At 40.5% G+C, this 57,671-nt stretch carries 45 protein-coding genes and 1 pseudogene (1 of these 46 running past the window's edge); 30 read left to right on the top strand and 16 right to left on the bottom strand.

From position 1 onward, the window contains the following. The 4 genes from hrpB to LNTAR_RS12260 all read right to left on the bottom strand — a co-directional run. On the bottom strand, positions 1-1,096 hold the start of the coding sequence (hrpB, locus tag LNTAR_RS12275) for an ATP-dependent helicase HrpB (protein WP_083800025.1). Its footprint begins 1,388 nt before the window's first position; the window shows 1,096 of its 2,484 coding nt (coding positions 1-1,096); the start codon lies at positions 1,094-1,096; the stop codon falls past the left edge of the window. 55 nt (positions 1,097-1,151) lie between these two features. Next, positions 1,152-1,466 (bottom strand): pyrimidine/purine nucleoside phosphorylase, encoded by a 315-nt coding sequence (gene ppnP, locus LNTAR_RS12270; RefSeq protein WP_007279035.1) that lies wholly within the window; start codon positions 1,464-1,466, stop codon positions 1,152-1,154. Positions 1,467-1,539: 73 nt separating this feature from the next. Next, the gene (locus LNTAR_RS12265; protein WP_007279034.1) at positions 1,540-3,000 is read right to left on the bottom strand and encodes an excinuclease ABC subunit UvrC; all 1,461 of its coding nucleotides are present in this window, start codon (positions 2,998-3,000) and stop codon (positions 1,540-1,542) included. A gap of 137 nt (positions 3,001-3,137) precedes the next feature. After that, complete coding sequence (locus LNTAR_RS12260) at positions 3,138-3,341, bottom strand: hypothetical protein (RefSeq protein WP_007279033.1); 204 nt, start codon at positions 3,339-3,341, stop codon at positions 3,138-3,140. Between the two features lie 203 nt (positions 3,342-3,544). Here LNTAR_RS12260 and argS point away from each other — a divergent pair, with 203 nt between their 5' ends. The 3 genes from argS to LNTAR_RS25690 all read left to right on the top strand — a co-directional run bounded on the left by argS (position 3,545) and on the right by LNTAR_RS25690 (position 6,169). After that, the gene (gene argS, locus LNTAR_RS12255) at positions 3,545-5,308 is read left to right on the top strand and encodes an arginine--tRNA ligase (RefSeq protein WP_007279032.1); all 1,764 of its coding nucleotides are present in this window, start codon (positions 3,545-3,547) and stop codon (positions 5,306-5,308) included. A gap of 60 nt (positions 5,309-5,368) precedes the next feature. Further along, positions 5,369-5,890: an AlbA family DNA-binding domain-containing protein gene (locus tag LNTAR_RS25695; protein WP_007279031.1), complete on the top strand. Its 522-nt coding sequence runs from the start codon at positions 5,369-5,371 to the stop codon at positions 5,888-5,890. A 99-nt stretch (positions 5,891-5,989) separates the two neighbouring features. Next, positions 5,990-6,169 (top strand): hypothetical protein, encoded by a 180-nt coding sequence (locus LNTAR_RS25690; protein ID WP_007279030.1) that lies wholly within the window; start codon positions 5,990-5,992, stop codon positions 6,167-6,169. Between the two features lie 123 nt (positions 6,170-6,292). On the opposite strand, the gene LNTAR_RS12245 is transcribed toward LNTAR_RS25690, so the two are convergent. The 3 genes from LNTAR_RS12245 to LNTAR_RS12235 form a co-directional block, all read right to left on the bottom strand. After that, positions 6,293-6,490, bottom strand: coding sequence for a hypothetical protein (locus LNTAR_RS12245; RefSeq protein ID WP_007279029.1), 198 nt, complete (start codon positions 6,488-6,490; stop codon positions 6,293-6,295). Between the two features lie 236 nt (positions 6,491-6,726). Next, entirely contained in the window at positions 6,727-7,212 is a 486-nt protein-coding gene (locus LNTAR_RS12240; protein ID WP_007279028.1) for an SRPBCC domain-containing protein, read from the bottom strand. A 77-nt stretch (positions 7,213-7,289) separates the two neighbouring features. Further along, positions 7,290-8,681 carry an SLC13 family permease gene (locus tag LNTAR_RS12235; RefSeq protein WP_007279027.1) on the bottom strand — a complete coding sequence of 464 codons (1,392 nt, stop codon included), beginning with the start codon at positions 8,679-8,681 and terminating at the stop codon, positions 7,290-7,292. A gap of 569 nt (positions 8,682-9,250) precedes the next feature. Here LNTAR_RS12235 and LNTAR_RS28445 point away from each other — a divergent pair. Both LNTAR_RS28445 and LNTAR_RS12225 read left to right on the top strand, forming a co-directional pair. Then, positions 9,251-10,243: pseudogene (locus LNTAR_RS28445) on the top strand (IS30 family transposase). Between the two features lie 67 nt (positions 10,244-10,310). Next, entirely contained in the window at positions 10,311-10,799 is a 489-nt protein-coding gene (locus tag LNTAR_RS12225) for a hypothetical protein (protein ID WP_007279024.1), read from the top strand. A 129-nt stretch (positions 10,800-10,928) separates the two neighbouring features. On the opposite strand, the gene LNTAR_RS12220 is transcribed toward LNTAR_RS12225, so the two are convergent. Together LNTAR_RS12220 and LNTAR_RS12215 are read right to left on the bottom strand one after the other, a co-directional pair. Continuing rightward, a complete protein-coding gene (locus tag LNTAR_RS12220; protein WP_007278865.1) occupies positions 10,929-11,714 on the bottom strand; it encodes a DUF1670 domain-containing protein in 786 nt (261 codons plus the stop codon). 2 nt (positions 11,715-11,716) lie between these two features. Continuing rightward, a complete protein-coding gene (locus LNTAR_RS12215; protein WP_007279023.1) occupies positions 11,717-12,562 on the bottom strand; it encodes a DUF1670 domain-containing protein in 846 nt (281 codons plus the stop codon). Positions 12,563-12,677: 115 nt separating this feature from the next. On the opposite strand from LNTAR_RS12215, the gene LNTAR_RS12210 reads away from it, so the two are divergent. Then, entirely contained in the window at positions 12,678-13,484 is an 807-nt protein-coding gene (locus tag LNTAR_RS12210; protein WP_007279022.1) for a type II secretion system protein, read from the top strand. A gap of 242 nt (positions 13,485-13,726) precedes the next feature. On the opposite strand, the gene LNTAR_RS12205 is transcribed toward LNTAR_RS12210, so the two are convergent. Beyond that, entirely contained in the window at positions 13,727-14,677 is a 951-nt protein-coding gene (locus LNTAR_RS12205; RefSeq protein ID WP_007279021.1) for an IS1595-like element ISLar1 family transposase, read from the bottom strand. Positions 14,678-14,839: 162 nt separating this feature from the next. Here LNTAR_RS12205 and LNTAR_RS12200 point away from each other — a divergent pair, with 162 nt between their 5' ends. The 12 genes from LNTAR_RS12200 to LNTAR_RS12145 all read left to right on the top strand — a co-directional run bounded on the left by LNTAR_RS12200 (position 14,840) and on the right by LNTAR_RS12145 (position 36,683). Beyond that, positions 14,840-15,667: a type II secretion system protein gene (locus LNTAR_RS12200; RefSeq protein ID WP_007279020.1), complete on the top strand. Its 828-nt coding sequence runs from the start codon at positions 14,840-14,842 to the stop codon at positions 15,665-15,667. 110 nt (positions 15,668-15,777) lie between these two features. Further along, on the top strand, positions 15,778-17,205 hold the full coding sequence (locus tag LNTAR_RS27740; protein WP_007279019.1) for a glycoside hydrolase family 16 protein: 1,428 nt from the start codon (positions 15,778-15,780) through the stop codon (positions 17,203-17,205). Positions 17,206-17,855: 650 nt separating this feature from the next. Further along, on the top strand, positions 17,856-18,869 hold the full coding sequence (locus LNTAR_RS12190; RefSeq protein ID WP_007279017.1) for an AAA family ATPase: 1,014 nt from the start codon (positions 17,856-17,858) through the stop codon (positions 18,867-18,869). Between the two features lie 3 nt (positions 18,870-18,872). Then, positions 18,873-19,772 (top strand): DUF58 domain-containing protein, encoded by a 900-nt coding sequence (locus LNTAR_RS12185; RefSeq protein ID WP_007279016.1) that lies wholly within the window; start codon positions 18,873-18,875, stop codon positions 19,770-19,772. Between the two features lie 3 nt (positions 19,773-19,775). Continuing rightward, entirely contained in the window at positions 19,776-21,893 is a 2,118-nt protein-coding gene (locus LNTAR_RS12180) for a BatA domain-containing protein (protein ID WP_007279015.1), read from the top strand. Beyond that, positions 21,890-24,214, top strand: a complete 2,325-nt coding sequence (locus tag LNTAR_RS12175; protein WP_007279014.1) for a vWA domain-containing protein — start codon at positions 21,890-21,892, stop codon at positions 24,212-24,214. The genes LNTAR_RS12180 and LNTAR_RS12175 overlap by 4 nt, the downstream gene beginning before the upstream one ends. After that, positions 24,211-25,833, top strand: a complete 1,623-nt coding sequence (locus tag LNTAR_RS12170) for a DUF4175 family protein (protein WP_007279013.1) — start codon at positions 24,211-24,213, stop codon at positions 25,831-25,833. Before LNTAR_RS12175 ends, LNTAR_RS12170 begins: the two co-directional genes overlap by 4 nt. Continuing rightward, entirely contained in the window at positions 25,833-27,584 is a 1,752-nt protein-coding gene (locus tag LNTAR_RS12165; protein ID WP_007279012.1) for a coiled-coil domain-containing protein, read from the top strand. Before LNTAR_RS12170 ends, LNTAR_RS12165 begins: the two co-directional genes overlap by 1 nt. Before the next feature lie 122 nt (positions 27,585-27,706). Further along, positions 27,707-28,705, top strand: coding sequence for a prenyltransferase/squalene oxidase repeat-containing protein (locus tag LNTAR_RS12160; protein ID WP_157473535.1), 999 nt, complete (start codon positions 27,707-27,709; stop codon positions 28,703-28,705). Next, positions 28,705-29,787, top strand: coding sequence for a hypothetical protein (locus tag LNTAR_RS12155; protein WP_007279010.1), 1,083 nt, complete (start codon positions 28,705-28,707; stop codon positions 29,785-29,787). The genes LNTAR_RS12160 and LNTAR_RS12155 overlap by 1 nt, the downstream gene beginning before the upstream one ends. Further along, positions 29,787-35,861: a hypothetical protein gene (locus tag LNTAR_RS12150; protein ID WP_007279009.1), complete on the top strand. Its 6,075-nt coding sequence runs from the start codon at positions 29,787-29,789 to the stop codon at positions 35,859-35,861. Before LNTAR_RS12155 ends, LNTAR_RS12150 begins: the two co-directional genes overlap by 1 nt. Before the next feature lie 198 nt (positions 35,862-36,059). After that, positions 36,060-36,683: a discoidin domain-containing protein gene (locus tag LNTAR_RS12145; protein ID WP_007279008.1), complete on the top strand. Its 624-nt coding sequence runs from the start codon at positions 36,060-36,062 to the stop codon at positions 36,681-36,683. Between the two features lie 70 nt (positions 36,684-36,753). Here the strand turns inward: LNTAR_RS12145 and LNTAR_RS12140 are convergent, their stop codons facing one another. From LNTAR_RS12140 to LNTAR_RS12120, 5 genes are all read right to left on the bottom strand, one after another. After that, a complete protein-coding gene (locus tag LNTAR_RS12140; RefSeq protein ID WP_007279007.1) occupies positions 36,754-37,803 on the bottom strand; it encodes an aldose epimerase family protein in 1,050 nt (349 codons plus the stop codon). Positions 37,804-37,881: 78 nt separating this feature from the next. Further along, a complete protein-coding gene (locus LNTAR_RS25675) occupies positions 37,882-41,700 on the bottom strand; it encodes an FtsK/SpoIIIE domain-containing protein (protein WP_007279006.1) in 3,819 nt (1,272 codons plus the stop codon). After that, positions 41,697-41,912 (bottom strand): hypothetical protein, encoded by a 216-nt coding sequence (locus LNTAR_RS12130; RefSeq protein WP_007279005.1) that lies wholly within the window; start codon positions 41,910-41,912, stop codon positions 41,697-41,699. Before LNTAR_RS12130 ends, LNTAR_RS25675 begins: the two co-directional genes overlap by 4 nt. Further along, positions 41,909-42,376, bottom strand: coding sequence for a hypothetical protein (locus LNTAR_RS12125; protein WP_007279004.1), 468 nt, complete (start codon positions 42,374-42,376; stop codon positions 41,909-41,911). The genes LNTAR_RS12130 and LNTAR_RS12125 overlap by 4 nt, the downstream gene beginning before the upstream one ends. 1 nt (position 42,377) lies before the next feature. Next, positions 42,378-42,650 carry a WXG100 family type VII secretion target gene (locus LNTAR_RS12120; protein ID WP_007279003.1) on the bottom strand — a complete coding sequence of 91 codons (273 nt, stop codon included), beginning with the start codon at positions 42,648-42,650 and terminating at the stop codon, positions 42,378-42,380. A gap of 161 nt (positions 42,651-42,811) precedes the next feature. Here LNTAR_RS12120 and LNTAR_RS12115 point away from each other — a divergent pair, with 161 nt between their 5' ends. From LNTAR_RS12115 to LNTAR_RS12080, 8 genes are all read left to right on the top strand, one after another. Beyond that, on the top strand, positions 42,812-43,264 hold the full coding sequence (locus LNTAR_RS12115; protein WP_007279002.1) for an SEL1-like repeat protein: 453 nt from the start codon (positions 42,812-42,814) through the stop codon (positions 43,262-43,264). 154 nt (positions 43,265-43,418) lie between these two features. Further along, positions 43,419-43,739: a preprotein translocase subunit YajC gene (yajC, locus tag LNTAR_RS12110; RefSeq protein WP_007279001.1), complete on the top strand. Its 321-nt coding sequence runs from the start codon at positions 43,419-43,421 to the stop codon at positions 43,737-43,739. A gap of 13 nt (positions 43,740-43,752) precedes the next feature. Beyond that, the gene (locus LNTAR_RS25670; protein WP_007279000.1) at positions 43,753-46,464 is read left to right on the top strand and encodes a protein translocase subunit SecDF; all 2,712 of its coding nucleotides are present in this window, start codon (positions 43,753-43,755) and stop codon (positions 46,462-46,464) included. 3 nt (positions 46,465-46,467) lie between these two features. After that, positions 46,468-47,241, top strand: coding sequence for a thiazole synthase (locus LNTAR_RS12100; RefSeq protein WP_007278999.1), 774 nt, complete (start codon positions 46,468-46,470; stop codon positions 47,239-47,241). Next, positions 47,238-48,359 (top strand): 2-iminoacetate synthase ThiH, encoded by a 1,122-nt coding sequence (gene thiH / locus LNTAR_RS12095; protein ID WP_007278998.1) that lies wholly within the window; start codon positions 47,238-47,240, stop codon positions 48,357-48,359. Before LNTAR_RS12100 ends, thiH begins: the two co-directional genes overlap by 4 nt. A gap of 118 nt (positions 48,360-48,477) precedes the next feature. Beyond that, positions 48,478-49,077 (top strand): paraquat-inducible protein A, encoded by a 600-nt coding sequence (locus LNTAR_RS25665; RefSeq protein ID WP_007278997.1) that lies wholly within the window; start codon positions 48,478-48,480, stop codon positions 49,075-49,077. Next, entirely contained in the window at positions 49,061-49,657 is a 597-nt protein-coding gene (locus LNTAR_RS12085) for a paraquat-inducible protein A (protein ID WP_007278996.1), read from the top strand. The genes LNTAR_RS25665 and LNTAR_RS12085 overlap by 17 nt, the downstream gene beginning before the upstream one ends. A 15-nt stretch (positions 49,658-49,672) precedes the next feature. Beyond that, positions 49,673-52,312, top strand: coding sequence for an MlaD family protein (locus LNTAR_RS12080; RefSeq protein WP_007278995.1), 2,640 nt, complete (start codon positions 49,673-49,675; stop codon positions 52,310-52,312). Between the two features lie 16 nt (positions 52,313-52,328). On the opposite strand, the gene rpe is transcribed toward LNTAR_RS12080, so the two are convergent. Beyond that, on the bottom strand, positions 52,329-52,991 hold the full coding sequence (gene rpe, locus LNTAR_RS12075) for a ribulose-phosphate 3-epimerase (RefSeq protein ID WP_007278994.1): 663 nt from the start codon (positions 52,989-52,991) through the stop codon (positions 52,329-52,331). Positions 52,992-53,092: 101 nt separating this feature from the next. On the opposite strand from rpe, the gene LNTAR_RS25660 reads away from it, so the two are divergent. The 4 genes from LNTAR_RS25660 to LNTAR_RS12055 form a co-directional block, all read left to right on the top strand. After that, complete coding sequence (locus LNTAR_RS25660) at positions 53,093-54,694, top strand: site-2 protease family protein (RefSeq protein ID WP_007278993.1); 1,602 nt, start codon at positions 53,093-53,095, stop codon at positions 54,692-54,694. Between the two features lies 1 nt (position 54,695). After that, a complete protein-coding gene (locus tag LNTAR_RS12065) occupies positions 54,696-55,442 on the top strand; it encodes an ABC transporter ATP-binding protein (protein WP_007278992.1) in 747 nt (248 codons plus the stop codon). Between the two features lie 163 nt (positions 55,443-55,605). Then, a complete protein-coding gene (locus LNTAR_RS12060; RefSeq protein WP_007278991.1) occupies positions 55,606-56,562 on the top strand; it encodes a hypothetical protein in 957 nt (318 codons plus the stop codon). Positions 56,563-56,704: 142 nt separating this feature from the next. Continuing rightward, a partial coding sequence (locus LNTAR_RS12055; protein WP_007278990.1) for a phosphomethylpyrimidine synthase ThiC occupies positions 56,705-57,671 on the top strand: 967 nt, incomplete at its 3' end.

Below are 57,671 nucleotides of genomic sequence, written 5' to 3'. Positions count from 1 at the left end.
GGTCGTTGAAGCCCTGAGCTAAACATTGTAATAGTAATTCAGAGGGATCACAACGGAGGATTTCGGGTTCAAAATGTTCGGGTTTGCGACTTTGTTCAGATTTTGACCACAAACGCAAGCAGCGTCCCGCGGAAGTTCGACCGGCACGCCCACTTCGCTGCTCGGCACTGGACTGTGAAACGCTTTTGGTGTAAAGGGTGTTGATTTGACGTTGGGGATCATAGGCACTTTGACGAACGAGTCCGGAGTCAATGACCGCAGTGATATTGGGGATGGTTAAAGAAGTTTCGGCAATATTCGTCGAGACGATAATTTTTTGCTGACCAGTATTTTCGATAATGCGATCCTGCTCTTGGGGATTTAGCTGGCCATGAAGTGCAAAAATGGGCGTCTTTAAGACTTTCTTAAGCTCATTCACTGTTTTGGTAATTTCGTATTTACCTGGCATGAAAATCAATAAGCTCCCATCCGTTTGTGCAATGAGGTTTTTTGCGGATTTCGCAGCGACTTCCCAAATCTTTTTTTGACGATCGGGAATGAGGTAATTAATGTCAACGGGAAAATGTCGCACGTCGGTAGTGATCAGCGGACAATTGAGTTTCTTTTGCAGCTTATCAACGTCAAGCGTCGCACTCATGAGCATGAGGTGAAGTTTATCTTGTCGAGACTGAATTTTTTGACACATGGCAAAAGCCAAATCCATTTGCCAGCGACGTTCGTGAAACTCATCAAAGAGTACGGCGGCAATCCCATTGAGCTGAGGGTTATTTTTGAGTTGTTGCAAAAAGAGGCCATCAGTCATGAAGATAATTTGCGTGTGCGCCCCCACTTTTGAGTCGTGGCGTATGTTATAGCCAATTTCATCGCCGAGTTTTTCTGAACGGAGGCGTGCGGTGTGGTGAGCTAGAAACTTTGCGGCGGCTCGGCGCGGTTGCAAAACAATGATTTTGCCGGGCATTTTACCAGAGTCTAATAATATACCCGGAACACAAGTAGATTTCCCCGAACCCGTAGGGGCGGAGAGTAGCATCAACTTGTCTTTGATCAGGGTGCTAATTAAATCGTCAGCAACTTCGTGTATGGGTAGTTTATTCATGGCTTTTAGGCAAAAAGAAGCCCGACTAAAAGTCGGGCTTAAAAGTGATCTAACTTTAGTCTAAGTAAGAGCAGCAGTAATCGAAACCTTCTTCGATTTTGAGCTTGAAGCTTGAGTTAGCAGGAACATTGAAAGAACTACCGGCTTCAAAAGTTTGCCAGTCATCAGAACCAGGAAGTAAAACAACGGCTTTACCACCAAGAGCTTCCATGATTTCAGCTTTTTCAGTACCGAATTCATAATCACCCGCATTCATGTAACCAAGAGTTTTCTTTGTACCATCAGCGAAGATAACCGCGCGGCTCGTAACTTTTCCGTCAAAGTAGACGTTTGCAGCTTTCACTACAGTAACATTATTAAATTCAGACATTGAATCCATCCTTTTAGTTTTTAAGAGCCCTCAAAATACTTGTTGAGGTGGATTTTTAAAGGATGGAAGTAAACTAATTTTTCTTGAGGTATTCGAGGATCATGTGAGCACTCTTTTCACCAAGGCCTGGGACCGCTTCGGCAATATCTTGTGGCGAGGCTTTGCGAATTTCGCGAACGGAGCCGAAATGATTGAGCAGAGTCATTTTTCGCTTCTTGCCAATGCCGGGGATATCATCCAAAAGCGAGTTGGCAACTTGTTTGCGTCTGAGCTGACGGTGAAAGTTAATGGCAAAGCGGTGCGATTCATCGCGCAAATGCTGCAACATCTTGAGTCCAGCAGAAGTACGCGGCAAAATTTTTCCTTCGGAGTCATTGCGAGTGAACAGCAATTCGTGCTTTTTAGCTAAGCCATAAGTCGGAATATGATCAATGCCCAACTCATCAATAGATTGCAAGGCAGAGCTTAGCTGACCCTTTCCGCCGTCAATGAGAATGAGGTCGGGTAGGGGGCGCTTCTCTCTAAGTAAACGACTGTAGCGACGATAAACAATTTCTTTCATGGAAGCAAAGTCATCGGGCCCTTCCACAGTCTTGATTTTGAAGTGGCGGTAACTCTTGTTATCGGGTTTGCCATCGACGAAGCGTACCATGGAAGCCACCGCATGAGTGCCTTGAAAGTTGGAGTTATCAAAACATTCAATTACAGAAGGGGTGATGTCGAGCTCGAGACGTTTTTTTAAATCGGCAACGGGATCTTCTTTATGCTTAGGATTGATCGAGGCGTTAACAAACTTACGTCTCTGTTTGAGAGCCGATTTCAAATTGGTGATGATATCGCGATAAGTTGCGGCTTTCTCGAATTGCAGCTTTTCTACATAATTCTGCATCGCCTCATTGAGTTCATCTACGATGTCAGCAATTTGCCCTTCGAGAACTTTGATCATGTCACCCACGCTCTCGCGGTATTGCTCTTGGGTGACGCTTTGGTCACAAGGAGCTGAGCAATTGCGCAGGATCTGTTCTTTGCAGTGTTTGCGATCACTGAGGTCGGGAATGCGGCTCGTGCACGTGCGTAGCTTAAAGTAACGCGTTAGGAACTCTACTGTGGAACGAATCGCACTCGAGCAGGGGAAGGGGCCGAAATAAGCCGCTCCATCATCTTTGCGGACTCGAGTAAGTAAAATACGAGGATAGGGTTCATTAATGGTGACTTTCACTAAATAGAAGTTCTTGTCATCGCGCATAAGAATGTTGTAATGAGGGGAGTACTCCTTAATAAAGCGCGACTCAAGTAAGAGGGCTTCGGATTCGCTTTTGACTTCATAGGTTTCGTAGAAAGCGATACTATTAATTAGTGAGCGCAACTTGGGATCGGCAGTGGCCAGGCGCGAGGCTTGGAAATAAGTCGCTAGGCGTTTGCGCAACGACTTAGCTTTGCCCACGTAGATCACTTTTGCAAAGCGGTCGCGAAAAACATAAACTCCGGGGTCGGAGCTTATTTTTCTGGGGCTAAAGTCATCGCGTTCATTCATTATGGGGTTTCCTTGTGATTCAAAATTATGCCGAGCCAGAAAAAAGACAAGCTTGATGAGCACGAGTAGAACTTTGAATTCGGGCACAAAAAAAGAGGCTCAAAAATGAGCCTCTTCAAAAATCTTAAGTCAAAAACTTATGCAGCGTATTGAGCAGCAGTTTTTTGTGGTGACTTGAGGTGATCGCGAAGTTGCTTAGTATTCATTTGTGCAACTTTTGCTTCTGGAACGCCAAGAGCCATTACGCGGTTCTTGTGTTCGAGGATACGACGTTTCTTTCTAGCGCCAGATTTTCTAGGGCGACTAGTATTTTTATTCTTTTTACCAAAAACTCTTTTCATGTCAAAGTCCTAATAATATTGTGCCTAGATAGAGGCGATTTATTCAAAAATGTGGGCCGAAGCCAAATATGGTTGCGTAAAATTCACTAAAAAGTTAATATTTCAAGCCGTCTAGTGAAAAAAGTAAGTTGATAGAGTTGTAAGTGTTGCCGTCCCCATTATTATCCCTCAAAATAATTTAATTTAACAAGGAAATATTGAGCATGAAATCACTTCTGGCCCAATTGAGAGATAAGGTAAGCTTAGCCGTTTCAGCAGTGGCAGGCGATATTGAAATTAAGGGAGCGATTTTAGTCCCCTCACAGAATCCAAAATTTGGTGATTATCAATGCAATGTTTCCATGGAACTCGCAGGTAAACTCGGCAAAGCTCGTGGTGAAAAAGTAAACCCAAGACAAGTGGCCACGGCAATTATGGAGAAACTCGAGGTTTCTGAATTGAGTGAAGAACCAGAAATTGCGGGCCCAGGTTTCATTAACTTTAAGCTCAAAAATGATGTCTTAGCGGATTACGCAATCACTATGCTGCGCGATGAGCGTTTAGGCATTGCGAAAGTCGCAAATCCCGAGCGCGTTTTAGTCGATTTCTCGGGTCCAAATTTGGCCAAGGAAATGCATGTGGGTCATTTGCGTTCGACAATTATTGGTGACTCAGTCGCACGCTTCATGGAATTTGAAGGCCATGAGGTTCTGAGAATGAATCACGTCGGTGACTGGGGAACACAATTTGGTATGTTGATTCAGTTCATCCGCACCACTCGTCCTGGCGCACTAGAAAACCCTGAGAATTTTGAAATTGCGGACTTAGAAGATTTCTATAGAGAAGCCAAGAAAATGTTCGATGAATCAGATGAGTTCAAAGATGCCGCTCGTCGAGCCGTGGTTGATTTGCAGTCGGGTGATGAAGCGACTTTAGCTGTATGGAAAGTCTTCTGTGAAGAAAGCCTTAAACATTGTCACGAAATTTATGGTCAGCTCGATATTAAAATTAGTGATCGTGGTGAGTCAGCTTACAATGACATGCTTAAAGATGTGGTCGAAGACCTCAAATCAGCTGGGAAAGCTGAACAAACTGAGGGGGCTTGGGGTGTTTTTCTCGATGGCTACAAGAATAAAGATGACGAGCCTTTACCGACTATTGTCCAAAAATCTGATGGTGGCTACATCTACGCAACCACTGACCTCGCAGCAATTCGTTACCGCTTTGCTGAGCAAAAAACAGATAAACTCATTTATGTAACTGACGCACGTCAGAAAACGCACTTCGATCAAGTTTTCGAAATTTCAGAATTGATGGATTGGGCACCTAAAGATTCCATGCGTCACATCGGCTTCGGCATGATGCTTGGGGCTGATGGTAAACCCTTCAAGACGAGAACGGGCGGTACAGTTAAGCTGAAAGATCTTTTAGCGGAAGCGGAAAGCCGCGCTGGGGAGCTCGCAAGAGAACTAACTCCTGGTTTAAGTGAAGAAGAATACAAAGAGATAGCTTTTGCAGCAGGTCTCGGAGGCGTCAAGTACTCAGATCTCAGTCATGGTGTGGCAACTGATTACAAATTTGATTGGAACAAGATGCTCGCGACTGATGGCAATACAGCCATTTATATTTTGATGACTTTTGCACGTACGCGCGGACTTTCTCGTAAGGCAGGTGTGGATGTGGATAGCCTCGTGGATGCCACTGATCTTGCTCGACTTACAGAAGAGCAAGAAATTAAGTTGATTAAGAAAATCGCTTCAACGCCAGATGTATGGCAGGGTGTGGTGCGTGATTTAGCTCCTCATCTTCTCCTCAATCACCTCTACGAGTTGGCACGTGACTTTGGTTCTTTCTGGAACTCATGCCCAATTATGAAACTCGAAGATGAAGAACTCAAACAATCACGCTTGGCCCTCGCAGGTGGTGTGGGTCGTGTCCTCAAATGGGGCCTTTCTATGGTGGGAATCCAAACCCTCGATAAGTTGTAGTCCGCAATTGCTTTATACTAAATAAGGATCACCTTTCCTTATGAAATTTAACGAGGCAAAATGAGAAATAGAGTTTTATCTAAAAAAGTTCTAGGGAGCTTTATTCCCATGGGCGCGATTATTGGTGTATTTGTGTTCAAACCATTAGTCGGCTTATTTATTTGGTTGGAGTTTGAACTACCCGCCAATCCGGATGTTCCTTTGCCAACTTACCTCACAAAAGTGATGTTGAGATCATTTAATCCTGACACCATTTTAGTGACTCTATCTTTTGCGATCGTGGGTATGATTATTGGTTTTATGTTTTGGTTTTACCTAAAGGAAATTGCCAAGCGTGAACAGCTCATTGATTTCCTCAGTAATCAGCCTGGACAAGACTTAGACGCCCTTATCAAAGGTGGTGAGAATGACGTCCTAGAATTCAAGTCTTCTATGCGTTGGGATTATAAGAACGAAAAGCTCAACAAAGCCCTCGAAATGGTGATTATCAAAACTCTTGCCGGCTTCATGAATACCCGTGGGGGAACACTGCTTATTGGTATTGATGATGATGGCGTCATTTTGGGACTCGATCAAGATTAATCAACCTTAAAAAAAAAGAATTCAGATGGCTATGAGCAGTACATCAATGGCCTCATTGCTTCCTATTTAGGGACAGACCTTTGCGCAAAAGTGAACATCATGTTTCACAAGCTTGAAGATAAAGAAATTTGTCGCATCCTCGTGCTCCCTGCCAAGTTCCCCGTCTACTGCCAAAACGGCAACAAGACTCAGTTCTTCATGCGTGCAGGCGGCGGTACTCGTGAGCTCAATATCAAAGAAGCTATGAAATACATTTCCAATCGTTGGGAACGCGAATAGCTTTAGTTTCTCTTATTTTGAATTCTGAACTATATTCTTTTGAATGTGGTTAATTTCGCATGAAAATCGAAATAAAAAAAGCCCTCTAAATTCTTAGAGAGCTTAAATCGAACTGGTTTGAAGTTATTTAACTTCAGGAGCCTTAACTTCAGGAGTTTCGACTTCTTTTGCTTCGCTTTCAGCTTTTTTTGCATCGCTTTCAAGATCACCAGCAGCAGCGTCAAGTGCAGCACCAGGTTTTTCAGTTGAAGCTTCTTCTTTACAAGATGCAAAAGTTAATACTGATGCAATAACCATAAGGCTTACAATAAATTTTTTCATACCAATTTCCTATTCTTATTATTTTAGAACTACGTCATTGTAGACGGTGCTAGTTTAGCCTGAAATGATCACTTTGAAATGTGACCTACAAGGAAGCAATAATAAAAACTCATGCTTTTGTCACTTTCGACGAACCATCTTGCTTTCTAAAGTCCTCTAGAGTGCTGTAAGAGAGAAATGCTTTAGTTGTTTCAGAGTTCTAAACTATTTGATTGATTAGTCATAGAGCATTGCGTCTACTTACGAAGTGTTTTTCCCGTTTCGAGTAGGGTTTTGAGATTGCTGAGGATATAGGGCCAACCACCAGTAATATCTTTGTAAGTTTGGTTCTTTGCTCTAAAACCCGAATGAGTAAGAATTAAAATTAATAAGCCTTGCTGTTCGACGATTTCATAAGTCACCATGGTGCCTTGATCACCTTTCGCCTTGGGCTTTCCCGCAAAGCGAAAGCTATGGGTGAGTTTTTCTTGCTTCTTGAACTCGAGAATTTCGCCTTCAATAAAAGTTTGCCCTTCAACTCCATAGCTGATGATCTCACCCTTTTTCGAACCCATTTTTAGAATGGGGCACATATAGTACTTATTGATAGTTTCAGGCTGTGTGAGCGCGTTCCAAAGCTTCGCTTTAGTTGTTTTGATATAAACCATCTGTTCGAATTTTACTTCATTAGCCATAAGTCCCGCTCCCATCAAAATAAGTAATGTAAAAAATAACGGCTTCATCTCATTTCCCTTCAGTTTAAGTTCATGCAACAAATTATCTAAAGTCTGAGTCGCTTCAAGTTAAATAGAGTGAAGAGTTACAGAATGATGAAGCAGTAAATCGACATGACGATGGCGATGATGAGGTTGAGATAAAAGCCTTCTTTTGCCATATCCGCAATGGTGAATTTACCTGAACCATAGACAACCGCATTGGGCACAGTTGCAACGGGGAGCATAAAAGCGCAGCTCGCACTAAAGACGGCGGGAAGCATGAAGGCTAAAGGATCCGTGCCACTAGCCAGGGCTCCACTAGCGAGAACCGGCATTAAAAGCACTGTACTGGCAGTATTGCTCGTGAGTTCAGTTAAAAAAGTCACCGCAAGGCAAATGCACAAGACGGAGAGGAAGAGTGGCACAGAACTCAATTGAGTGACTTGTTCACCGAGGGCGACACTGAGTCCGGTTTGTTTGAAGGCATTAGCAATACAAATCCCTCCACTGAAGAGGATGAGCATGCCCCAAGGGATATCGCGAGCGTGTTCCCAATCCAAGAGTTTTTCCTGTTTTTGCATACCATTGGGGATGATAAATAATGCGATTACCGCAAGAAGGGCAACACTCGAGTCGTGAGCTCCTGGTAAATTGAGCCATTCCGACCAACCGCCAAAAGGTTCCTTGCGAGTCATCCAAGCTAGGGCAGTCAGAGAAAAAACAATGAGGGTTCTTATTTGCGCTATGGTCCATTTTTCTTTTGTGGAGAATTTAAAATCTAAACTACCTTTGAGTTTGCGAGTTAAGTAAAACCACATGATGGGGATCGCGATAATCACTGCAGGAACCCCAATTTTCATCCATGAGAAGAAGGAGATCTCCTTAGAAGTCGCCGATTGATATTCACTCATGAAAATAACATTTGGGGGAGTTCCAATCGGGGTGCCAATGCCGCCCACACTCGCAGCATAAGCAAGACCTAATAAGAGAGGGATATCGAGACTGCGGTCTTTTGTTTTGGCTAAAACCGCAATAGCAATGGGGAGTAGCATGAGTGTGGTCGCGGTATTTGAAATCCACATGCTTAAAGAGGCCGAGGCTAACATAAAAGCTAAAATCACCCGTCGCTTGCTCGAAGTACCCACGAGTTCAATAATCGCACTGGCAATCTTTTTGTGAGCGCCACTTTTTTCCATGGCACGGGATAAGATAAAACCCCCGAGCAAGAGCAGAATCAGTCGATGACCATAGGCAAGTGCCACATCTTTATGAGTCATGACACCTAGGCTCGGGAAACAGGCGAGAGGAATCAGTGAAGTGACGGGAATAGGAATGGGTTCAAAAACCCACCATGCCGCACAGAGACAGGCAATTGCCCCTGCCCAGCAAGCATCATTGGACCAGCTATACTGCTTGAGGAGTAACCAAGTTAGACCAGCCAGTAAAGGTCCTAAAATAAGTGAGTACTTCTTAATTAAGCTAAAAGTTTTCTGCATCAGTCAGTCATTATTTTTTTACCGATGATTATATCATCGTTAACTTACTTGAGTAGATCAAATTATTAGTTTACTGCTTAGAAGTACGCATATAGATTAAAATAAATCGGATCTAGGTATCTTGCTTTGCTAATCTTGATATGGTATAGTAATTCACTGTTCATTTGGGATGAGCAGGGAGGTTCAATTATTATTTATCTGTAAAATCTAGTATTATTCGGAGTCATTTCTTGAGACTGCATAATCTTTTTTATGGATAGAAAGAGAGCTTAGTTTACTCACTAATGTTCTCAATTCATTTGGGGAGAGCAGGGAGGTTCAATTATTATTTATCTGTAAAATCTAGTATTATTCGGAGTCATTTCTTGAGATTGCATAATCTTTTTTATGGATAGAAAGAGAGCTTAGTTTACTCACTAATGTTCTCAATATTGAATTTTTATAATTGCTGAATTCGGGTAGTAAGTGCAACACCTCTGTTAGTTGCTAGTACAGAAGCTATTGAGTGAAACAAGACTCAAATGTACTCTGTATTAGTGACCAAACCAAAAACAGAGGAGACAAGAAATATGTCCTATAAACATCTGAGTCTTGAAGAAAGACATTACCTTGAGTTGGAACAAAAGGCAGGTACATCCATCAATAAAATAGCAAAAAAGCTATGTCGTCACGTGAGTACTCTCTCACGGGAACTTAAACGTAACACAGGTAAACGTGGTTATCGTAACAGGCAGGCTAATGAATTAGCTCAAAAGCGACTAAAAGAAAAGCCAAAATCCATCAAATTAACAGTTGAGGTTAAAATTTATATCGATGAACATCTTACGAAGGATTGGAGTCCAGAACAAATCGTTGGGCGATTAAAAGATGATATGTCAATATCACTTCATCATGAAACAGTTTACCAATATATTCTCAAAGACAAAAAATAGGGTGGTGAACTATATAAGTTGCTTCGACATCAAGGTAAGCCTTACCGTAAACGTTATGGTAATCAACACAGTAGAAATGGCATTCCCAACAGGATTGATATAGATCAGCGACCTGAAGCTGCAAACAAAAGAGAACGAGTTGGTGACTGGGAGCTTGATACAATCATCCGAAAAGCTCATAAAGGGGCAATAGTAACAATGGATGATCGTAAGTCAAAAGTACGGTTAGCACTGCCTGTTTCTCAGAAAAAGGCTTCCTTAGTTAGTGAAGCCATCATTAATTTGTTGACACCCATTAAAGAACAAGTTCACACTCTCACCTTTGATAACGGGAAGGAGTTTGCTAAACATGAGAGTATTTCTGAAAAGTTGGAATGTAAAAGCTATTTTGCAAAACCATATCATTCATGGGAGCGAGGACAGAACGAAAATGCAAATGGCTTACTACGTCAATACTTTCCCAAGTACATGACTCTTGATAAAGTTAATGTTTCAGAAGTTGAAATTGCTGTCGACAAGCTTAATAATAGGCCTAGAAAATGCTTAAAATTTAAAACACCTTATGAAGTATTTCAGAAATTAACTGGAATTGATTTAACAAAAACAAAGGGTGTTGCACTTATGAGTTGAATTCAAGTATGATCAAAATATAGATTTATTGGAAGTTGATAGTCTGCTTAAACTCCTGATTTTTCTTATGTTAAATAATAAAAACTTAGCTGACCCTGTAAAGATTCTCAAATACGATGGAGCTGTGCGGCCTTCGCAAAAAGAACATTCCTTTGCGGTTAAATATATTTTAAAAAGAGTAAATCCTAATTGGGATGAAAGTATATTTGATTATGATGAAAAGGCAGAGGTATTAACAATTTCTGGAAAAGGCTTTAAGCGTTTTGAAGTGGAAGCAAATGAATTAGATCAGCGCGGAACTTTATTATCTAAACCTGTTTGTTTAATAGATTCGCTGAAAATCAAAAAATTATATCTTAGTGGTACGGAGGTATTCAACCTTTGGTCTATTGGCGGGAGTAACTTAGAACTCTTGGATATTAGTAATACAAAGGTTCAAGATTTATCTCCTATTGTGACAATGAAAGAGCTCGAAATACTTGTTTTAAGTAAGGGCAAGTACTCTGAAGCAGAGTTAAAAAAACTTCCAAGTGGTCTAGTTCTGCGCTTCCATTAATTGATTTTTTTGATTTAAAAAGTGTTAAGGCTTAAAATACACTGCGTATATCTGATGTGAATTAAAAGATCACAAATAAGGGTCTATGCCCGCAAGGGAACATACCCTGTAGTTGATTTTAGCTCTTAATCAGCCTTCTGTCTCCTCCTGTGGTTTATTTTCAATTAGATCTATATACTCCTGAGTCAAAGATTTCGATAATCCTGTAGCGGCAGCTATTTTTTCGACTTTCCAACCTTCCTTTAAGCAAGTCTGAACTCTTTTGAAATCATTGGTATATCGCGTAACAGCTCGAACTGAGTGTGTTGTTTCCCGAGCGGTTTGTTCAATAGACTTTCCTTCATAACAATGTTTTATACAAATAATACGCTTATGAGTCAGCGTGGGACCAAGATCATGAATTGTACCTCGCCGAGGGACCAATCTGTTATGTTCTTTTTCATATTCTCTTAGATATGAAGAGATTGTACTTGGAGAAAGCCCCATGATGGCGCCAGCATCAGCAAGGGTTAAGACGCCTCCCTGTTGATAAGTTTGATCAAAGATTCGAACAACCTTCGTTATATTGCGTTTACGTTTCTTCTCCTTGGCTAAATACGCTTCAATATCATCATCGTGAATCATATCTAAAACAACAGGAACGAGCTTACATCGTTCAAGGGCTTTGCCATAACCGGCTGTTTCTGCGGCATCAACTGCGTACCACAAAGCTTGTCCCATTTTCATTCTTTCTGTTGCTGGATAATAGGTTTCAATAGTTTTAATGAGCTCTAAAACAAGACGTTCTACTAAGAGCTCGCCACCGAGCTGCGGACAATGCTGAAGAAAGAAATTCATGAGTACAGCTTTAAAATCCTTTTTAGTCCAGGCTGGCTCAGGTTTCGACTCTTTTTTATTAACGAGTTTATCTTTCATGTCTATTGCCCAGCCTTTTTTTTAGAGTCTACACTTTCCCAAAAACGGGTGCCCATAGTCTGTATTTCTTCCAAGCGCTCACGGTACGCAGCTGTTTTCATATACTGATCTCGAAGGTCAAGGCATTTGTTGGTCAAAGCTAATGAACAACCTACGATCAAGGATGTTTTCAAAGTATCAGAAACTTCGCTTTGACAATGGACTATACGACAAAAAGATGTGATATAACGCTCTATAGCCCTGAGAGAATGTTGCATATTACGGGCTATATCCTCGGGACATTCACCTTGGATAAACTTCTCTATGGCTTTTGTTCTGTGGGTAATACCTGGGCCGATATCTTTTTTGTTTCCCCGGGTTGGAACAAGGCATTCATGTTTCTTTTGATAATCACGAATGTCATTGCGCACCGTTTTTACATCACAATCCAGTATGCAAGCTAAATCTTCCTGAGTCAGTAAACACTCCTGATCATAGCATTCCTCACACATCCGAACAATTTGATTGGCTCGCTTGGCTGAGCGGCCATACTTCAAATACACTTCTTGATCATCCTCAAGCTGGTGAACCGTAAGGGTGATGATTTTGAATTGACAAGCTGCTAGAGGTTTTCCCGCAGGTTCCAAAGCACTTATTGCCTTCCATTTCATTTGACCTGGCTGCAGTTCGGCGTCTGGACTATATGGGCCGATGCCAAATACCTCCACTGCTTTGTCGGCTATGACTTCTGATTCAAAGCGTGAGCAACTGGTTCCCTCAACAATGACATTAACCAGGGTTGAGGTATTACTTCTGAGCGCAAGTCGTTTGCTACTGTCTTCTTTACGATTTATTGTATCTGATATCATGGGATACTCCTTATTGTTTTTGCTTTTTCACAATTAATATAAGGGATGTCCCATGCTATTTTTAGAGCCCTAAATCTTTAGCGGGTATACGCCCGTATCGGAAAAGGATATAAAGATGAAAAAGCGTTATGTAAGTTTAATAGAAGTTCTCGTTGTAATCGCTGTTATTGCAATTTTGGCCTCTTTACTTTTACCCTCACTGAGGAATGCCAGAGAGCAAGCAAAAAGTGCTAATTGTCTTAGTAATTTAAGGAACCTGGGTATGTATACACACATGTCAATTGTGGATAATGATGGGGATATACCTGCGTCCAGGATGTTTTATGAGGAGAATTATACCGGGGATAGGAGTCGACAAGCTTGGCGTTGGCACACTTTTCTTGGGGAGTATATAAACTCCCCGAGTGATAATCTTTTTAAAGCGGAGGTATTTAGCTGCCCTTCTCATTCTATTCATACGCGCTCTGATAATGGTGACCCAATCGATGGGGCTCTGACATACTGGGTGAACTCTAGGCAGGTTGATGGAGATAGGGAGCTATGGATGGTTAAGAGTGAAATTGATGATTCAAACCCTGCAGACAATATGAGGATTACCGAGATCCTTAGTCCCGGAACTCTAGCTAGTATCTATGATGTAGCTCAAGATTGGGTTGGTAAGGTGGCGGAATCGGGTGCAGGTGGATTTATTAGTCATGGACCAGGTATTTGGGATGCGCCATGGCCTCGAGCCTCTATGGGGCATGACCCTAATTTGCGGATTGCTTACAAAGATATTCCAAAACAAGATGGCATTCATTATTGGCGTGGTGCGATTGATTTTCGTCATCCAAGAGAGAGTATGAATACAGTGAATTTCGATGGTTCTGGTAGCCGTTTGTTAAATGGTGGCGTGCGCAATAAAAATATGGTAAATCAATAGTTTCTTAGCTAATTTTTCGGTGTAGTCATTTTCCTGAATCCGTGAGCTACATTCTCTGAATTGTCTTGGTCTTTCACCTTCATTGACTTACAACTTTTTTCAAAAGACCTACGGGTATTCCTGCAAAAAGTTGTAAAGTTCTGAAAATAAAATTCCTACGAAATTCTACAAAAGCCAGCTCACGGATTCAGGATTTTCTATACCGGCCCTTAGCTCATATTTATTTATAAATTTCTTCACGATTAACCAGTTAACGATGCATTAAGGTAATCTACAGGTTTTTGCGATGTAGTCATAGCTTTGGAAATCAGTCCAAAAAACATTTTTCTGAGGTCAAATCTTCTGTTGAGCCTAAACTGTAAATCAGCAAGATACCTGAAACCGTATTTCTCGAATTTTAGTGAATGAAATGTTCCAGAAATAGAAGTTTTTACATTACTCAGAATGGTATTCACCCATTTAAAAGTACTTTCGATTTCTTCTTTCTTTGCTTTACTAGTAACTAAAACGTTATGATTACTTACTTCTTTTAAGGCGCTGAAGCCTCTAAGTCCGTCTGAAATTGTATCACAGTTCTCCTCAAGATTATCTATAGCCCATTGTTTAATCACTTCATAAGAAAAACTTGATACAGGATTCAGTTTAACAAAAACTGGATTTCGATTTTCGTTAGTTTCCACAGCCGCTATAAATGGAGATTTGTTTTCTGAACCTCTACCTCGTTTACCTCCTTCCAGTCGACCACCTAGGTAAGCATCGTCTATTTCAACCAAACCTTTAAGTTTATACTTACTGTCTTGCTCATACATCATCTGCATGATTTTCTGCTTTATTAACCAGGCAGTTTTATAATTCACATCAATATGGCGGTGTAATTCTAATGCTGAAACACTGTTCTTTGATTGGCTTATTTGATGCAGAGCTAAGAACCACTTCTGTAGAGGAACTTTCGTACGATGAAATAAAGTGCCCGCTGTTAAACGATGGTTTTTACGGCAGGATTTACATTGAAAGATGGTGCGGCTTCCAGATTCATAGCGGTAATACTTATCACTATCGCATGTCTCACATTTAAAACCATTAGGCCACTTACAGCTTTCCAAGTAAGCACTACATTGATCCTCGGTTCCAAAAGTTTTGATGAATTCTGGAAAACTAACTCCAACTTGAAACTGAATTTTATTCTTAGGCATAATACATCTCCTTATTAGATGTAATTAATATGCTACTAAAAGATAGCTATATCAAGTTTTACACTCTTAACTGGTTAATCGTGAATTTCTTTGTTAAGGTTTAATATTTCTTGCGTATATCTTTAGTGGTTGGTTCATTCAGTATATATAAGGATTTAAAGAATGAAGATGAAAAAGAAGCACGTAAGCTTAATAGAAATTTTAGTTGTTGTAGCCATTATCGGTATTTTGGCATCACTTTTATTGCCCAGTTTAAAGAGTGCTCGTGAATCCGCTAAGAGTGTGAACTGCCTCAATAATTTACGAAATTTGGGTATGTTCACTGAGATGCACCTTGGGGATAATGATGGTAATATTCCACCTCGACTTCTTTGGTATTCTGATGACTATACAGGAGAGGTGAATAATCAAAGTTACCGCTGGCACACATTTCTTGGTGAGTATATTTCTTCCCCTGGAACTAATTTATTTGACGCAAAAGTTTTTAGTTGTCCATCCAAATCAATATTTGTCAGGCAGGATAATGGTCTGGCAACTGATGGGGCCTTGACATATTGGGTGAATAATCATGAAGCCGCAGATGGGCGTTCACCTTGGAATAATAATTGGGGAGTTACCGACCCAGGTGTAGGCAATGACATCCAGGAAGAGTATGTTAATATCACTGAAATCTTAGAGCCAGCTACCCTTGCAAGTATTTACGATGTAGCTCAGGACTGGGTAGGTAGAGTGGCCGAGTCCGGTGCCGGAGGCTTTGTAAGTCACGCGCAAGATATTTGGGATCAAGCATCTCCCGGTCCTAGTAGTTCATCTGAACCTGAAACTCTTATTGGATATAAGCAAATTCCTAGTCAAAATGGTATTCACTACTGGCGTGGTGCAGTGGACTTTCGTCATCCTAGACAGACTATTAATACGGTTAATTTTGATGGCTCAGCCACTCGTCTTATAAATGGTGGCGTAAAAAATAAAAACATGGTCAATCAATAATTTTTTTCTTTCGGCCTGTTAAGGTGCTTTAAATCCTGCGTATATCTGAAGTATAAGAATTTTTCGCTGCACTGGCAGTTTAGTTTTCATCTCATAAATAAAGGTTTTCTATGAATAAGTTTTTTGGCATGGCGCTGGCGGCTTTTAGTTTATTTGCGGTTTCCGCAGAATCAAAAGTAACGGGGATTCACTACTTTAGTGAAAAGCCCACTAGTATTAATAAGCATTGTGGAAATAAATCAGATAGTGACTCAAACTGTTACGCTTGGATACCCAAAGGGAAGTGGGAACAGTCAGCTAAATTAGATATTACGAAAGAAGAAAAAATTGAAGGGAAGTATTCATATAAGTTCACTCTTAGTCATGGTTGGAGTCGCTGGATCCTAGAAATGAAAAAAGGTAAAAGTGTTGATTACTCAGCTTACGATCGCCTCGTTTTTTACCTGAAATCAGCTGATGCAAAGTACTGGGATAGTTTTAAGCTTATCATCGAAAGTCCCAATAAGTGGTATACGAAAGAATTGGCTGAACTTGGTTTTAAAGCTAATGGGCTTTGGCAACGTATCGAAATTCCTATTGCGGACCTCGCAAAAGCTGGAGTAGATACAAAAAATATCACAAAGCTCATGCAGTTTTCCTGGGGAGGTGGTGTAGCAGGCGGTAATGAATTTTATTTGGATAACCTCTGCTTAGAGAAGGGCGCTCGTCAAATGTACGATATTCCTGAGCCCAAAGTTTGGTCGCCAGATATGATCAAATCGAATCCCTTCGAAGATATGACAAGCTATGAACTTGTTTGGAGTGATGAATTTGAGTTTGATGGTTCTCCCAATCCAGATAAATGGCAGTTTGAGGAAGGCTTTTCGAGAAATAGAGAACTGCAGTGGTACCAAAAAGAAAATGCGGTATGTAAAGACGGCAAGCTTATTATTGAGGCTCGTCGCGAAGTTAAGCCCAACCCAACTTATAAAAAGGGTGGTGATTGGAGGCAAGAACGTAATAATATTGAATATACTTCAAGCTCAATTAAAACAAGTGATTTACATAGCTGGAAGTACGGACGTTTTGAAATCAGAGCAAAAGTTGATGCAATAAGTGGTACTTGGCCAGCAATCTGGACCGTGGGAGATCAAGGCCAATGGCCTAGTAGTGGCGAGATTGACCTTATGGAATACTATAAAGGAAAAATTCTTGCCAATACAGTATGGGGAACGAGAAAACGTTGGCATGGAGAATGGAATGCTGCCAAGAAAAGTTTGAGTAGCTTCGGGAAAGGCTGGGATGATCATTTCCATGTATGGCGCATGGATTGGGATGAGAACTATATAAAAATTTATGTCGATGATGTCTTGTTAAATAAAACAGATTTATCTAAAACAATAAATCCTATGAACTGGGGACCTAAGAACCCATTTCAAAGTGAACACCATATAATTCTCAATATGGCACTTGGCGGTGATAATGGTGGGAGGCCAATGGAAGAAGAGTACCCCGCAAAATTTATCGTTGACTACGTACGAATTTATCAAAAAAAATAAATGATTTGGAATAAGTTTTGATTTTTTCGAGCTCTCTAAAAAATAAGAAGAGCTCGTTATAAATCTGGCTTTACAAAACTCGACTAAAATCAAAAGACGTACTTAAAAAATAATTCTCACTTTAATTTGAGAGTGAGCGATTCAAAAAAAATGTTTTTTACTAGGTTTTGTTAAATCTTTACAGTGCAGTTCTGTTATAATTAATATGGGATCGGTAACTTAATGCATTAGCTAAGAGTTTATAAAAAAAAGAAATTTTTTTTGAAGTCTATTAAACAAAAAATATACTAGTACGTATATATTTTAAATTGTTAAGGAAATAAGTATGAGTGATTTCATGGAAGCTTCAAAGACTTATATGGAATTAGTTGATGAACGTAAAATAAGTGAATTATAAGGTCCAATAAATTTTAATGATTTGATATGATCGGCGTAATTGTGTCGATAGTGTATTGAGAATTCATTAGATTTTAAACAATTGGAATAATAATGTTTTGTGAAAAAGCATCTTACAGGGGCTAGATTAATCTCGTTTTATTTAATGATAGGCTTTAGAATTTAATTTCATAAAAAATTTGCACTTCGCACAATAAAAAGTAGACTAGTACGTAATTAGTATATATTTTAATTTAAAAGTCAAGGAAACAAGTATGAGCGATCTCATGGAAGCCCAGGGTAATGATACAGAGTTAGTCACAGAAATAGGCCAAGCCTATGCTCGAATGAAAAAGGAGATTCACAAAAAAATCGTTGGCCAGGATGAGGTGGTAAATAATTTGCTCATTTCCATTTTTGCGGGTGGTCACGTTTTACTTGTTGGTGTTCCCGGTCTCGCTAAAACTTTGCTTGTGACCTCACTTTGTGAGGCGCTTGACCTAGATTTTAAACGTATTCAATTTACACCTGATTTGATGCCTTCGGATATTGTGGGTACAGAAGTTATTCAGGATGATCCAGTGACCAAAGAACGTATGTTCAAATTTATGGCCGGTCCAATCTTCTCTAATATTATCCTTGCGGATGAGATCAACCGTACACCCCCAAAAACCCAGGCGGCACTTCTCGAAGCGATGCAGGAAAAGCAGGTTTCTGTTGGTGGTAAAGTTTATCCACTCTCTAAACCTTTCTTTGTAATTGCAACTCAAAACCCTATCGACCAAGAGGGTACTTACCCACTTCCTGAAGCTCAACAGGACCGTTTCCTTTTTAATCTCTTTGTCGATTACCCAGAAGATCAAGAAGAGATGGATATTGTACGCATGGTGACTTCCGGTGCTTTCGAAGATATTGAGTCGGCAGTCAGCGGTGAAGATATTTTGCGCTATCAGCAAGTTATCAAAAAAGCCCCAGTTTCAGATCACGTTTTGCGTTACGCGATCAACCTGGTTAGAGCAACACGTCACAAAAAGCCCGAAGCCACTTACTTTGTTCGCAAATGGATGGCCTTCGGTGCTGGTCCCCGTGCATCCCTTTCCCTCATTTCAGCGGCTAAATCCAGAGCGATTCTGAACGGCAACTACCACGTATCCACAGAGGACGTGGCAGCTGTTGCCATTCCGGTACTTCGCCACCGTATTGCGCCAAACTTTGCCGCTATGGCCGAGGGTGTGGATTCAGTTGCGATTATCAATCATCTTTTGGAAACTATCCCGCAAAACGCCTAATTGATGAAGGCCTTAGCTAAATATTTAAATCCAAGAGTTATCTCAAGGGTAGGGGCGTATAATATCGACCCTAAGAGCATTGTGGAAGGCAATATTGCCGGTGCCCACAAATCTCCCTTTCATGGTTTCTCTGTGGAATTTGCCGGTCACCGGGAGTATATGCCTGGTGATGACCCGAAGCATATTGATTGGAATGTCTACTACAAGCGCGACAAGTATTTTTGTAAGCAGTATGAAGCTGAAACAAATCTCATTTCTCAGATTTTTTTAGATGCTTCTGAATCTATGCGTTTTAAGTCAGGTGATCAGTCAAAATTAGATTACGCAGCTTACTTGGCTGTGTCTCTTTCTTATCTAATTACCAACGCCCGAGATAGTGTCGGCATTGGCGTCTTTAATGATAAGATCGTCGATTACATGCCGGCTAGTAACGCCATGCAGATGGTTTATAAAATAAGTGATTTGATAGAGAAACGTGCTCCTGCGAAAAAAACCGCTATGGGAGCGAGTCTTATGGACTTTGCTCAACGCATTGGCAGGAGACAAATAGTTGTGGTCATTTCGGATTGCCTGCTCGACTCCGAGGAACTTAATGATGGCCTCTCTCGTTTGCGTTTTGATCATCATGAATTGGTGCTTTTTCATGTGGTTGATCCCATGGAAGTGGATTTTAACCTTAAGGGTATGGTGAAATTCAAAGGCCTTGAAAGCGGTGGTGAAGTTAAGCTTGATGCCCAGCGTGTTCGCAAGCGCTACATGGAGAAATTCACAGAACACAGAAGAAAAATAATGGGCGTTTGTGAAAAAAATCGTTGTGAGTATGTGACGGCGAACACGGGTCAGCCCCTCGAAGAACTTCTCATGTCATACCTCAGTTCGCGAATGACGCATATCAATAGGTAATGTATGTCTTTTATTAATCCATTTTTACTGTGGGCCCTGCCGCTTATTTCTTTACCAGTAATTATTCACTTGCTGAGGAAGAATAAAGTCATTGAGATTGAGTGGGCAGCTATGGACTTCCTCATGGATGCGGTTCAAGAACAAAAGAAGCGTTTCAAAACTGAAGACCTGCTACTACTCATTTTAAGAACTCTGCTGATTTTATTTCTCATTCTCGCTTTGGCTCGTCCAGTTACTAATCTGGTGAGCGGGTCTAGCAGTGAACCCAAGCTCATATCATTGGACGACAGCTTTTCTATGGCCAGTAAAATCGGTAGTCAAAGTCGCTTTGATCGCGCCGTTGAAACAGCGAATCAAATCAACACCTCTGATGACGGCCCCAAAGCCTTACTCATTAACAGCTCAAGTCCAAGAAAACTAATAGCCAATTTTTCCGAAGATAAAAGCTTAGTTACCGAGACTCTGAAGCAAATTAAAGTTGGTGACTTTGGGGGTGATGCCCTGACTTCAGTCCGCGCTTGTTTAGATTTCCTCAAAGATCAAAGCTCAATTCCTCCCAGCATTTACTTTCTTTCAGATTTCCAGGGAAGTCAATGGGCACAGCCAGAGGCTCTTCTTAGCCAAAGCATCAAGGAACTTCAGGAGAAATCTAATTTGGTGTTTGTTCATGTGGGTGATGAAGCTAAAGAAAATTTATCCATTGCTAATTTCCGTGCTCTTCAAGATGCCGCTAAGCTCAATGAAGATGCCTGGTTCACTGTGGATGTAATAAACCATGGGACGGAAGATGCCAGCGACCTTGAAGTTAGGTTTTCTCTCAATGATGAATTATATGAAAGCGTCAGTACAAACATCCCTTCTGGCCAGCAAGTTACGGTCAATTTTAAATGCCGAGTTCAGGAAAGTGGTTTTCATAAAATCAGTGCAGAAATTGGTGCCGACATCAATCTGCAAGACAATACTTGCTATAGTCATTTCTACGCAACGGATAAACTCAAAGTTCTCGTGGTTCAAAATTTTATACCCGAGTCAGTATATGAGAAAAAAAGTTTGTTCTTTGATTTCGCCTTAAATCCTTTTCCAGGAGCCTCAAGCTCGGAAAAAGCGCTGTATGAATTTAATTGGCAGGATGCCCAGGTCTTGGAAACCGAAGATCTTAATAACTACGCTTTTATTATTCTCGACGACCTACAGGCGATGACGGCCTCGGAATTCGATTCGGTTCAGCAGTATATTGCTCAAGGTGGGGGCGTTCTCGTAAATCTTGGTGCCAGTACGGATCCGGAAAACTTCAATCAAAATTTTGTTGAAGGTGGAGTCGTTTCCTGGCCACTCTATGAGGAAAAGTTCGCGATGAAAAAGGGCGGGGACTTTTTGCCTACTCAGATTACTAATGAAGACAGCCAGCTTTGGAGTTTTGCGGACTCCGCAGATTCACTGGAAAGTTTTAAGATCAAGCAGGCTTTCGGTCTATCCAAAGTTGATGGCAATGGTCAATCCTATATGGAATTAAAGCGCGAAGACGAGCAAAACCTGAGTCTTATTTCCTCCTTTGAATACGGTAAAGGTAAAGTTATGGTATTTACCAGCGGTATGGATCTAGAGTGGAACAATTTTGCGACTCGCCCTTATTTCCTTCCACTGTGTCGTCAGTTAAGTTCCCAGCTTATAAAAGATGAGCATCGTATTATTGAGCGCAGTGTTGGCGAGTCATTGTACAAAGAACTCTCTGATGATAAGAGTCGCAGTACTTTTGACCTCAGTACACCCGATCAGCTCAAAGAGACTTACAATGTGCAAATAAAAGATCAGAAGTCCATTCTCAATATAGAGGAGTTTAAACTGGCGGGGATATATAAACTTAAAGAAAGCGGCTCTACTCAAGAAGAGTTGATTTCTGTGAACTTAGATTCTAAGGAGAGTGCCGTAGCATCAATGAGCCTGGAACAGCTGAAAAATACTTACCCAGAAGTCACTGTGATGTCCAGCTCAGATCAACTTTCCACAGCTAGTTCAAGTCATGGAACTGGGCTCTCTAAATTCTTTTTGATTCTCGCGATATTATGTTGGCTAGGAGAAAATATCCTCGGGCTGATCATTAGCAGGAGGGCAGCAAGTTGAATAGCTTACTAAAATTATTCTACGCTAATGACAATACTGAAAGCATTAGCTCTTACGAACTTACCCTAGCGGGTGGATTACCTTCATGGCTCTTTGTTTTACTTACATCGGCACTTCTCGCATATGCCTTTGTGACTTATCTCAAAGAAAGTCCACAGATGAGTAAAAAGCTCAGAGTTACACTTTCCTTAATTCGTTTCAGCGTTGGTTTTCTTCTACTGCTATTATTCTTACAGCCTACAGTGAAAATGGATACACAGGAAAGTAGTCGTACGGTTCTTCCAGTGCTTATCGATGTTTCCAGCAGTATGAGCATTACTGAAACTAAAAGCAGCGATGATTACTTACGCCAAATGGCCGAAGCTTGCGGACTCCGCAAAGATGAAGTTTCCAAACTTCAGAGGATCGATCTCGTTAAAGCCATACTCAATAATCAGGAACTAAATTTAATCAATAAACTTCAGGACAAGTACAGTGTTAAGCTTTACATCTTTGATCAGCAGACTCGTCAGCTCAAAATTGATGAAGAACTTATCGAACTGCCGCAAGCTAAAGGTGAAGCTACATCTCTAAGTTCTGCCGTGCGCTACGTCGAACAAAGCCTTCGTGGTCTTCCCCTCGCGGATATCATTCTTTTTACGGATGGTGTTCATAATAAAGGAAGTTCACCACAGGAAATGGCTGCTGAACTTAAGAGTAGAAACGTACGCCTTTTTCCGGTTGGTATTGGTATGCCGGAAAATATTGATGTGCGAGTCGAGAGCATCGTTATGGACGACCTACTTTTTGTCGATGATGAAGTGGAAGTTAAAGTCAATTTTGCCGCAAGTGGTATAGAGGATGGTATCTTACCAGTTCAACTCAAAATGGGTTCCAAAATTGTTCGATCAAAGAATGTAGAATTCCGCAATGGACGCTTCAGCGAACGTTTTGTGATTAAGCCTGATCAAAAAGGAGATTTTAATTTCTCTGTAGAACTGGAGCAGTACCCGGATGAATTCTTTATGGATAACAACATCCAGAATAAACAAATAAAAGTGATTGATTCCGAAATCCGCGTTCTTCTAGCCGTTCAAAATCCAAGTTGGGAATATCGCTACCTCAAAGGGATGCTCGATAGCGATAAACGCTTTAAAACAAAAGTTTTTATCCGTACAGGTGATAGCAGTCGCAGCTCGCAAGACGATCAGTTCCTGGATGCTTTCCCAGTGGACAATTTAGAGGAAACGGACATTATTATTCTCAATAATCTCGAGCGCGATTATTTCAGCTTTGACGACATGAATAAGCTTCAGGACTTTGTTGCAAAGCAGGGCGGTTCATTACTTATGATCAGTGCTTCCAGTGGTACGCCATCTTCTTATGTTGGGACGCCTATTGAAGAAATGCTGCCGGTAACTATTAGCAAAGTTCAGGAAAGTGATGAGCTGGATACTAAGCGCAGTAGAAATCGGCCCTTTAAACTCGACTTAACTCCAGAAGGTCGCGATAGCATTATTACCCGCCTTGTTCCGCTTGCAGAAGAAAACGTTAAGGTATGGCAAAAGCTTCCAAGTCAGCACTGGTACTACAAAGGTATTAAACGCCTTAAGCCCGGGGCAACAGCCCTGGTTAAACACGGGAGTGTAAAAAATGAGTATGGTTCAATTCCGCTCATGTCTTATCACCGCTGTGGTGATGGTCAGGTGTTATTTCTGGGTTTCAATTCTGTCTGGCGCTGGCGTTATAAAGTTGGTTCCCTCTACACGGACCGTTTCTGGTCTCAGACAATTCACCACATGGGTTTAAATCACCTTCTAGGAACTAGTAAAGGAGTGCATTTTCAGACTTCCAAACGCGATTATTCAGCGGGTGAAAAAATACCTCTCAGCGTGAAAATTGTTGGTAATGCCCTAAGAAGTGGAGATGAAAAATCTGTTGAAATTTTAGCGGTCGAATTGGAAAGTGGTGAAGAGAAAAACTTTAAACTGGCTCACAGTGGAAGTAAGGGGAGTTATGCCGGTCAAATCGTTCTTCCAGAAGGTGCCTGGGACCTGCAACTTGATGATGAAAAGCACCGTTTGAGTGTAAGTAAATCACAGCTTGAATTTGAACGTGTTTCCATGGATAAGACAGGACTCACGGAATTAGCCAATTTATCTGATGGGCAATTTATTGAAATTGCTGACCTGGATCAAATTCCCGAACTCATGCTAGAAAAACCTCGTACGAGAAGTGTGATCTTAGAAAAGAGTCTATGGGATAACTTCATATTCATTTTACTCGTAAGTTTACTGACAGCGGCTGAATGGCTGTTGAGAAAAAAGGAGAATTTACCATGAGTCAAACAATTGATCAGCTAAATGCTGAGCTCGAAAGCCTCAGTAAAAAGCTTCGTCAGCAACTTTTAGTCAAAGCTATATTCGAGGGCCTTGCTTACTTCTTCATCGGCTTAATGATTTTCTTTCTACTTGATCGCATGGGCGATTTCCCGATTGTCTTTAGAATTCTTATCTTACTATCGGGAATTGTCTCAATTCTTTTTTACCTCAAAAGCAAATACTGGTTAAATTACACTTACCCTTACAGCAAGGAAGAAGTGTCCTTACTCGTTGAAGAGAAGTTCCCGCAATTTCGCAGTCGTCTCATTTCGACGTTGCAGTTTAGTAAAAATAAGCCCGGAAAAATGGTTTCCGCTGACTTAGTTGGCGGAATGATGAATCAGACTTTCGATATGTACGGTGATTATGATTTCTCTGAGATTGTCGATGCTGAAGCCCTAAAGAAAATGCTTAAAACTTTTGCTATTTCTTTAGCCGCTATCGTGCTTATGAGTCTTATAGCGCCACATTCTTTCCCTATTTATCTTCAGCGTTTTTATTCGCAAGTGGCTTACCCAACCAACACTCAGTTTGAAGAGATCACTTTGCCTGCATACTCCATTGCGGGTGAAGAAACTTCGATCACCATTAAAATGGTCGGAGAGCTTCCAGCGTCGGGATACATCACTATTTCAAGTGATGAAAACGATGCGGAATACGAAATCATGCAGTCTGAGCAAGCAGGAACTTATCAATTCGATATACCTGCGCAAATGGCTGATTTATCACTGCGCTTTAAGATTGGCGATTACTCCAGCCAAGTTTATGACTTGCCCGTAAAGAAGCGCCCGGCCATTTCTCAGTTAACAGTTGAGGTGATTCCTCCTCCTTATACAGGCATAAAACCCTTTATTGAGCAGTCCGGCAACCTTCAGGTGCCCTATGGCTCAAAACTCAACTACTCGGTAAAGTCCAGTAAAGAGCTCAGTAAATTTAAAGTGACTTCGAAAATAGCTGATTTTAACCTACCGCAAATTCAGGGTAGTAAAGATAAGTGGGATTTCAGTTTGCTTGCGGAAAACAAAGTCAATTATTCATTTATGATGCTAGACCAAGATCAGCTCTTGAGTAAAGGAATCCCTGAATTTCGCTTGCGAGTCAAAGCCGATAGAGCTCCGCGAATTCGCTTAATAGAGCCCTCAGCAATGCGAGAACTTTCTCCCGTCAGTCGCATGAAACTTGAAGCTGAATTTGAAGATGATTACCAAATATTTTCAGTAAAAGTTCTCTACACGGTTATTGATAGTGAATATGATCAGGACCTGGATTTTGACGAATTTAAAACTTGGAAGAGCTTTGATGACATCAATGCCAAAAACTTCACGCTCAAAGAAATCTGGGATAATCGATCTATCGAAGTCGAAGCGGGTAAAAACCTCAAGATTCGACTTCAGGTGACAGATAATGCACCTGAGCCGCAAGTCAGTTTCTCTCAGGATATTTTAGTTCCCATTATTTCTCAGGAAGAACTAAAAAGCCGACTCGCTGACGAGTTTATTAACTCAGTTGAGCCTGTCGAAGATATTTTACTTAAATTAAATGATGTAAACCGCAAAATGGATAGACTAGGAGATAAATAATGAGAAACGGATTAAGTCTTTCACTGACCTTGTTTTTACTGAGCTCAACTTTTGCGGATGACGCAAAAATTAAAGAAATGCGTCAGCACATGGCCAAGACCCGCCAACTTAAACGCAGCACCATGACGATTAAGAAGAATTTGATTGAAATAAGAAATCAAATGCTCATGTCCGGGGTTATCGAAGAGTCGATGATCAATGTAGTGGACACAGTTCTTGAAGAAGCAGATAAGGCCGGTTCTCAATCACTGCAGTCGGCTGTTCAAAATCTTATGCTGGCTTTGGATGATTCTTCTCGCAAAGATGAATACTTAAAAAATGCCTCAGACGAACAGAAAAAAGCTATTATCTCCTATGAAAAAATTCTCGAAGAAGCGATTCGTGAAGCTGAGTTTGAAAAAGCTCAGGCCAAGCTGGATGAGTTAATTGAACAAATGGATCAGCTCAATGAGAAAACTCAGGATGCCAGTAACGAGGAGCAATCCCAAGATCAATTAGAAAAACTTGCAGATCAGCAAAAGGAAATCTCTGATCAGGCTGAACAATTAGAGAAGTACCTAGAAAAGCTCGAAGAGAAAAAGCAGCAGGCTGAGGAAAAACAAGACAAGCAGGAAAAAGAACAAGAAGGTCAGCAGCAAGAAGATAAAGATCAAGAAGCTAAAGAAGATCAGCAGCAGGAAGATAAAGATCAAGAAGCTAAAGAAGATCAGCAGCAAGAAGCTAAAGAAGATCAGCAGGGCTCTGAATCTGGAGAAGATGAAGTTGATGAGGAAGAGCAAAAAGAAGGTCAAGATGAAAATCAGTCAGTCAATGATCCTTTGACTCAAGAAAATATGCAGGAAATCAATGAGGAATCTGATGACATCGCTGAAAAGATTCAGGATGGCGATTTAGCTGAAGCAGCTCAGGAACAGAAGGACCTCCTTGAGAAACTTAAAGAGATGAGTGAAAAAGCTCAAGCCTCTAGCAATGATCCACAATCAAATGAAGACCCAGCAGAAACTGAAGATGGCATTAGCTCAGAGATGAAAGAGCTCGCTGATTCAATTGAAGATCAAATCGCTCAACTCGAAGACCTGGAAGCCGAGTCAGATGGTGCACCAGAGGAAAGCGAGAGCTTTGATGACGCCTTGGCAAATCAGGAAGAACTTAGCCAGGCGGGACAGGATTCACAGAACGAAGATGTGCAAGACGCTCTTGATAAAGCAGGTGATAAACTTGCAGAAGGTGACTTAGAAGCAGCTAAAGATGAATATGAAAAGGCCATGGCTTTAAGTCTTAAGCCCAATGATCAGAGTGGAACGGGTGAAGAGGACCCGAGCCAAGAAAGTGAGCAGGGTGATATGGCCGCAAAACCGGGGGGAGAAGCCCAGGAACAAACGGCATCATCCCAGAATCAAAAACAGAAAGCTCAAGAAGGAAGTGGAGGCAAATCTCAGTCAAGTGAGCCAGCCCTCGCCAAAAATACTTCAAGTTCTAAAAGTTCGAGTCCGGGTATGTCAGCCGGGAAAGAGGGGAAATCAGGTCAGGGCGGCAAAAGTGGCAAAGCATCAAAAGCATCTGAGTCTGGCGGTGGTTCAGAATCCATGGGGAATTCTTTTAAGACTGCTTCTTATGAAAAGAAGAAAGCCTGGGAAAAGGAATTCGAAAGCTTTGAGGGGCAAAAGATGCAGGGACGTCTAGAGCAGGCGCCTCAGCAGTACCGTCAGCTTGTTAAGCAGTATTACGAAGCTATTGCGAGGCAGAAATGATTAAAAAATTAAACAAAAATCAATCCGCCTGGTTAAGAGTAAAAAAGTTGATAAAAAAGTGTTTGCCCGTACGGCGAGGACCCTTGCGAGGAGAGTATGAGAGGGGCAGAGCCCTTCTCATCATGAGAAATAAATTTATTTATCTACTGATACTTTTATCCTGCGTCTCCTTATCTGCACGCGAAACCACAGTACCCATTTCAGCTGATTTGAGCCAAAGTCTAAATCGCGGACTAAAATATCTGGCTTCAACCCAGCAAGAAGATGGTTCGTGGAACGGAAACCACGGCCGCAATGTTGGCGAGACCTCGCTGTGTCTCATGGCTTTTATGTCCATGGGCAATCTTCCCGCTGAAGGCGAGTATGGTCATGTAGTCGGCAAAGGTGTTAACTGGGTTGTGGATCAGGCTAAGCCAAATGGTCTCATTCAGTACTCGAATCAGGAAAAGCAGGCTGCAGTGATGTACGGCCATGCTTTGGCAACATTGATGCTTTCGGAAGCTTGGGGGCAAAGTCGAAATCAGGAAATTGGTAAAGTCCTTCGCAATGCAGTGAAACTCATCCTTGAAGTACAGGGCAAAAAAGGTGGCTGGGGCTACAAGTCAATCCCTGAAGACGGCGATACCTCAGTCATGGTTATGCAGATTATTGCCCTTAAATCCGCCCAGGATGCGGGTATTTATGTTCCGCAAAAAACAATTCAGAAAGCATTATCTTTAATTAAAACGCGTTTTAACGAAGCGCGAAAGATGTATGGTTATACGACGACAAAAGTCAGTAAGAATAATTACGGCTCCAGTGCCGCGGGAACCTGCATCATGTTTATCTGTGGAGAAAAAGAAAAGAAGTACACTGAAGAGGCTGTAAATTCACTCTTAACGATTATGCGCAACGATCCAAAGAAACAAAAAGTAGGGCATATTCCTTACTTTCTTTATTATGCTTCAGTTGCATCTTACAATCAGGGTGGAGATGCCTATCGTGAATGGGCCAAACTTTTGGAAAAATATTTAATTCGTGAACAGAAAAGCAAAGGCGAATGGGGCTCTTATTATCAGACGGCTTTCTGTATTTTAGGAGCAAGTTTGCCTTATCAATACATTCCGGTATACCAAAAATAATGAAGTATTTGGGTCTAATATTTTTACTAAGCTTCGGTTTATGTGCTGATGTCGTTTTACATAAAGATGGCCGTAAAGAAGAGGGGGAGCTCAAATGGAATCAATCAAAACTTCAATTCAATGGGAAGGAATTAAATCTCAATAATGTATTCAAGCTTCGTTTTGATCGTCCCTTAGTAGCTAATGCAGGTGAGTACATTATCTTCAAAAATGGGACTATGCTCAGAGCTCAAAGCACAAAACTCCTGAGTAATGAGAACTCCCTTTTAGTCGATTACCGAGGTGAAGAGAAAAAAATTAAGCTTGAACTCATTAGCGCAATTTCCTTTCAGGGTGCTCATTATCCAATGAGTGAAGCGGCAGGTTTTTATACACTAAATAACTTCCATTACCCGGGTGAAGCTACGTATTTCACTAAATCCAGTATAGGCCAAAGCAAACCATCTAAGAAGCGCCACAAGAAGTCTTTGCTCAATTCCTTAGTTATACAAAAGAGAGCTTTCAGTAGTTCTGATTATGTTTTCAAAACTACTTCAAGAGAAATTATTTACGGGAAAATTCTTGAGCAAAAAGACGATTATTTATTAATCGAGACGCCCATTGGTGCTGTAGCCTACCCACACAATGAGTTGTGTCAGATAGCAGCGAACAAAAATAATTTCGCAATAAGTGAAAAAGATATACGTGATATAAAATATACGGCTTTTATCAATCAGTGTAGAGCACTAACTTTTAACAAGTCTTACACTCAGGCAGCTATAAATGAATCCGGTTTTGCTGCGGATCATTTCATTTCACTGAACTCACGTACTGAATTTACTCTAAGCCCAAAGCAGGGATGTAAAGCGATCTCTTTTTCTATGACGACTGACCCAGGGACGAGCAATGGTCATGCTGTTTTAATTATTAGCCAAAACGGTAAAGAGTTATTTAAACAAGAGATTTCTTCAGGTCAGGAATTATCCAATATCTATTTGCTCGTAAGTCAGGGGGATCTTAAAGTTTTACTTGATTACGGAAAAGGCGGTTCGGCCGGCGATTATATAATTTTGCTGAACCCGCAATTTATTGGGGCTAAATAATGAAGATATTTCACTTAATTCTTTTATGTAGCTGCACGGTTTTTTCGGCTGATTGGAAAGCCAATATTGCGGAGCTTAAACCTGAGTTGATTATCGATTTTGCCCACGATAAGAAACTCGAGCAAGGGCTGATGCAGTCGCTGGAGAAAAACAGTGCCGCTGCTTGTCCTTTTAATGCACCAGTCGGTAGCATAAGGTTTGTACAGGATAAAGGTGTTAAAACCCCGAGCCAGTCTATTGACTTCAAAAAAGGGATACACCAGCCAAAGAGAGCATTTGCGGTATATCGCTACAGTGCCATGCTTCCAACAGATATGAAAGTCCTTGCTAAAATTCAATACGGTAAGCTATTTAAAACCTACTTAAACGGCAAGCTTTTGGCTCAGCACGACAGTGGTTTACTCTACCATCGAGAATCACCCTTTCAGACTCTCTCGTTTAAAAAGGGTCGCAATGATCTCGTATTTATCTCCATGACCAAAGATCAGCATATCCCACACTTAAGGGCCGTTCCTTACAGTGAAAAACTTAAGGAGGCCTTTAATAAATACCTCAGCAAATTTGATAAGATTAAACAGCAGGATATGGAAGAGTGGCTTAACTTTCAGCTGGCACTGCGCTCATCCGATTTATTTGAAGCTCAGGCTCACGGCATACGACAAGTAGTCAATTTAAACTACCAGCAGCTTCCTCAGGGACGCATAAGACATTTCTTTCATATGGGAATTCACCCCCGTGTGATGTCCAAAGTTATGGGAAGTATTGACACCGAAAAAATTGTAGACTTGATGATCGCCATAAATCACCCTCATATCAAGAGTTATTTCGACACTCTCGCGATTGAAGGACGTGGTAAAGAAATCGTGCAGTTTTTTGAACTCTATGCAAAAAAGTATAAGGCCAAAAGCGGTTATAGTTGGGGGAACAATCTCTATGCGATTGCAGAATTTATTCTCATGCAGGGCGATGCAAAATCCGCCCATGAAATGTTTTTACTTTTTAAGAAGGTAGCCGATCAGAAAAACAAGTCTACACAGAAGAATATCGAGTACGCCTTACTAGAATCGCAGGATGAGTCGGGTATTAGACCACGCTTTACTGCTGATCCCGAAGTCGAGGTTTTTGTCAATGACCTCGATCGACTTTTTGAGAGAAAAGCTGATCGCGATACCTTAGCCCAAGTCTATAAAATTATACGTTCAAATCAGGACAAGTTATTCAGTCGTGATTATCAGCTTGTTTCACTAAAGACTTACTTTCAGCATAAATTAAGTTCAATACCGGATTTTGCGGATCAGTTTTCTGCTTATTTAAAAGAGCGTTACTCCAGTCGCGTGGCTAAAGCCATCGAGACTTTTGATATAGACAAACTCCAAGATTATTTGAGGGAGACTTCCGGTTTGGCATCATTCCCCAAGGCTGAAGCAATGCTTATGCAGGAGTACTTTAATCGTGGCGATTTATCCAATGCAAAAGCCTATGCCGATCGTTTATTAAATAATGCGAACTTCGCAAAAGAGGCAGCCGCGTACCTGCTAATTATCGAAAAGGAATTGGAAGTAGCAAATGAACTGCGTCAGAAACTACCACAAGAATTATTGGAAGCTTCAGTTCAGTTCAAAGGTCAAACTATTAAATTAAAAGCCCTAGCGGATCAATGTCGTTCCAAGGAAACTGCATCCAAAGGTCCGGGCAGTCTTCTTGTGAAAATTCCTCTTGCCTCAGATTTAAAAAGCACGGTGGATGGACGTACATCGGAGTTTGACTGGGATCAATATTTTATTCCTAGGTCGCAAAGAAAATTAGTTAAAGCTAATCAACAATGGTTTTCTTCCAGTCCAATTGGAACAGAAGTTTCCGATTCACAAGGAAAAATTTTGTGGAATAATTATTCCTTCATGCCGGCTGATGATCGTATTCAAAATTCCCCCCGTTCGTACAAGGGGGCCGTAATTAATAAGCATTACTACAATCTGAATTATAATAGTTCACAAAAGACCTTCACTCTTCAAAAAAGAAATCTCAAAGGAGAAATACAGTGGGATAGCAGCTACCTGAAATCCTTTAGTAAGTGGGAGCCCTGTAGCATACCTTTTTCCAAGATGGACAGCAATATTATTCTTTTAGTTGAGCGCGATCGTCAGGCTGCTCCAGTCTTTGCCATCGCGTTTATTGATCTGGAGTCTGGAGAACTTGAATCTGTTCAATCCCTAGCCAAAATACGCGACCCCTTTAAGCAGGAAGGTCATTACGATATTTTTAAAAGTCTTCTTCAATTCGATAATTTTTGCGAAGACCGCGAAGCTATTTATTTATACTCGGGATCTGGTCTTGTGGCGAAGGTTAATGCCTTTGAAAAACGTATTGAATGGGTTCGCTCTTGCCCACAAAAAATGAGAAAATATCATGAAGGTGATTCATTTGATTGGACTAATCCTGCAAGAACCGCCTCTCCTTATTTGACTGTTATTGATGGCAAATTAATTCATTTTGATAATGCATCTATGAGCTGGTATGCACTGGATTCAGCAACGGGAGAAATTCTATGGAAAAACTCCTTGGATCTACCAACATATATTCACTCCAGATCCGAGAGTAAAATTGTTTTTTCTCATCTCAATAGTCGAAATCAGCACATGCTCAAGTCACTTTCAATTACTAGCGGCCGTGTCATTTGGCAAAAACATTTAGGCAACCTTTCTCTCCAAGGTGAGGGGACGCTTAATAAAAATGTTGTCTATCTACCTGTGAAACGTGGAATTGTTTCTTTCGATCTTAAAAAGAAAGAATTACTTGGTCGTAAACTCCTTAATATCAGCCCCGAACGAATTGCTAAATCTAATGATAATTTCCTCGTTTACGGAGAGGGTAACGCTTTTCTACTCAGAGCCGATGGTCAGCTACCCTCGACACTCGATGACAACGCTCAAGAAATCAATCTCACTTTGGGAAAGGCTGATGAAATTGACCTTAAATATTTTTCTAATGATGGCCTAATTTCCTTTTCATTTAATAGCATTTATTTTAAGGAACGACCGATTGCTCATTCCCTTGATAACCCAGCCTACAGCATCATTCAGTACTTGAATGATTATGCGCTCATTAAAGAATCTACAATTGTTAATGGGCAGTACTCACCATCTCAATTAGTTTGGCAAAAACGCTTTCCGAACTTCATGCTCAAAGAGAAAAAAATCCTTGCCTACAGCTCCGGTTCTGTCAGTGTTTTTAATACATATAACCTTAAGTCTGAGTTTCTTTATAAGCCCATAAGTGGGGAAGTTATTTATGCAGCTCGCTGGAACAAAAATCATCTTTATATTCTTTGTTCAGATGGAAGTCTTAAGCAGTTCGATTTAAAGACAAAGAAACAAACAAAAGAATTTTTTCTAAGTGCTCGTGATTTTATCATCAAGGAAGACCGCTTGCTTAGTTTCCCCCACGCACATACAGCTAAAAATAAAGTCTATCAGATCACGGACAAACTCAGTGAAATTAAAATCCTTGATAAACGCTACCACATGGGGGACCAGCTGCAAAGTAATTCCTATACTCAAGGCTGGTTAACTCATCACGCTCTTAATATCTTTGATTTCAGGAAACTAAAAATGCATGAGATGCGCATGGGCCACACGCCGCATAGATCCTGGCGTTTATCAGAAAGGTACGCTGCAACGAATTATGGTGATCTCCTGGATCTATCTGATGGTAAATATAAAAAGCATAAATTTAATGCGCTGGGGAACAAAGGTTTTGTCCATGGTCAGGGCAGTGATTATATCTACGCATCTAATAATGGCTTAATTAAACTGGAACGTTTCTCTGAGTTTATGAAAGTTTATGATGACAATCTCACTAAAGGAAAACAGTTTAAAGGTTGGTGCCGAGAAGTAGATGATCAACTTGTTGTTGTCAGTAATAAAATGAGAAATGTCTATGATTTAAAAACAAGCAAGCTCATCTCGCGTATGATGATTGACGGCCCAAGTACAGAGGCTACAATTTTGACGGATCGTAGTTTAATAAAAGTTCACAAGGGTTACAGCTACCTCTACAACTCTCTAAATTTACCTTCTGAAACAATTGCTTATAACCCCAAGAAAATTGATTCTTTATTTTGGCAAAAAGCAAACCCTAAATTCTGGTATGGGAAAAATAATTATCCCATACCTGAACTTGAATACCGTTTGAGTGATAACTCAAAAGAGCTTCAATTACAGGTGAGATTTAAAAATCATGCAAAACTGCTTAATCACTTTGGCGTATCGCTCAATAGCCACCGCTTTCACGATGCTTTTTATGCGGAATTTACGGAAAAGGGCAGCAATGTTGGTCATCTTGTAGGAGATAATCTAAAAGAACCATTTAAACATCACTTTTCAGCAGATGGCTATGAGTATCTGGAAATAAAAATTGATAAGCCCGATTTAATGGCCAATCACTTTGATGGCTTTTTAAGTTTTGAGCTCTCACTTCTTGATCAGGGTGAAAAAGTCGGTTCCATGCGCTTTGGATCAGTGTATCAGCCCAATACTTCCTCTCGTGAAAATACCTGTGGTACTAGATCTTACCTTGCAATGGATAAAGAACGCTATGCAAAACTGGATAAGCTCTATGCGGAAAGCAAGGTTCTGCTCGCTGACGGAGAAAGCTTATCACAATTTATTAAAGCCCGCCGTAATCACCACAGCATAGCATCTAATGTTACTTATCTGGAAGAGCTATTAACTCGACACAGCAAAACAGTTCAGGCGCACAATGTTTTATCCGTTCTTTTCATTGAATACCTTAGATCATTAAATCTCGATGAGTTCACTAATTCAGATCTACAGAGGGCATTTAATCACTGTAAAAAACTCGCAGATAAACTCGGTCTCAAATCGTATGACCGAGCCTTGTCTTTCTGCGTTATTGATTTCAATAAAAATAATAATGCCTATGTTTTACCAACTCATGCAAAATTAATGGGAAGGGGTAGCGTTTACCTTGACCTTAGGGGTAGCCTGCAATTTGCCGCTGCAGATGGACGCGTAGCTCTGCCCATGGGTTTCTTTGGAGAGCAGTTAAAAGAACTCGATCGCCTTGAACTCGAAAGCCCACGTAGATTTAAAGCGGTACTTGGATCATTTGAGCTCTTCCACAAGGGTAAACTAAGTCCTGTAATTGATAGTGAGGCGGGGGCACAAGCAGGATTAAAAGAAGGTAACTGGAAAAATGCTCATGAGGCCCAGTTTGATTTTTATGCTTCTCAACGCAGTAAAAGCTGGTACCCCAAAAGTGATCGTATTCGTGTGCAAAAAATAGCTTTTGAGTCATTGGATATTGATTATAACTGGGATGAAAAATCCTTATTGCTGAATTTAACCTGCAACCCTCTTAATAGATGGCGTGCCAGTGAGATGTTGAAGAAGTATATTCAACTTAAGGGAGCAGATGACCTCGTAGAGCTGTGCTCCGAAATTTTAGCCAATGATTCTGCTAATGCCCATTTGCTCGAAGCTATCCTCGAGGAATATGGAGAACATGCTGGCAAAGATCTTAAGAACTATCAAAGCTTAATGAGCAAAGCGCGTGTGCCAATTAACCTTCGCAGAACGATGTCCCTGGAAAACTTCGCTGACCAGGACTGGCAGCAACTAGGGCCAGTTAATACCGAAAAATCTGCAAACCTGGACCTGCTCTCCAAGCCAGAGGAAAACCTTCGTAAATCCACTTTTAAGCTTTCCAATGAAAGTGTACTCAGTTTCGTGCCGCAGCAAGACAATGGCAAGAACTTCCCCGGTTTCATGTACCTGCGTAAAGAATTTACTTCGACATCTTCATCAAATGCCTACCTGCACATTAAAGTTCAAGATAGAAGAAATACTTTCAATAACCTTCGCATTTGGCACAACGGCAGCGTACTGGAAGATACCGTGCTCAACCGGGATCAATACCAAAGTAATATGATAAAAATCCCCCTCCGCAAAGGAAAGAACTCAATACTCATCAAATACAGCTTTGAGTATTACACCAATCTTAAATTTAAACTCGGCAACGTCTATGGTGGAGACCTTTCATACATCAAGCGATAAGCACAGTTATAAACTACCTTCCATAAGGACTTTGGATCTAGTTCAGTGTCCAAAATTCAAAAAACTTTATGTGGATGTTAGTTATAAGAATACATTTCGATTAACTGTTAAGATTAAAGGTTTTAACTAAAACCCTCGCTATTGCTAATAGACTTAAACTCTTGCATAATCTTAAATATGACTAAATAGGATTTAATTATGAAACTTTACGCAATACTTTTGGCCTTTCTCTTCAATGCGCATGTATTACTTGCGGCAGAGGTGACTGTGACAGTAAGTTCAAAAGAAAGAGATATACAAACTTTTGATGGTGGAAAGGTTTTTGATGGACAAATGCAGAGTCGCTGGAGTTCTGAGTTTGCTGATAAGCAGTTTCTGAAAATCGTACTTCCTAAAGCGCTCCCTATTAAGACAATTGAGGTGATCTGGGAAAATTCTTACGCCAAGCATTATAAAGTCAAGATAAGTGAAGATAAAAAGGGCTGGAACTTGATTCATAACAATAAGAATAAAGAAAGTAATTCGTCAGATCTGATACAAATCAAAAAAGATAAAAATACCCGCTATATCAATTTAGAATTTATTAAAAGAGCAACACCTTATGGCTTCTCAATATTTGAAATAAAGCTCAATGGCAAAATCTTAAAAAACTTTTTAAAAGAGCATGGGATTGAAGACTATGAGCTCATTTCTATAGTCGAAGGAAAGGATCAAAACTCTAATAAAGAAACACAAAAAGAGACTAAACCGAAAAGTCCAAGTCCTAAGAAAGAGAGTGCTCCTATAAAAATAAATAAGGAAGATAAGCTCATCTATATTTAAGGCTTTACTTACTTCCGCTTATTCCTACGCTGAATAAAAAACGCAGTTCAAATGAACTGCGTTTTTATGATTACTTGCTACTGAAAGAATAGATTGTTTTACTTGAGTAGACTTCGCCAACTTTAAGGATTGTTGAGGGGAAGTGGGCTTGATTAGGTGAGTCGGGGAAGTGTTGAGTTTCCAAGCATAATCCACCGCGTTGAACATAGTTTTTACCACCTTTGCTCGCCAAGCGCCCATCTAAGAAATTACCTGTGTAAAATTGTATTCCGGGTTCTTCAGTGAAGACTTCCATGTAACGACCTGTGCTTTCTTCATAAACAGAAGCAGCAAGGCTCATCTTTTCATCTTCATTTTTGTTGAGAACAAAGTTGTGATCAAAACCATTGCCAAATTTAATTTGTTCGTGATTGGCCGTGATATCAGGAGAAATTGTCTTTGTTTTGGTGAAATCAAAAGGAGTATTCGCAACGGGGGCAATTTCGCCTGTGGGAATCGCTGTAGCATCAGTGGGAGTGTAATGATCCGCATTGATGAACACGAGGTGATCTAAAACATCACCATTGCCTTCGCCTTTTAAGTTGAAGTAGGAATGGTTGGTGAGATTGATAGGCGTGTCTTGATCACTTGTGGCGTGATAGCTAATTTCAAGGTCGTTGTTATCCCAGAGTTTATATTCCACAGTGATGTTGACTTCGCCAGGGTAGTTTTCTTCGCCATCAGCTGAAGTATAAGTGAGTTGAAGTCCGGTGAATTCCTCACCGGAAAGTTCTTCCGCTTTCCATACAACTTTATCTAAACCGATATTGCCACCATGGAGGTGGTTTTCGCCATTGTTGATTGCCAATTGATAAGTCTTGCCATTGAGAGTGAATTGACCTTTGGCAATGCGATTGGCAAAGGGGCCTGCCGTGGAACCAAAGTAAGGTTTGTCGACTGCCGTCAGGTATTCGTCAAGGCTATTGTGACCAAGTGCGATGTCCGCAAAATTACCATCGCGGTCTGCAGTGATAATAGAGGTGATGATCGCTCCATAATTAGTGATTTTCACCGTGGTGCCTTGTTCGTTTTTTAAAGTGAAGAGTTGAATAGAGCTGAAGTTTTCTGTAGAAATACTCATGTAATCATTTCCTAAAATAATTTAATTTCCCCAAAGTAATCGGAGTGCTTGGCTATGCAAAGTATATGACGTGTTTAGTTAAGAGCTCATTTGCTCTTGATAAAATGCTACGGAGGGAAGGGCATAGGGACGGAATTTCTTTAAAAGGCCATTATGGTCTTGGTAAAGTAGGGCCGTGTGCAGTTCCAGTTTCGAGGCTTCGCTATTGTCAATGCAAGCTAATGAGTCGGTTTGAGACATTTGACTGAGGAGGCGTATGTCGAAGTCTTGAAGAAGCTTATTGCTCAAAATGCGCTGATAACTGGAGAAGGTGTCACAGTGAATGATAAAGTGAATGTTGTGTTCAGGTCCCTGTTGAATTAATTCTTCTAATTTATCGGCACTAGATTTTTCAGTTTCGTCCCAAGAAAAGTCTTCTTTTTTCTGGAGTTTTCTGAATCGTTGTAAGTCAGCCGCAAAAACGTAAAGTGCCGAATCTTCATTATTATCTTGCCTATTAAGAAGTGTATTATGGAGTTCTTCAATGAGTTTTTCTACTTTGTCTGGCAAAACAACCTTTATTATTCCTTCCAGCAAATCAAAATAACTTTGTGATTGAACGTCACCTTGAGAGCCGTTGAGAAGGAAGAATTGAGACTCATGGTTTTGTTTGCAAGCTTTTGTGAAAGCGTTCATCAAAATGCCTAGGCTCATTTCTTTATTATTTGTTAGGATGAGCGCGTTTTGACTCGGTGATTTAGTGAAATTTATTTTTTGACTAGGTTCAATAGCACAGGGTTCGCCAATAAAAAATTCTTCATAATTGGTACTTTCTAAATATTCTTTTGAGCTTTCTAATTGTGCTGGGATGTTTCCTTCAAAAATAAATGGATGCCCCGTTTCTTTATTGCGTAATTTTACTAATTCGGCGCGATGCTTTCTCTCACTTAGCCAAGCTGTTTGGAAAGGTGAGTTATATTCTGGTAGGCCTGACTGGTTATTTATTATGGCTTCACCTGGACGTGAGAGTAGGCGTGCAGCATTATTATTTTCATTAAAGATGAGATAAGAGTCACTCTCGTTACATTGTAAGGCAATACGAATGCCCATTTGTCCCATAGTGGATTTAGGGAGTGTTTGTGTGCCACCTAAAGTTTGTGACCCAAGTAATACATGAACACCAAAGGCTCGACCTTGGCGAACGATTCTGTCTAGCAATAAGATTGCGTCTTTAGCAAGGGCATCATCTTCAGTGAAAAACTCTTGGAACTCATCGATTACCAATAATAAACGTGGCATTAACTCGGTAGAGTTATCTCGAAATTGACTAATGTGTTGAGCGTTGATTTGACGGAATTTGTCACCTCTTTCTTTAAGCTCTTCATCAATTTTTCGAAGGACACTAAGCCCAAATTCGCGATCAGACTCAATAGCAATGGCGCGAGCATGGGGGAGTTTTTCATTGGCATATACCTTGAACTCCACACCTTTTTTGAAATCTATTAAATAAAATTGAAGTTCTTTAGGAGAATATTTGATGGACATATTGGTGATAATTATATGCAGAAGATTAGATTTGCCAGAGCCTGTTTTTCCTGCCAAAAGGCAATGTTGTGCAGTGCCTTGACCAAATTGAATTTCTTGTTGGCGAGTCCCAGTTAAACCAATTGCAATTGAGAGTGAATTGTTTGTGTTGGCTTTCCACGGTGATGGTTCTTGGATTTTTGAAAATGGGATCTTCACTAAAGTAGATGATGTAGAGGCTGCGCCTACTTTCTTGATGAGTTCATTCATGAGTTCAGGGGAAGGCGCTTCTTCAATAGTTAATTGCTTTTGATTGAAGGGGGATTTTTCCCACTCAAAAGTATCTTCTATAGGTTCTAAAAATATGCAATGATTTTTTATTTCATCAATTCTTAAACCACCAGGTATTGGGTACTCGGTATTGTGATGAATAATCAGGTAAACTCCACATCTGGCACCATTTTGTGCTATGGTGATAAGTCTTTTGACTGCATCTTCGGAAAAATTGAAAGGAAAATCTGCTATGGTTAAAAAGCGGAAGGGTTCAGCTATCTCTCCAGCTGCAAGATTGTATTTACAAATATTGGAAAACTCATTGCGAAGGTATTTTTGGATGATTTTTTCTAGGTGGTCATTTAAGTCGTTCAATACTTGCTCTATGGGGCCAACCTTAGTACTTATTTTACCACCGGTTAGGCTTTTTTGGTAGTCATTCAAATGCATGAAAGCTGCAAAGTTTTCACCTAAAGATAAGGGGTCAATGAAATTGAATCGCGCTTTGCCAGGAGGGATAGTTAGCAGGATCCTCAAAAGGGTTTTTTGTAAAAGTCTTATGCCTCGTGGTCTTCTTGATTTGCTAGCATCTATAAATATTGAACCGTTACTTGGAAGTTCGAGGATATTTGGGATGTTGATAAATTCGGGTATTTGAGCTTGGATGTTTGGGTTTTCAGGATATTTAATTTGTTCATGTAAAGATACATCCATTGATGAGAATGCGATTTGATTATGAAACTCCTCTAGGGGGTCCCAGCTTGCCTGAGCTTTTTCAAAACTTGGGAAAAGTACTTCTTTATATCTTTCATTTTCCTTGATGCTATCTTGTAAATCACTACATGATTTATTTAAGTTTTTATTTATTAGTATTGATTGTTGTTCAATATTTTTTTCAGATGACTCGACAAAAGCTGCTTGGCTTACTTCATGAGCTTCAACTAAATGCCTGATCTGTTCGTCGGTTTTTACACTAATTCGATCCCATAATTCCTGTCTTTCTTGGAGTACGAGTTCAAGTGCGGTGTTTCCTATGGATTCAACATTATGAATTTTTTCAAAATAATTTTTAGAAACTTTATCCATTTCGACAAGTTGGTCGATTTCAATCAATCTCAATTTCTCTTCTAGTTTATTACCTTCTCGATTCTGTATTTGCAAGAATGTGTTTTTATGGCGATTAATAACTCGCAATCTTTCGAGTGCAGCAAGTTCAATGGAGAATTCCAAAAGGGGGAGTATTTGAGAATGATCTTTTTGTAAATTGCTAATAGATTTGGCAATGAGTACGCTACGAATAATGAGTAAAGTGGTGATAATAAATATATTTATTACAAAGGAGTTAACCGTGTAAGAAATCGGCAGGAAATCAGGCTTATAATTGTAGGCAAACAGGAAGGCAGGTATATGAAGGATGATTAAAATTGCATAGATTATGTAGGGACGAATTATCTTGAAGAGTTTGAAAATAAACTTGTTTTCAATATTGGTTTGTAATTGATTGATTGATGTATAAATGGATTTGATTTTGTTATATACATCATCATAGCTCAATTCATTTTTTGTTGACTCTAAATCAAATTCAATTTCTTGGTCGATCAAGTCGTCGAGTGCAATATCAAGATCACGGGCGCTATTTATGCGGCCATGCTTTTTTAGGAATAGTGTGTTTAGATCAATTGAAATATTTAGTTGATTTAAATTATTTTGCCTTTCAGTAAATATCTCTTCTGCTTTAAGGATTTCTTGATCACAAACTTCTCGGTGATCTCCAAGAGCATCAGCCATTAGCTTCCTATCAACATCGCCAATTTCATTAAATTTCTTTTGAATGATTGCTTCTTCTTTTTGAAGTGCGCTTTGGATTTGATGAACTTCGCTCTGCTGTTTTCTTTTTATATCTAAAATTTGGTCTCTAAACTGGGCCTCAATTTTAGTGTATTCATCTTTGTGAACTTTTTTGAGATGAGCTTTTCTATTTTTGAAAACTAGAGATCGTTTATCTAAATCCTGTTGATAATTATCCTTGAGCTTAGCAATTTCGATTATAGCATTGTTGAGTTGACGATTGAGTTCAACTAATAGTTGTTTAAGTTTTTCTGGTGTTAAGGGGAAAATCACTGGTCGTATTCCTCTTTGAAGTGTCTAAAGATTTGTTCGAGTTCGTCAAGGCTATCAAGGGTTAAGCTTATGTGACGGCGAAAGTTTTTGAGGTAGACGCGATCAAACTCAAGAGCTTTTTCATCTTTCCAATGGGTGCGAAGTTTAACCCATTTTTGCTGATTAAGTTGGTTGAGTTCAGCTAGATGTTGACGATGTGTGAGGAAGTTCATAGTTGTTTTTTTGCCTTGATTTGGGTGTAGTCATCTAAGGTTTTAAGTTTTTGCATCAGTGATTCACTTGCTCGGAGGATTTCTAGATCGGTGTAGGAGCGGAATTTGGTGATTTGACCTTTATGGGGGTCGAGTAAGGCGGGTAACTTTTTATTCCATTTTTGCAGCACCTGCTTTTTTTTATCTAAGTCAGCCAATTTATCTTTGGCGCGCTGAATGATGTCTTTAGCTTCAGATGAAGGCCTTCTGCCAGAGCTTTGTTGAGTTTTTTTAATGACTTCTTGCCAATGCAAAATTTGCTTGTTGACTTGTTGAGGAAGGACTTCATGGATAGTTTTTTGTCGCCGTGTAATCTCATTGCGCATTTCACCCGCTGCTTGATTAATTTGCTCACGAGATTTCTTGAGGTGTAGAGCAAACTGTTCGAGTGCGTCAAAAGACTGGATATTGGCTTTGTTAGACATATTACCTTTGTTTTAAGTATTCATCAATTTTGTCAGCTTTTCGAATGAGAAGTGGAGCTTGGTCGTTGGAGCATTCGACGAATTTTTTTAAGCTTTTCATGGCGCGCTCAAATTCCTCGGCAAAACGAGCGTGTTCTTGGTCTTGCCAAGTTTCACTAAGGGCTTTGTAACGTCCCCTGAGTGAGAGCATACGATTTTGTAATTCTTGATTAAAATTTTTAAGTTCGGCGGCAAAGGCGCGTACTTGTGAGGGGTCAATTGAAGCTTTAGCCATGATTGTGTCCTTAAGTTACAAGTTTAAGCTAGTAATTGAGTAAAGAGAATTCCAGTATAATAAAAAAATATCGACTTAAAACTTGCTAAAATTAGTGCAGATATTACTAAATAAGCTCAATGTTTTTCATAAGTCAAAAAAATAGGTGGTATTTGCTCATCATGAAAAAATTAATTATTGCACTCCTTTTTACTTTATTTTGTTCCTGTTCTTTCTTTGAGGAGGAGGAAGATCCCTACGAAGATATGACTCAAGAAGAGGAATTTGCAGCTCGAAATAAGCAAGTCTTTGATAAGCAGCCAGACAAGGAACGAGAAGAGTATTTGAAGAATATGCGAACTGCGCAAGGTAGTGGTCAAATTCAGAAAGATGAAGAGGTGACGGATTATGCACTCGTAACTCGTAAAATGAGTCGTCAGCAATACGAAAGAACTCTTGCTCAGGCTGAGTTGGGAGATGAAGATGCTTGTTACCGCATGGCAATGATCCACAAGTATGGATACTATGGACCTAGACCCAATATGGCTCTTGCTAAAAAATGGCTTAAAAATGCAGCTGATCTTGGCTCGATTAAAGCTCGACATCAGTTGAGACACTTAGAAAGAAAGTACTAGAAGCTTTCATTTAACAAGATTTTCACTAAAGCTCGCGTAAAAAAGCTACATTTATCTATGCTGAGGCGATAGATGACTGGAGAATTTTTGAAGTGGGTTTAAACTTGAGGGTTTGAAATAAAATTTTAATCTAGAGAATATAGGATTCCGTTTGATGAACTTAGATTTATTAGCTGCTCAAGCTCAAAGGCAGGGTGGCCCCGCTGAAATGATTAAGACTATTGCAATTTTTGTAGTCTTTTACGCGATTTTTTACGTTATAATTCTTCGTCCCCAGAAGAAGAAAGTGCAGGCTCACAAAGATCGTGTTGCATCTTTAGTTAAGGATGACGAAGTTATTCTTGAAGGCGGAATTTATGGTTCAGTCAGAGCCATTGAAGATGGCGTTCTGCAAGTTGAGATTGCAGAAAAGACTATCGTTAAAGTAGATCAAAACGCAGTTCGCTCAGTTGTCAGCGAAGACGCTAAGAAATAAATCGAGGGTACAAATGTCAAAATCAGTTAAATACCGCTTGATTGCGGTTCTCATCGTTCTCGCATTATGGATGATGGAATCAACACCACTTAAAAACCAAGACTTATTTGCGCACATTCGCAAGCAAGCTGAGAATTCATTAGCAACCAAGCTTAATGATACTGAAGCCAAGAAACTCGATGAGCAACTGAGTGAACTCATTGTTGAGGCAAATGAAGATAATACTGGCGATAAAGCTCGTGAACTTAGAGAACTCAGAAAAGTTAGAAATCAATATATTTCGAATGAAGAAGCTGAGACTTTCAAGAAAATCGTAGATAATGCAGAAGCAGATGTAAAAGCCGGCAAAAAGAAAGCTGAAGACTCACCAGTGCCAATGAATCCTTCTGAAGCTCTTCTTCACAACACGAGAACGGAAAATATTCGTCTCTTTAAGTTCTTTGGAATGCCTAGCTTTTCGAACAAAAAAGTTGTCAGTCGTTTACAGGGTGAAGTTTCTGGTCGCTTGAAGCTCGGTATCGACCTTAAGGGTGGTGTTGAATTTATCGTGGCCTTCGATCCAGATGAACTTAAGCCTGAAGATGGCGAAGCTATTGAAGTGCGTGACAAAATCGTTGAAGTTCTAAAGAAACGTATTGATAGCAAGGGTGTTGCGGAAGCTGAGATTCGTCCTTTCTCTGATAATACCGTTCTCGTACGTGTTCCAGTCGTTAATGATGCGGAAAGAAATGCCGTTGCTTCTTTAATCACTCGTCAAGCTGAATTACAGTTCCGTGCTCTCCATGAAACACGTCCCAATGGTCCTAAGCAACCAGAAGATATCGGCTATGAATTAGTTTACAGTAAAGCCGATGAGTCTGGAAGACCTCCAGAAGTTCTCCTTCTTAAAGTTGAGCCAGAAATGACTGGTAAAGACATTGTCAAAACTTCTTACGGTCAAGACCCCGATGGTGGTGGTTGGGTAGTAAGCAAAACTTTCAACCAAGAAGGTGCTAAAGATTTTGGTGAAGTCACAGAAAGATTTGTTCAAAAGCGTTTAGCGATTGTCCTTGATGGCGTTTGCTACAGTGCTCCTAGAATTCAAGCCGTTATCAATGGTGGTACAGCTCAGATTGACGGTATGGACAGTATCGAAGAAGCGGCTGAATTAGCTCTCGTTCTTCAATCAGGTTCACTCCCAGTCAAAATCAATATCGATGGTGAATCACGTACTGATGCAACATTAGGCGAAAGCTCAATTAAGAGTGGTGTGATGATGACCATCATTGGTGTCCTTGGTGTGATGCTCTTTATGATGTGGTGGTATAAGCTCCCAGGTCTTTTCGCAGCAATCGGACTCGTAATCAACCTCGTTTTACTTGCCACTTCTATGATGATCTACGGTGCTACTTTTACGCTTCCAGGTATTGCGGGTATCGCATTAACACTCGGTATGGCTGTTGACTCCAATGTACTGATTTTTGAACGTATTCGTGAAGAACTTTCCACAGGTAGAATTGCGGATAACGCAACTCGCGAGGGTTTTGCTCGTGCGTTTACAGCTATTTTTGATGCGAACTTAACAACTTTTATCTCGGCACTTATCCTCTACAACTTTGGTACAGGTCCGATTCAAGGTTTCGCAATTACGCTCTCAATCGGTATTATCACAACCATGTTCACAGCGATTTTTGTCTCGCGCATTTTCTTCGACTGGATGAATAATGGTGAGCGCGGTGATAAGAAAGTTATTTCAGGTTTAGGTACATCTAAGAAATGGAACATCAACTTCTGGAAAAACCGTAAAAAAGCTTTCCTCCTTTCAACCATTCTTTGTGGTGTTTCTATCGTAACTTTAGTCACAAAAGGTACTGACGCGCTAAGTGTGGACTTCACTGGTGGTACAGCACTTTCCTATCAAGTAGAAGGAGAAGCTCCTGATCAAGAAAAGATTGCAGCGGCATTAAGTAGCGAACTCAAAGTGAAAAGTCCCCGTATTGCTTATAAAACGGCAGTGGGTGCTGAAGGCAAGAGTTTAGAGCTTGTATTCAAAGATCTCCCTGGTGAAGATGCCGACACTTTTGCTAAGAAAGTGGATGCTCTTCTCAACAAGATCGGTTCTGAAACAGGTGCAACATTTGTCAATAATGGCGGTGAAAGCATCGGTGGTCTCGTTGGGGAGCAGTTCAAGAGTAAAGCTCTTAGCGCCATGCTTTGGGTAATGGTTGCGATCTTTATCTACATTACTTTCCGTTTCGAGAGTGTGTTTGCGATTGGCGCAATTGCGGCCCTGGCACACGATGCCTTGATTGCTGTGGGTATCTTTGTTCTTCTCGGCAATCAAATTTCACTCCCAATTATTGGTGCGGTATTAACGATTATGGGTTACTCGCTGAATGATACGATTGTTGTTTATGACCGTATCCGTGAGAAATCTGGCGACATCAAGAAGAAGTCAATTTTCGAAATCGTGAATACGGCAATTAATGATATGCTCGGTCGTACAATTATTACTTCACTCACAACTTTATTTGTTGTTATCGTGCTTTGCTTAGGTGGCGGTGTACAAGAATTCGCCACTGTTCTTACAATCGGTATTGGTGTAGGTACTTTCTCCTCAATCTACGTAGCAGCGCCAATTGTTTGCAACCGTATGGCAACTCAACTTGAACGTATTTCTGCAGAGCGTGATGAGCGTGATATTAAGCGTCAAAACGATCAAACAGTATTCCAGGAAGAAGCCTAGATAATGTCCGATAAGCTCGTAATTGCTGATAGAGAAATTCGTTCCCGCTTTTTTGTGGGAACGGGTAAATTTCAAAATAACTCAGCAATGATGTCTGCGATTGAAGCGAGCGGTGCAGAAATTGTCACTGTAGCGCTTCGTCGTTTAGATTTTGAAAGAGAGAAGGGCGAGAATATTATTGATGCACTCGACCCGGAGAAATACCTTATCTTACCCAATACGAGTGGTGCGGCGACTGCTGAAGAAGCAGTTGTTATGGCGAAATTAGCTCATGCAGCAGGAATGCCGAAATGGGTGAAGCTTGAGATTCACCCTGATCCACGTTATTTACTTCCCGACCCTATCGAGACACTGAAAGCAGCAGAGGCCTTGGTGAAAGAAGGTTTTACTGTACTTCCCTATATCAATGCAGATCCCGTTTTGGCGAAGCGTTTAGAAGAAGTTGGCTGTGCCACTGTGATGCCTTTGGCGGCGCCCATAGGTTGCAACCAAGGTTTACAGACAAAAGAAATGATTAAGATCATTATTGAACAATCTAATATCCCAGTTGTCGTCGATGCGGGTTTAGGTGCACCTTCTCACGCTTGTGAAGCCATGGAGATGGGTGCTGATTGTGTATTAGTGAATACGGCATTGGCGGCAAGTTCTGATCCTGCGGGAATGGCAAAAGCTTTTTCTGTTGCCGTTGAAGCAGGTCGTCAAGCCTACTTATGTGGTTTAGCTAAGCGCGGAGCTCAGGCTTCTGCGAGTAGTCCACTAACTTCATTTTTAAAATGAGTTTCCTCGAGAGTTTCAATTCCTTTGACCGAAGTGCCCTTCAGTCAAACCTGAACTGTGAAGATACGAGTCGTATCGAATCTTTGATTAGTTCGGGCTATCCAAAAGAAGGTTTAGAAACTTTTTCACTACTTTTATCGCCTGCGGCTAGTCAGTTTCTAGAGCCTTTGGCTCAGCTCTCAAGTCAATTGACTTCTGAACGTCATGGTAAAGTGATTCGTCTCTATGCACCAGCTTACATGTCGAATGAGTGTACAAATACTTGCACCTATTGTGGTTTTACGATGGAAAATAAGATTCCACGTAAAACTCTTGATGAAAAAGAAATGGAAGCTGAGGCTAAGTACCTAAATGATCGTGGTTTTCGCCAACTTTTGCTCGTTTCAGGTGAACACCAAAAAATTGTGACAGCAGAATATGTTTCAAAGATGGTTCGTTCAGTTCGCCCTTATTTTTCCTCTGTGGCCATCGAGACAGCTCCCTTTCGCCAAAATGAATACGAAGACTTAGTGAAAGCGGGAGTTGATTCACTTACGCTTTATCAAGAAACCTACGATCGCGATGTATATGCTCAGGTTCATTTACGCGGTAAGAAAAAAGATTATGATCATCGTTTTGATGCGCCCATGCGCGGTGCAGAAGCCAAGATGAGAAAAATTAATATGGGCGTGCTCTTGGGGCTCGCACCCGACTGGCGCTTAGATACTTTGAATTGTGCCTTGCACTTGGATTGGATGATGAAGAATTACTGGCGTGTTCAGTATTCGGTTAGTCTTCCGCGTTTGTGTGAGTCCGAGACTGATTATAAGCCAGCTGTAGACGTAAGTGATAAAGATGTGGTGCAATTGATTTTAGCTTGGCGTTTGGCTTTTCCGGATTTGGGTATCAATATTTCCACGCGTGAACCTGCATTTTTGCGCGACGGTTTAATTGGTTTAGGTGTGACTCATATGAGTGCGGAGTCATCAACAGAGCCAGGTGGCTATTGCAATCCTGAATCTGCCTTGAAGCAATTCGATATAACAGACGAGAGAAATGTAGATGAGATTGGAAAGATTATTGAATCTCGCGGGCATGAAGTTGTTTGGAAGGACTGGGAGCCTTGTTTACTGGGTTAATTTACTCAACTCATCAAATTCTAATAGCTAATTAATTTTTCATTTTCCCTGCACGTTTGCGCTGAGCTGAAAAATGCAGTAAGTTTTTTGAAGTGTTATTTGATAGTGTTAGGAGAATATGAAAGAAACATCCTGCAAGGATTGCGGTTTACTTATAAGTATTGAGGAGTTTGATATGACTCATCAGTATTCCTGTCCGCGTTGTCATTCTGTGTTTTATAGGCCAGGTGAATCTTTTGATTTAGTCTTGGTGATGGCCCTGTCGGCCTTTTTGTTTTTTATTCCCACACTCTTTTTGCCTATTATGACTTTAACGATCATGGGGCAGGCTCATTCGGTAACCTTACTAGAGGCCGTTTTATTTTTCTTCCACGATGGTTATTACGTGATTGCGATCATTGCATCTTCCGTAGGGGTTTTTATCCCTTTGTTAATGCTGTTTTTGATCATGATGTTGATAATTCCTGCGAAAATTGGGCGACCAATTTCTCGTTTAAAAAGTTTTTTTCGTTATTACGAACATTTGGCTCCTTGGTCAATGGCAGAAGTTTATTTAATTTCGATTTTTGTTGCTATTGTAAAGCTAGCTGGCATGGCCACCTTGAAGCTAGATGCAGGCTTAGTTTTGTTTGTTTTTTTTCTCCTAAGTTACTATGTGACGGTGACGTGGTTTAACGCTGAAGATTTATGGAATCACTACGATGAAATGGAAGACTGATATTAGCGAGGGAAAAGTTTTGTGTCTGACTTGTGAAGAGTTGCATGACGTTGGAGCTGAAACATGTGTGCGTTGTGGTGCGGGTATTTTTCAACGTAAGCCATCTTCCATGGCTCAGACCTTTGGCTATGTGATTGCGGCGACTTTGTTTTTAATACCTGCTAACTTGATGCCGATGATGGTGGTGACGAGTTTAGGTACGGATGAAGGTAGTACGATCATGGAAGGGGTTATTTACTTTTTGGCTCATAAGGAATACGGATTGGGGCTGATCATATTTATTGCGAGTGTAGCTGTTCCAGTCTTTAAATTATCAGTGGTTTATTTTTTGTTAATGATCGTGGCGTTCAGGCAAAAAGATAAGGCCAAGCTAGGGTTAAAACTGTTTCACCTTATCCACCTTATAGGTAAATGGTCAATGCTGGATGTTTTTGTGGTCGCATTGATGGTTTCGATGGTTCAATTTCAAGGTTTGGCGACAATCCAAACTGGTGCAGCGGCAATTTCTTTTTGTGCGGCAGTGATCTTTACGATTATTGCTACAGAGAAATTTGACCCAAGATTAATGTTTGATAATTAAAAGACGGTGAAAGTGATGGAACAAAAGGCAGTAGTGAAAAGTAAAAAACCCATTTATGTGGTTTGGATTATCCCAATAGTCGCAATGGCGGTGGCGGGGCTGATGATATATAAATACTTTGATGACAAAGGGTTCGAGATTGTTATTACCTTTGATAGTGGTGAAGGTCTCACTGCGGATAAGACAGCACTCGTTTATAATGGTATAAAGATTGGCCAAGTCACAGGTGTTCAAGTTAATAAGAATGATGTGACCAAAGTCGATGCCACTTTAATGCTAGAGAAAAAAGCAGCGATTATTTCCAAACGTGGAACAATTTTTTGGAAAGTTGAACCCAAGGTAACGCTGACGGAGATTAGTGGTTTATCCACGATCTTAAGTGGTGTGTACATTGGAGTTATGCCACCAAGTAAGGATAAATTAGAGCTGGCAGGTATGCCTAACCAGTTTGATTTTCAGGCGGAGTCTACAGCACCTGTTGATGCTTTTGATCCAGGTTTACGTTTTAAGCTAAAAGCTGATGAATCGGATTTGAAGATTGGGGCGCCAATTATGTTTCGAGATATTGTGGTCGGCGATGTTGAAAATGTGATTTTAACTAAAGAGGGCGTGGAGTACTCCATGCATATTCAAGAGGATTACGCACATTTAATTAAAGAAAATTCAAAGTTTTGGAAAATTTCAGGTGTCGATATTCGTGCTTCCCTAGCAGGAATACGCATTAGTATGGATTCATTAGCATCAGTTATTGCTGGTGGCATTGCTTTAAGTTCTCCTGAACAGAGTAAAGCTATTTCTAGCGAAGATACTGAATTTATACTTTATGAGGATGAAGAAGCCACTCATTTGGCTAGCGATACGATTTATTTGACTTCAAAGCTTGGTTACAATATCGATGAAAAATCAACTTATATATACTACAAAGGTATTCATGCGGGTATCGTGGATAAAGTCTCCTATGACCCTAAGAGAGATGAAACTACTTTTGCAATTAAGTTGGATGAAGATTTTCGTCACCTAGCTAATAAAGATGCTTATTTTTGGATTGTTGAACCAAAAATTGGTCTGACAAAAGTCAAGGGACTAGATGCCTTGGCTCGTGGGCCTTACATCACTTTTGAAACCAAATCTAAAAGTACTGATTTAATAAGTGAATTTAAATTAAATACTCAAGCACCAGTTATGGAAGGTACGGAGCTGCGCTTACATGCAAAAAAAAGTCACTCTTTAAAAGAGGGAGTTAATATAGTTTACAATGATTTAGTGGTAGGTACTTTGTTGCGTTCTCGTATTATGAAGACTGGTGAGGTGGATTTTGATGTGGTGATTGCCGATGAGTATAAACATTTAGTGAACGAGACTTCTAGTTTTTATTTGCAGGGAGCCGTTGAAGGCGAAGTGTCTCTCAAGGGCATGTACTTTAATGTAGGCTCACTTAGCTCAATGTTGCACTCAGGTATTGCTCTTGTGACGGAAGATCTAAGTGTACAGTCTAGTAAGTATTCATTTGAACTCTTGGATAGTTACCATGCGTATAAAGAGCAGGAGTATACTAATGATGGAGGTGTTTTTTATACGATTTTGACTAAGGAACTTGGCTCAGTTAGTCAGGGATCCCCTTTGTTATACAAGGGTTTAAATGTTGGTAAAGTGATGTCCTATGACTTAGATCAAAAAAGTGGTCTCATTAAAATCAAGGTCTATGTAACAGGCCAATACAAAGATACAATCAACGCCTCCACTAAGTTCTTTAATATGAGTGGGATTGAAGTGAAAGCCGATATGACAGGGCTTAAATTGGTGACTGGCTCAGTAGAAAGTATTATTTCTGGTGGGATTTCTTATGCTACACCCATAAAGTCAAATACGGAGCCCATACCTGATGAGTTTGAATTGTATGAAAGTTCAGATGAAGCTCAGAAATTTTATGTTGCTGCTAGCTTGAGTACTCAGCATGAGTCAGGTTTAAAAGTAGGGAGTAAGCTGATTTACAAAACGATGACCATAGGTCAGGTAACTCACGTGAGTCTAGTTCGTGATGTGCTGAAATACGATGTAATGATTGAAGAAAAGTATAAAGATGTTATGGCGGAAGATTCAAGATTTTGGATCGAAGATTTTGAATTTAATATTGATCAAGTTAAAAACCCGGCGGCAATTGTGACGGGTGCCTTTATCAAGGTCAGCAAAGGTTTGAGTCAGCATAGCTTGAATCATTTTGACTTATTGGACACAGCTCCTGCTGAAACGATCAATCAAGAGGGGTTGCGAGTTGTTGTGAAAGGCGAGCGCTTAAGTAGTCTAAAAGTGGGATCACCAGTTTTTTACAGACAAATAAAAATTGGTAGCATAGAAGCTTTTAAATTGAGCTCAGATTCAACTGGAGTTGAAATGCGTTTGTTCATTGACCCTAACTTTAGCTACTTAGTTAGAAGAAATTCTATTTTTTATAATGCAACAGCAATGGGTATGGATGTGAGTTTGTTTGGCGTTAAGCTCAGTACAGAGACTCTTTCAACAATTATCCATGGTGGAATAACGATGGTTGTGCCTGATAAACCACAATCTCTGGCTCGAGAAATGGAACGCTTTACTTTACATAGTGAAGCTGAAGAAGAATGGTTGGAGTATAAACCTGTTTTAGTTAGAGAGTAAGTAAAGACTTACGCATCTACTGGCTTAGCTCAAGTTGAGCCGATTTCATGCCTCTGGGATGACGGAAAAATGCGGTTCCCGCAACGAGTACATTAGCTCCAGCGTCACGAACAATTTTAGACGTCTCTTTATTAACGCCACCATCAACTTGAATATGTAGCTTGGGGTTGGCTTCGCGAATGATCGTGATTCTCTCGACCATGTCGTGCATGAAACTTTGTCCGCCAAAGCCTGGTTCAACAGTCATAATTAAAACCATTTCTATTTTATCCACAAAAGGCAATAAGGTCTCAATGTCCGTGCCCGGTTTTAAGGTGAGTCCCGCACTCATGCCATATGAGTGGATTTGATCAATGACTTCTTGCGTATCACAGTCTGATTCAATATGGAAAGTTACGTGATCACAACCGGCTTGGGCAAATTCCTCGATATATTTTTGAGGGTGACTAATCATCAGGTGAGCATCAAAGAGTGCTTCTGAATGAGCACGGAGTTTTCCGATGACGCCAGGACCAAAAGAAATGTTGGGCACAAAGTGGCCGTCCATGACGTCGAGGTGGATGAATTGAGCCCCAGCTTCATGAGCTCCGCTGACTTCTGGGGCAAGGTTTGCGAAGTCCGCAGCCAGAATTGAGGGGGATACGATGATTTCTTGAGGTTTGAAAGCAGAGATTTTCATAACTTGTGTCGTCCTATGATCATTGAAAGAAGCCTTATTGAGCATATACTAGGCTAAATATTGTATAACGGTAACAGATTTTAGAAAAAAAGGTTAATTTTATGCCAGATACCTTAGCAGGGGTTTTATCAATTGTTTTTGTCGCATTCTTTTTCGGCTTTAGTATATTTATTCACGAGTTGGGGCACATGTTGGCTGCCCTGTGGAGGAAGATGCATGTTGACAAGTTCTCCATTGGCTTTGGTCATAGGATTCTCTCCAAGAGATGGAAGAATATAGACTTCGTTATTGGTTGGTTGCCCTTAGGCGGTTATGTAGCACTCCCTCAGATGGATGCGGCAAATGAGCCACAGACGGAAGATGGTAAACCCTTGCCTGAAGCCAAGCCCCTAGATCGAATTATTACGGCTTTAGCAGGACCATTTTTTAATATCTTATTTGCTTTAGTTTTAGGGACAGTGATTTATTTTGTCGGCAAGAAAGTTCCTCCAGTTGCTGAAGGACTCTTAATTACTAATGTCCCCAAAGAATCAGTTGAATTTACCAAAGGTTTAAAAGCGGGAGATATTATCCGTGAAGTGAATGGTAAAGCTGCAACGAGCCATCAAGTCACGATGATGGAATATGTCATGCGTGATGATGTGACTTTAAAAGTGGATCGCGGTGATCAAAAAGACTTAGTGATTGGGCCTTTTACTCCAAAGAGTAATAAGAATTATGAAAACTTAAGGTTGATGAGCATAGAGAGTGAATCTTTGTACCCAGCGGGTTTAGGTGGCATTGCCAAGGGTTCAGCAGCCGAAGAGGCAGGGCTTTTGTCTGGTGATATTATCAAAAAAATTGATGATAAACAAATTGATTACTTCTATCAAATCGGTGATGAAATAAACGCTGACGACCGCAAAGAATTCACTTTTGTCATTGAGCGTGAAGGACAAGAAAAGACTTTTCTCATTGCACCGCAAATTAAGAGTGTAGACAAGGCGGGGATGATGTTCAGAAGCTTTCCAGGAATTATGGACGTGATTGCGGAGTCTCCTGCAGAAAAAGCCGGCATTAAAGCTGGAGATGCCATTGTGGAAGTCAATGGTTATCCCATGAAGGATTTGAAAGAATTTAAAGGTGTGGTGGCACGTCATCAAAAAGAAATGATGAAAGTCAAATTGCAGCGTGGAGCAGAGGTGGTGGAGCTTGAGTTTACACCGACTCATACTTACAAGCAGTTAGGAGTGGGACCACAAATGTCGATTCAAAAAATTAATCCTGTCGTTCAGATCACTCGCGTAGTGGAAAATACTTACGATACGATTAAAGCTTTAGTTTCACCAAATTCAGGTGTCGATATTTCCATGATGTCGAGTTTTGTGGGTATTTCTAGTGGTATGTATAAGACGGTTAAGCAGGCGGGACTCATCGAAGGTTTGAGTTTTGTTTTAATGATCAATGTGGCTCTAGCTATTTTCAACTTACTGCCTTTCCCTGTTTTAGATGGTGGACACATTGTGATTGCGCTCATTGAGATGTTAACTCGTCGCAAGGTTCCTGCGGCTGTTTTACAGCCCATTTACGTTGTGTTCATGCTTCTACTTATGACTTTTGCGCTCTACGCAACTTTTAATGATGTGAGGCGAGAAGTCGATACAAGAGAAGTGGTTCAAGATCCACTTGAGCTGCCAGTTAAGACATTAGGTAAAGTAAGCTGAAATGCTTTTAGTTGAGGGGCTCAGTCGAACTTTTGGGGATGCGCGTACGGGAGAAGTGCATGCTTTAAAGAATGCGAGTTTCGAATTAGCCCCAGGTGAAACGGCAGGCCTTTTGGGTATGAATGGTGCGGGAAAATCAACTCTTTTGCGAATCTTAGCGACCACTCTAAAAGCAAGTGCGGGAACGCTTTCGCTTAATGGTTTGGAGTATAAGGTTGAAGGTGATGAACAAGCGAATGAAAAAATCCGTCATCATGTGGGTTTTTTGTCGGGGAGTACGGGTTTATATAAACGCATGACGGGGAAAGAGACGCTTGAGTTTTTTGGCCGCATGTGTTCAATGGATGAAGCTGAGCTTCAAGCAAAGATAGAAGATTTTGTAACGCGCTTGGGGATGGTAGATTTTATTGATCGCTATACAGATAAATACTCCACCGGGCAAAAACAAAAAGTCAACATCTGTCGAGCACTTATACATGGTCCAGACTTACTGATCCTCGACGAAGCCACTACAGGGCTTGATCCTGTGGCACGCCTACAAGTAACTGAATTTATACAAAAAATGCGCAACCCGCAAAGAATGATGATGTATTCAACTCATTATTTCGATGAGGCCGAGAATTTATGTGATAAACTGCTTGTGCTTCATCAGGGTGTTTTAATGTATAGTGGGACCAAAAAAGAAGTTCTTGAACAAGCAGAGTGTCAATCACTCAGTGAGCTTTTTGCGGGCTTAGCAAAATCCTAGTAAGCCATAAGCCATGGCGAGGCTTTAAGCTTAAATAGCATTGATTTGCTAATTTTTTCTATTGTGAGGCTTGTTCCTCCATACTTTTTAGTTGCATAAGACTTAGGGATCAGTAATTTAACGATGTCTTTTTAGTGTATTTACCAATTGAGGAGTTTTTTATATGAGAAATTTATTGTTTTTAGGCACGGCTGCATTGATGAGTGCATCTCTTATTGCTGACGATAGCACTTACCATCAGAATTTTAACACAGCGAAAACGAAACAAGTGAGTCGTTACTCATCGCAAGTTGTCGCAGCAGAAGGTGAAATGTCGAACTTTTATACGCGTGGCCAAGTTCAGTTTATCGCGGGAAAAGAGGGTTACGCACTTGATTTAAGCGAAGGCAAGGGGCGTAGTGAAGGTCGTTTGCGCGTTGGACAAAAGTTTTATGATGCGAATGTCGCAACATTTGGTTTCTGGCTTAAAGCAACGGAAGATAGTTTCGGCGTAAAAGATAAAGAAGCCGTAATCGTAGAAGAACGTGGTAGTGAAGCTTTTTTGTCACTCGTTGTAGATAAATTTGGTCGCTTTAGTTTGCGCGGTGCTACAACTTTTGTTGATGAACTCCCCGCAGTTGAAGAAATCGTTGAAGAAAAGAGGCAGAACTTTCAAGAGGATCTCAAGGAACAAGAGGCTATATACCGCAAGCGTTACAATATTGTGAACGATCGCCCCTTAAGTGATTCTGAAAAAGTTGAAGTTGAGAAAGGCTTATATGAGCGTTATGCAGTTGAATCAGCAAAAGAATTGGCAGAGATGAAGAAAACTGGTTTATACAAAAGCCAAAGCTTCGATTTTCTTTGTGATAAAAAAATGAATGTCGATGCATTTAAAGAGGGTGCTTGGAATCACGTCGCTATTTCTTGGAATAGCTTCCTTGGTACATACGTTGTTCTTTTTAATGGCGAAGTTATGATGATAACAAAAAATTCTGTAGCTTTGAGAGATGGTTTCCGTAGAAATTCGGGTGAGTTTATTACTTTTTCTCCGGGGAAATCGGGTTTGAAAATGGCAATTGATAATGTCAAAATCAAATCTTATGTGATTGATGGCGATATTAAAGTATCTAAATTCTAAGAGCTAAAAAATAGACTTTTTGAAAGGCCCGGAATAAGTCCGGGTCTTTTTTTGTTCTAACTGTGGAATAAGTGTAAAAAAAACATATTTTGGAGGCAGATTTATTAATTTAAGGAAATAATTATGAGTACTAAGCAGGACGTTGTCAATCAAGACAAAATTACACGAGATCCTTTTTCCCAATTCAGAGAAGATTTACGTTCAAGGCCAAATTCACCCAGAAGTAAAAGTTGCCATGCGCAAAGTGACTTGTGCCGACACCAAAACGACTGATGTGCCAGAGAAGAATGATCCCGTTTTTATTTACGATACCTCAGGGCCATATACAGATCCTACTGTAGAGATCGATGTGACGAAGGGTTTAGCTCCCTTAAGAGCTGACTGGGTTAAAGCGCGCGGCGATGTGGAAGAAGTTGAAGTTAACTCTGAGTACACTAAATCACGTAGCATGAAATCTAGCTTAGATCAGATTCGCTTTGAAGGAAAACGCAAGCCATTAAGAGCTAAAGAAGGCGCTTGCGTGACTCAGTTGCATTATGCAAAGCAGGGGATTATTACACCAGAAATGGAATATATTGCCATTCGCGAGAATATGAAGCAAGCTGAGATGTATCAGCAAGTCGTTCACCCAGGCCAATCTTTTGGTGCAAATACACCTAAAGAAATTACTCCAGAGTTTGTTCGTGACGAGATCGCAGCTGGTCGTGCCATTATTCCTAATAATATCAATCACCCAGAATCTGAGCCAATGATTATTGGTCGAAACTTCTTAGTGAAAATTAACGCAAATATCGGTAATAGTGCAATTACATCTTCTATTGAAGAAGAAGTAGAGAAGCTCGTTTGGGCCACTCGTTGGGGCGCCGACAACGTAATGGATCTTTCTACAGGTAGAAATATTCACGAAACTCGTGAGTGGATTCTTCGTAATTCACCAGTACCAATTGGTACGGTTCCGATTTACCAAGCTTTAGAAAAAGTTAATGGTAAAGCCGAGGACCTAACTTGGGAAATCTTTAGAGATACACTTATTGAACAAGCTGAACAGGGCGTCGATTATTTCACCATCCATGCGGGTGTGCTCCTCAAATACGTTCCGAAAACAGCAA

The organism is Lentisphaera araneosa HTCC2155 (assembly GCF_000170755.1).
Lineage (GTDB): Bacteria > Verrucomicrobiota > Lentisphaeria > Lentisphaerales > Lentisphaeraceae > Lentisphaera > Lentisphaera araneosa.
This window is presented reverse-complemented; position numbering and strand designations above follow the sequence as displayed.

Excerpts from the sequence above, each read along its gene's own strand:
- LNTAR_RS12200 (WP_007279020.1), top strand. The coding sequence starts at position 14,840 with ATGAAGATGAAAAAGAAGCACGTAAGCTTAATAGAAATTTTAGTTGTT.
- LNTAR_RS25690 (WP_007279030.1), top strand. The coding sequence starts at position 5,990 with ATGTTTCACAAGCTTGAAGATAAAGAAATTTGTCGCATCCTCGTGCTC.
- LNTAR_RS12125 (WP_007279004.1), bottom strand. The coding sequence starts at position 42,376 with ATGTCTAACAAAGCCAATATCCAGTCTTTTGACGCACTCGAACAGTTT.
- argS (WP_007279032.1), top strand. The coding sequence starts at position 3,545 with ATGAAATCACTTCTGGCCCAATTGAGAGATAAGGTAAGCTTAGCCGTT.
- LNTAR_RS12085 (WP_007278996.1), top strand. The coding sequence starts at position 49,061 with ATGAAATGGAAGACTGATATTAGCGAGGGAAAAGTTTTGTGTCTGACT.
- LNTAR_RS12080 (WP_007278995.1), top strand. The coding sequence starts at position 49,673 with ATGGAACAAAAGGCAGTAGTGAAAAGTAAAAAACCCATTTATGTGGTT.
- LNTAR_RS12210 (WP_007279022.1), top strand. The coding sequence starts at position 12,678 with ATGAAAAAGCGTTATGTAAGTTTAATAGAAGTTCTCGTTGTAATCGCT.
- yajC (WP_007279001.1), top strand. The coding sequence starts at position 43,419 with ATGAACTTAGATTTATTAGCTGCTCAAGCTCAAAGGCAGGGTGGCCCC.
- thiH (WP_007278998.1), top strand. The coding sequence starts at position 47,238 with ATGAGTTTCCTCGAGAGTTTCAATTCCTTTGACCGAAGTGCCCTTCAG.
- LNTAR_RS12240 (WP_007279028.1), bottom strand. The coding sequence starts at position 7,212 with ATGAAGCCGTTATTTTTTACATTACTTATTTTGATGGGAGCGGGACTT.
- LNTAR_RS25660 (WP_007278993.1), top strand. The coding sequence starts at position 53,093 with ATGCCAGATACCTTAGCAGGGGTTTTATCAATTGTTTTTGTCGCATTC.
- LNTAR_RS12235 (WP_007279027.1), bottom strand. The coding sequence starts at position 8,681 with ATGCAGAAAACTTTTAGCTTAATTAAGAAGTACTCACTTATTTTAGGA.
- LNTAR_RS12165 (WP_007279012.1), top strand. The coding sequence starts at position 25,833 with ATGAGAAACGGATTAAGTCTTTCACTGACCTTGTTTTTACTGAGCTCA.
- LNTAR_RS12245 (WP_007279029.1), bottom strand. The coding sequence starts at position 6,490 with ATGAAAAAATTTATTGTAAGCCTTATGGTTATTGCATCAGTATTAACT.
- rpe (WP_007278994.1), bottom strand. The coding sequence starts at position 52,991 with ATGAAAATCTCTGCTTTCAAACCTCAAGAAATCATCGTATCCCCCTCA.
- LNTAR_RS12140 (WP_007279007.1), bottom strand. The coding sequence starts at position 37,803 with ATGAGTATTTCTACAGAAAACTTCAGCTCTATTCAACTCTTCACTTTA.
- LNTAR_RS25695 (WP_007279031.1), top strand. The coding sequence starts at position 5,369 with ATGAGAAATAGAGTTTTATCTAAAAAAGTTCTAGGGAGCTTTATTCCC.
- LNTAR_RS25665 (WP_007278997.1), top strand. The coding sequence starts at position 48,478 with ATGAAAGAAACATCCTGCAAGGATTGCGGTTTACTTATAAGTATTGAG.
- LNTAR_RS27740 (WP_007279019.1), top strand. The coding sequence starts at position 15,778 with ATGAATAAGTTTTTTGGCATGGCGCTGGCGGCTTTTAGTTTATTTGCG.
- LNTAR_RS12185 (WP_007279016.1), top strand. The coding sequence starts at position 18,873 with ATGAAGGCCTTAGCTAAATATTTAAATCCAAGAGTTATCTCAAGGGTA.
- LNTAR_RS25670 (WP_007279000.1), top strand. The coding sequence starts at position 43,753 with ATGTCAAAATCAGTTAAATACCGCTTGATTGCGGTTCTCATCGTTCTC.
- LNTAR_RS12190 (WP_007279017.1), top strand. The coding sequence starts at position 17,856 with ATGAGCGATCTCATGGAAGCCCAGGGTAATGATACAGAGTTAGTCACA.
- LNTAR_RS12155 (WP_007279010.1), top strand. The coding sequence starts at position 28,705 with ATGAAGTATTTGGGTCTAATATTTTTACTAAGCTTCGGTTTATGTGCT.
- LNTAR_RS12170 (WP_007279013.1), top strand. The coding sequence starts at position 24,211 with ATGAGTCAAACAATTGATCAGCTAAATGCTGAGCTCGAAAGCCTCAGT.
- LNTAR_RS12060 (WP_007278991.1), top strand. The coding sequence starts at position 55,606 with ATGAGAAATTTATTGTTTTTAGGCACGGCTGCATTGATGAGTGCATCT.
- LNTAR_RS12205 (WP_007279021.1), bottom strand. The coding sequence starts at position 14,677 with ATGCCTAAGAATAAAATTCAGTTTCAAGTTGGAGTTAGTTTTCCAGAA.
- LNTAR_RS12180 (WP_007279015.1), top strand. The coding sequence starts at position 19,776 with ATGTCTTTTATTAATCCATTTTTACTGTGGGCCCTGCCGCTTATTTCT.
- LNTAR_RS12100 (WP_007278999.1), top strand. The coding sequence starts at position 46,468 with ATGTCCGATAAGCTCGTAATTGCTGATAGAGAAATTCGTTCCCGCTTT.
- LNTAR_RS12120 (WP_007279003.1), bottom strand. The coding sequence starts at position 42,650 with ATGGCTAAAGCTTCAATTGACCCCTCACAAGTACGCGCCTTTGCCGCC.
- LNTAR_RS12220 (WP_007278865.1), bottom strand. The coding sequence starts at position 11,714 with ATGAAAGATAAACTCGTTAATAAAAAAGAGTCGAAACCTGAGCCAGCC.
- LNTAR_RS12160 (WP_157473535.1), top strand. The coding sequence starts at position 27,707 with ATGAGAAATAAATTTATTTATCTACTGATACTTTTATCCTGCGTCTCC.
- LNTAR_RS12130 (WP_007279005.1), bottom strand. The coding sequence starts at position 41,912 with ATGAACTTCCTCACACATCGTCAACATCTAGCTGAACTCAACCAACTT.
- LNTAR_RS12145 (WP_007279008.1), top strand. The coding sequence starts at position 36,060 with ATGAAACTTTACGCAATACTTTTGGCCTTTCTCTTCAATGCGCATGTA.
- LNTAR_RS12215 (WP_007279023.1), bottom strand. The coding sequence starts at position 12,562 with ATGATATCAGATACAATAAATCGTAAAGAAGACAGTAGCAAACGACTT.
- LNTAR_RS12265 (WP_007279034.1), bottom strand. The coding sequence starts at position 3,000 with ATGAATGAACGCGATGACTTTAGCCCCAGAAAAATAAGCTCCGACCCC.
- LNTAR_RS12260 (WP_007279033.1), bottom strand. The coding sequence starts at position 3,341 with ATGAAAAGAGTTTTTGGTAAAAAGAATAAAAATACTAGTCGCCCTAGA.
- LNTAR_RS12065 (WP_007278992.1), top strand. The coding sequence starts at position 54,696 with ATGCTTTTAGTTGAGGGGCTCAGTCGAACTTTTGGGGATGCGCGTACG.
- ppnP (WP_007279035.1), bottom strand. The coding sequence starts at position 1,466 with ATGTCTGAATTTAATAATGTTACTGTAGTGAAAGCTGCAAACGTCTAC.
- LNTAR_RS12150 (WP_007279009.1), top strand. The coding sequence starts at position 29,787 with ATGAAGATATTTCACTTAATTCTTTTATGTAGCTGCACGGTTTTTTCG.
- LNTAR_RS12115 (WP_007279002.1), top strand. The coding sequence starts at position 42,812 with ATGAAAAAATTAATTATTGCACTCCTTTTTACTTTATTTTGTTCCTGT.
- LNTAR_RS12225 (WP_007279024.1), top strand. The coding sequence starts at position 10,311 with ATGTTAAATAATAAAAACTTAGCTGACCCTGTAAAGATTCTCAAATAC.